Here is a 55,939-nt window from a genome sequence, read left to right as displayed (position 1 = left end):
CAGCGGACCGAACCCATGAGTGTCCTGATCGCTCACGGCGTCGAGCCTACGAGGTGCAGGGCATCGGTTCGTCGATACCTGGTATCGATGCCTTCATTGGCGCGATTACTTCAGCAGCTTTAGTTTCGAAAGCCGGAGCGTTGACGTTCTGAAGCCGGACTGTCAGCGCGTGACCCCCGGCTCCCGGAGACCGCATGTCGAAGATCCTTTTCGTGCTGACCGGCGCCGACCACTGGACGCTGGCGGACGGCAGCAAGCGCCCGACCGGCTTCTGGGCCGAGGAGGTCGTGGCCCCGTACCAGGCGTTCACGGCCGCCGGACACGAGATCGTCGTCGCCACACCGGGCGGCGTCGTACCGCCTCTGGGCCAGGGCAGCCTGGCGCCCGAGTTCAACGGAGGCGAGGAGGGGGCGAAGACGATGACGGACGCCCTCGCCTCGATCGGCGAGATTCAGCACCCCATCAGCCTGGAGGACGTCGAGCTCGACGACTACGCCGTCGTCTGGGCGAGCCGTGGGCCCCGAACGTGGTCGTCGACCACAACCTGATCACCGGCCAGAACCCCGCCTCCGCCGGATCCGCCGCAGCCGAAATCCTCAAGAAACTGACCTGAACCGCGTACGGGCGCAATCGCCACGCGGACGACCTCGGCACCGGGCGCCACCAGAACCCTGCCTTACCGCCGGAAGGACCCAGATGAGCAAGATCCTCGCCGTAGTCACCAACCAGGCGACCTACGGAACGAACCCCCACAAGACCGGACTCTGGATCGCAGAGCTGGTTCACTTCTACGACGCAGTCCGCCGGGCTGGATTCGAGGTCGACATCGTCAGTCCAGAAGGCGGACAGGTACCGCTGGATCCCCGAAGCATCAGATTGGCCGACAAAGGGGTTCGCGAGTACATGAACGATCGCGCCTTCATGTCGAAGCTGGATCACACCAGAGCGGCGGCCGACGTCGACCCGGCCCAGTATGCCGCGATCTTCTACACGGGCGGGCACGGCGTCATGTGGGACTTCCCCGGCAGTGCCGCGCTTCAGCAGGTCGCGCGGGAGATTTATGAGAACGGCGGCGTGGTCTCCTCGGTCTGCCATGGTGCCTGCGGACTGCTGAACATCACGCTCTCCGACGGCTCCCTGCTCGTCGAGGGACGCACGGTCACCGGGTTCTCCACCGCGGAGGAGCGAGTCGCCATGGTGAAGAGCCGGGTGCCGTTCCTGCTGGAGGACGAATTCCGCAAGCGGGGCGCGAACTATGTCAAGAACACCATCCCGATGACCCCCTTCGCCACCGCTGACGGCAGGCTCGTGACGGGACAGAACCCCGTTTCCACCAAGGTCGTCACGGCAAAGATCATCGAGACGCTGCGCCAACTTTGACCTTGATCCGCATCGGCCGGACCGGTCCCTGCGCCACTGGACCTGACCTTCGTAATCGAGAATCATTGGATGGTCACGCTTGAGACTCCCCGTCTGATCCTGCGTCGCTGGCGCGAGGAAGACGTTGCGCCCATGGCCGCCATCAATGCCGACCCCGAGGTCATGCGGTGGATCCGTGACGGCAGCGTCCGTGACGAACAGCAGACTCGCGGCGGGATCCAGGCATGGGAGAGCGAGTGGGAGTCACAGGGCTTCGGCCTGTTCGCCGTGGAGATCCGGTCCACTGGCGAGCTGGCCGGGTTCACCGGCCTTTCGGTGCCCCGCTTCTTGCCGGAGGTACTGCCGGCGGTTGAGGTCGGCTGGCGGCTCGGACGTTCCCACTGGGGGCAGGGCTTGGCCACCGAGGCCGCTACGGCCGCTGTACGGTTCGCGTTCGAAGAGCGAGGGCTGGAGCGGATCGTCAGCATCACTCAGGTGGGCAACGACGCCTCGGAACGGATCATGACCAAACTGGGGATGCATCTGTTCCGTGAGACCGTCAATGCCGCCGGTGGTCGGCGGGTACGGGTGTTCGAGTTGCGGTCGGACCAGTACGTCACAACCCCGTGACCTAAGCCGCGGCCAGCTCGCACCACACGTACTTGCCCCGGTTGCCGTCTCTGGTCAGCGGCTGCCAACCCCAGAGGTCGGCGCAGGCCCGGACGAGCGCCAGCCCTCGCCCTTCCTCGGCCTCCCCGAGGCACTCCAACTCCCCCGGAGGCTCCGGCGGTTCGGGATCCGCATCCCACGCCCCGATCCGCAACACCCCGGCGGACCAACGAACCCGCAGGGCAGCCGGCCCTTTCGTGTGACGTACGGCGTTGGCGACCAGCTCGGTCGCGAGAAGCTCGGCGGTGTCCGCGAGGCGGATCAGGCCGTGCGTGTACTCCCAGGGTTCGGTTTCAGGCATGCGTGAACTCCGTTCGGTGGCGATGGGGAGTCGCGGTTCGGGCAGGCGGTGTCATTGCCGCAGCCGTCATGGCAGGACCGGGCGGTGCGCTTCCGGGGGCCCGATGTTCCGCAGCGTGTGCGTCGCGTCACCGACGGCAGACCTCAATTTGTACGTCCAGCAAGTCGATCGCGTAATCTGACCCGGAACGAGTCGCGCTCACGGGCGCGTTGAACCGGGGAGCAGTCCATGGCGGGGTTGAGGCGTGAACCAACAGCACGTCAGCTTCGATTGGGCGTCGAACTGCGCAGACTCCGCGATGCGGCAGGCCTCACGGGCCGAGAAGCGGCAGCAGCACTCGGAGTGAACTCCTCCCAGATCAACCACATCGAGTCCGGCCTCACCGGCGTGAGCGAGGAACGCCTGCGCCGCCTGGCCGCCAACTACGCCTGCACCGACGAGGAGCTGATCTCGGCGCTGGTGGCCATGGCGACAAGCCGGGCCAAAGGCTGGTGGGAGGAATACCGAGGTGCGTTGCCCACCCCGTTCCTGGACCTGGCGGAGCTGGAGCACCACGCCACGTTCCTGCAAGAAATCCAGTTCCTGTACATCCCCGGCCCGCTCCAGACAGAGGGCTACGCCCGCTCGATCTTCTCCGACCGGATTCCGGAACTCCCTGGCAGCGAGCTGGAGTTGCGGGTGCAACACCGCATGCAGCGCAAGACGATCCTCGAAGGTCCCGATCCCGCACCTTACGAAGCAGTCATCCACGAGGCGGCGCTACGTATCCGCATCGGCAACCGCGCTGCCTCCCAGGCCCAGCTCGCCGCACTCCTCGACACCTCCGAGGCAGACCACATCACCCTGCGGGTCATTCCCTTCGACCTGGACGGCTTCGGCGGCTCCTGGACGGCCATGATGCTGGCGGGCGGCGCTGTACCCAGATTGGACACCGTGGTGCGCGACGGCCCTCACGGCACGGTGTTCATCGACTCCGAGGCCCAACTCGGCGTCTTTCGAACCCTCATCCGTAGGGTAGAAGCTGCGTCACTAGACCCCGAACGGTCGCGTGAGCTGATTTACAAGCTGGCCAAGGAACTGTGAGGCACACTGTGAACACTCCCGACAACTGGCGGAAGTCGTCCTACTCCGGTGGCGGCGACGGCAACTCATGCGTGGAAATCTCAGACCGCCGCACCCGCATAGCCGTCCGCGACTCAAAGGCCCCGGCCCGGGCAACCCTCACCTTCCCGACCGGAGCCTTCACCCTCTTCATAGAGGCCGTGAAGACCCCTCTCCCCACCACCGGGCGGACTCAGCGTTCGCCTCGTATCTCCGATTGATCATGTGTGAACAGGGCTCAGCCACCCATCTCGCGCTCCTTGGAAGTCAGTGCCTGTGGATCACTGCATGAGGTAGTTGGCCCATGAGCTACTTCATGTACGACGTCATGGGCTGTGCGGTCGACGAGCCGCCCCCGGAGACGATGAGACAGGTCTTGGACGGCCTGGCGAACGCCGACGACGAGCACCCCGACGTGTCTCTGACCCATGAGAGCGGGTGGTGCCTCAGCGCGTTCCGCAGCGGTCTGCTGATCTGGGAGAACCCGGACGACAACTCGGAGGCTCCCGGGGAGATGCGCGAGGTCACCCGCGAGGAGACTCTCCGACTCTTCGGGCTACTGGCGGTGGGAGACATCGCGTCGGTTCAGGCGCTTCCCTGGCAAAGGTGAGCGGCCTTCTCTCCAACTTCTCTCCACGGTCGTCGCAGCCACCGGACGTCGCCCCAGTTACGTCGGCCGGGAACGCTCGACAGCACGCTGGTGAACTTCCGGACGCCTTTCCACCGACAGCACTAGGGTGCGCTCCGTGACCGCCGAGAAGCCCGAAATCCCGTCGATCCCCGAGTACGCCGACTTCCTCGATGCCACCAGAGCCTCGTACGACGCCATCGCCCCGGCCTACACCGACCACTTCTCCGACTGGCCGGCCGACAGCCACCCCCTGGACCGCTCCCTCGTCACCGCATTCGCCGAGCTGGCCCGCGAACACGCCCCGGCCCCCGTCGCCGATCTCGGCAGCGGCCCGGGGTCGGTCACCGCCCACCTCGATGCCCTCGACCTCCCGGTCTTCGGCGTCGACCTCTCGCCCCGCATGGTGACCCTGGCCCGCCGCGCGCACCCCGAGCTCCGCTTCCACGTCGGCTCGATGACGTCGCTGGACCTGCCGGACGAGACACTGGGCGGGATCATCGCGCTGTACTCGATCATCCACGTCCCGGACGATCACCTGACCGCGACATTCGCCGAATTCCACCGCGTCCTGAAGCCCGGCGCCCCGGCCCTGCTCGCTTTCCAGACCGGCGAGACCGAGGATCGACTGCACCTGACCGAACGCTTCGGCCAGGAGATCGCACTCGACTACTACTGGCGCACCCCGGACGCAGTGGCCGACGCCCTGACGAAGGCCGGCCTCCAGCTCCAGGCCCGGGTCCTGCGCGAACCGCAGGGCGAGGAGAAGCGGCCCCGGGCCTTCCTCCTGGCCCGCGAACCCGGTGCACCGGCGTCGGAGCGGTGATGCTGCTGGCGACATGCCGGCAGACGTGCCGACGTGTCTGCCCTGCGTTTGACGCAGGCGTGGCATGGGGCTGGACTGGACTGACAGGCGCTGCGGCCGAACCCCGTTCCAGGGAGAGCAGCGATGACTACTACGGAAACCTTCAATCTTCTCGAGCCTTACAGGATCGCCGAAGAGACATTCGTTATCCCGTGGGCCCTGGAGGCTCCGCCGGTCGGCCACTTCCCGATGAATTCGATGGTGATCCGGGGAGCGGAACCGGTGCTGGTGGACACCGGGGCGCCGGCGGTGCGGTCCCAGTGGCTGGAGGCTGCATGGTCCGTGGTGGATCCGTTGGACGTTCGATGGATCTTCCTCACCCACGACGATCGTGATCACGCCGGCAACCTCTTGGCCGCCCTCGCCGAATGCCCGAACGCGACACTGCTGACGACCTGGTTCTCGATCGGACGTATGGCCGAGGAGTGGGAGACACCGATCAACCGGTGCCGTTTCATGATCGACGGCGATGCGGTGGATGTCGGTGACCGCACTCTGGTGGCAAAACGGCCACCGTTGTACGACAACCCGACAACCCGCGCCCTCTTCGACACGAAGACCAACGTCTTGTGGGCGGTGGATACCTTCGCGACGAACGTGCCCACTCCCCTGCCAGACATCGCCGGCCTGTCTGCGGATGAGTTTCGGGACGGGCAGTTCTTCGGCGGGCGGCTGGTTTCGCCCTGGGTGGCGTTGCTGGACAGCCAGAAGTTCGGGACGGTGGTGGATGACTTCCAGCGGCTGGACGCCGAGGTCGTCGCCGGCTGCCACTCGCCGGTGCTCCGCCGACCACGAATCGCGGAGGCATTCGATCTTCTCCGCCGGCTGCCTGAGCTTCCGGCCTGGCCAGAGTTCACCCAAGCCGACCTCGACCAGTGGATGGCATTGGCCGAGACCTCGGTCCCGCCCGAACAGCCACGGCCATCGGCCACGTGACGAACGTTCTGGGCACCGTCCGGTCGGAAAGCCGACGGTGTGCGTGGTGCGACGTCCAGGCCCTACGCCGAAGCCACCGCCGACAACCGATGCACATCCCGCGCAGTCCCCGTAACCCCCGACAAGAACCCCTGCGCCCGAGGCGAAGCATTCTCCGTGAGCCACGCCGGATCGATGTCGCACACCGCGACCCGGACCTCGGTCCCCGACAGCGCCAGCGGCAACGTATGCACAACCGTCGACGGGAAGCTCAGGATCGTCCGGCCGATAGGCCCCCGCCGAGCGATCAACTCCAGCGGCAGATCCGGCCGCACAACCTCCAGCCCCGTCTCCACAGCCAGCCGGTGCAGCTTCTCCGCGCTCTCCCGGCGGTGGGCGAAATACCGGGTGGCGCCGTGCGTCTTGGCCAGGGAGCTGACCGCCTCCAGGTAGCGGTCGCCGTCCACCACACCGGTCTCCACCAGCGACGTGCCCACCATGTCCGCCCCCTTGGTGATACGAGGCGGCCCGAACCGGTCGCGGGTCCAGGCGAAGGTGTTGGCGGTGACCGTCACTCCGTCCGGCGTCTCCTCCATCGGCATGGAGGAGAAGATCTCGACCCTTCGGCGCTCGCTCGGCGTCAGTCGTTTCCGAGCCGCCGACGACACCGGGGCGAAGACCAGGTCTCGCGGACCCGGGCGGCCCCCCTTGCGGTGCCACCGCACCAGGCGCTCACCCCGGGCGAGTTGCGCGACGAACTCCATCGTGGCCGTGCCGTCGTCGACGACGACCAGCTCGCGGGCCCGAGTGATGGTCAACAACAACTGCACATACCGCGAGAACGGGTCGCCGAGGACCACCCGGTCCGCCCGCCGCAGCAGACCCGCCAGGCCCCCGATCGTCTGGAACGGCGCCGCCGCCCCGCCGCGCGCCTCCTCCCAGCGGACCTCGTGTCCGTCCTCGCGCGCCAGTTCCGCCATCCGGCGCAGCTGGCCGCGGGTCATGGGGTCGTTCGGGGACAGGACGACGAGGGTGAGTCCCGCGCCGACGGTGTGCTCGTGGGCGTGCGCCCACTCCAGCACGTTCAGGAGCTGTACCGGGCTCTCGACGAAGGCGAGAGTGTGGGGGCCGGTGTTCCCGGCGCGGGGGCTCATCGACGTACGACCGTCCCGTCGTAAGGCGCTCATGCGGCGCTCGTATTCAGCTCGTGTGAGTCGTGGTCAGGAACTCGAAGGGCGCCGAGCCCGAGCGCCCTTGCTGCAGGGCACTCGGACATCGGCGCGCGCGTTTCGAACTCGGTGTGTTCCGGGTCGGTCAGACCTGAACCGGCTCGCCCGCCGCCGCGGCGATCTCCGCCTCGGCGACCACGCCGGCGACGCGGCGCAGCTTCTTCATCGGGCCGAGCTCGGACTCGTAGACCTGCTTGACGCCGTTACCGAGGGAGGCCTCGATGGTGCGGATGTCGCGGACGAGGCGCTGCAGGCCCTGCGGCTCGACGGAGGCGGCCTGGTCGGAGCCCCACATCGCGCGGTCCAGGGTGATGTGGCGCTCGACGAACACCGCGCCCAGCGCGACCGCGGCCAGCGTGGTCTGCAGGCCCGTCTCGTGGCCGGAGTAGCCGATCGGGACGTTCGGGTACTCCTTCTCCAGCGTGTTGATCACACGGAGGTTGAGCTCCTCGGCCTTCGCCGGGTAGGTGGAGGTGGCGTGGCACATGACGATGTTGTCCGAGCCGAGCACCTCGACCGCGTGGCGGATCTGCTTCGGGGTCGACATGCCGGTGGAGAGGATCACCGCGCGGCCGGTGGCGCGCAGCGCCCGCAGCAGCTCGTCGTCCGTCAGGGACGCGCTCGCGACCTTGTGGGCCGGGACGTCGAACTTCTCCAGGAAGGCGACGGCCTCGGTGTCCCACGGGGAGGCGAACCAGTCGATCCCCTTCTCCTTGCAGTACTCGTCGATCTGACGGTACTCGTCCTCACCGAACTCCACGCGGTGGCGGTAGTCGATGTAGGTCATCCGGCCCCAGGGGGTGTCGCGCTCGATGTCCCACTGGTCGCGCGGGGTGCAGATCTCGGGGGTGCGCTTCTGGAACTTGACGGCGTCGCAGCCGGCCTCGGCGGCCACGTCGATGAGCTTGAAGGCGTTCTCGAGCTCGCCGTTGTGGTTGATGCCGATCTCGCCGCAGATGTAGACGGGCTTGCCCGGGCCGACCTCACGGGAACCGAAGGTGCGCAGACGGGAGTTGCTCATGGCAGAAGATGTCCTTACTTGGTGAGGGAATCGAGAGAGGGGCCGAGGATCCAGCTGGCGATCTCTCGGATCGCGCCGTCGCCACCGGAGGTGGCGGTGACCGCGCGGGCGGCGCCGCGTACCACGTCGTGGGCGCTCGCGACCGCCACGGGCCAGCCCACAAGGGCGAAGCACGGGAGGTCGTTGACGTCGTTGCCGACGTAGAGCACGCGCTCAGGCGCGATGCCCTGCTCCTCGCACCACTGCTTGAGTGCGAGGTCCTTCCGGTCGATGCCGTGCAGCACGGGAATCTGCAGCTTCCGTGCGCGGGCGGCGACGACCGGGTTCTGCTCCGTGGACAGGATCAGCATCTTCAGGCCGCTCTTGCGGAGGGCCGCGATACCGAGTCCGTCTCCGCGGTGCACGGAGACGAACTCCTTTCCATCGGCATCGATCAGCACCCGGTCGTCTGTCTGGGTGCCGTCGAAGTCCAGTACGACCGCGTCGATGTCGTCCGTGGTCGGGAGGGCGCCGGGCCGGTCCGCGTCGAACAGCGGCGCCAGCGCGCGGGCGCGGGCCAGGTCGTGCGGATCGTCGATCTCCAGGACCCGGGCGGGGTCGGTGCGCACGAGTTCGGTGCGGCCGAAGAAGCGGTGCTTGTGCTCGCGGAAGCCTCTGGCGTCCATCGCGTACGCGGCGCCGGTCTCCAGGAAGTCCTGGGGGCGGTCCTGGCGGCGCGGGCGGAAGGTCTTGTCGTGGTTGACGCCGTAGCCGCCGGTGGTGGCGGCGCGCTCGGTCTCGGCGGCGGCCGCGTCGTCGTCGCCGTGGCGCCACACGAAGCCGTGGAAGGGCGCGACGGTCAGGGCCGTGTCGGCGCCGTTCGCGACGATCGCCTTGACGACGCCGTCGAGGTCCTCGCGGATGATGAACGGGCTGGTGCACTGCACGAGGAGGACGACGTCCACCGGGGCTCCGTGCAGCGCCTCGTGCGCGTCCATCGCGTGCAGCACGGCCGCCTCGGAAGTGGCGGTGTCACCGGCGATCGCGGCGGGGCGCAGCACGACCTCCGCGCCGGCCTGCCGGGCGGCGGCCGCGATGCCCTGGTCGTCGGTGGAGACGACGACGTCCGTGACGAGTCTCGACGCCCGGCATTCTCGCACCGCGCGCGCCACCAGCGGTACGCCGCCCACGGGCATCAGATTCTTCGCGGGCACGCCCTTGGAGCCGCCGCGCGCGGGGATCACGGCGAGCACCCGGTGGGCTGAAGCGCCTTGGTCTGCTTCCGAGTTGGACATGGGCATTTCTCCTTGGGCTCCTTGCAGGGACTTCCGGGCGCGTCCCGGCGCCCCGGTCCCCGGATCGGTCGTCGGATCGCTCACAGCTCGCCCATCCGCCGGATGACGGGGGCCACGCGCTGCACGCCGTGCCGGTAGGCGCCGCGTGCCGCCCGGCGCACTATCTGGCGGACCGGGCCGGGCTCCTTGTCGTGGGCGGGGGCGCCGGGCAGCGGACTGCCGTCCGGGCCGAGGTGGTGGCGGGCGAGGATGCCGGGCAGATAGCCGGGCGCGGTGGCCGGCGTGTAGTACGGCGTGAGGGCGGGCAGTCCGCCGGGGCGCTCCAGCAGTTTGGCGATGCGCTCGCGGGCCGCGTCGAAGGCGGTGGCGTAGGAGCCGTCGGCGCAGACACCCTGCCGGGACACCCACTCCTCGTCAGGTGTCGGCCGGTGTCCCTCGTCGAGCTGGTCCCAGGAGGCGAGGCAGCCGGAGCCCACGAAGTGGTGGTTGCCGAGCACCTCCCGCACGCCGAGGTCGCTGAGGACGACGGTGGGGATACGGCGGTGCAGCGACTCCAGCGCCGCCGTGGAGCTGATGGTGACCAGCAGGTCGGTGCGGTCGAGGACCTCGCCCATGTTCCCGTACACCAGTTTGAAGTTGGCGGGCGGGTCGAGCCGCTGGACCAGCTTCTGGTACGGCAGCTCCTCGATGTGCGTGGTGTGCTCGCCCGGCTTGGAGCGCAGCTTGAGCAGCACCTCGCGCTCGGGGTGCTTGCGGGCGTGCTGGATCAGGCGGTTCAGCAGGTACGTACGGTCCCTGCGGTTGTCCGGCACGGAGGGCTGGGCGGCGAAGACGACCGTGTACGGGTCGTGCTCGCCGGTGTAGGGGTCCCCGCCGAGGAACGGCAGCGCCACCTCGGTCACCGACGAGGCGTCGGCGCCGACCCCCTCATACACCGCGCGGAATCGCTCGGCGTCCTGACGGGAGTTGGCGAGGACGAGGTCCGCGCCGTGCCGCAGCAGCAGGCCGTCGGCGAGCTTCTCGTAGACGACGCCGACATAGCCGGTGACGACGACGGGGCGCTGCGACTGCCCTTCCCAGACCCGCTTCAGGCCGTGCAGCATGGCCTGCACCCCGCCGCCGACGAGGGACAGGACCAGGACGTCGTACGACTCCTGCGCCATGGTCCGCAGGAACTCGACGGCGGTCACCTCACGGAGGGAGTCGGCATGGACGCCGACTTCCTGGAGCTGACGGGCGGTGGGGGTCGCCCGGCCACGCAGAAGGTAACCGTCCAAACGGATGTCCGAATTCTCCGGAGCGATACGGTTCGCGGTGAGCGCGCCCCATTTCCACCGGGTGTCGGAATCCGCGAGTACGGCAACTCGCCTGGTCTTCTTCGCACTTGCTGGCACGTCGATGACGCTAGGAAGCGATTTCAAGGTTCCGCCCAACCCGAATACAACAAACGGTTAACAGCACATCGCCTAACGACGAATCGGGGTCAGAAGTCGTTGAAAAAAAGCCTGGTTCACTGCATCGCCACGTGTCGTTCACCTGACATCAAGCTCCGGGTAAAGACGGCGGCCGGGCCGCCCCCTAACGTCCTACCCGTGGTCAAGCTCTCCGTCATCGTGCCGTTCTACAACGTGCAGCAATACGCGCCAGACACCCTGAAGAGCCTGCGTGCGAACACACGTGAGGACTTCGAGTTCATCCTCGTCGACGACTGCTCGACGGACGGGACTCCGGACATCCTCGCGCGCGCGGAGCGCGAGCTGCCGGGCGCGGTGGTCGTCAGACACGAGCAGAACGGAGGGCTGGCCACCGCACGGAACACGGGCATCGACAAGGCGCGCGGCGAGTACCTGACGTTCCTGGACGGCGACGACTGGCTGGCACCCGGCTACTTCCCGCAGCTCCTGGCCGCCATCGAGGAGCTGGGCTGCGACTTCGTGCGCACCGACCATGTGCAGTGCACCGGGCGGGCGCGCAGCATCCACCGGGTCCCGCACGGCCGGCGCTGGACGGTGATGAACCCGCGCGAGGCGATCCTGCCCGCCGACCGGTCGACGTCCGTGGACTACGCCTACGCGTGGGCGGGCATCTACCACCGCCGTCTGGTCGACCGCGGGATCCTGCACTTCACCCACGGGCTGCGCACCGCCGAGGACCGGCCGTGGATCTGGAAGCTGCACCGGGAGGCGGAATCCTTCGCCGCGGTGGGGCTGCTCGGTGTCTACTACCGGCGCGGCGTGGCGTCCTCTCTCACCCAGATCGGTGATGTTCGGCAGCTGGATTTCATTCGCGCGTTCGACCAGGTAATCGAGGAAACGGCGGCTGACCCGGAGGCCGATAAGCTGCTGCCGAAAGCCGTGCGCACTTATTGCGCGATCATGGCTCATCATCTCGGACAAATCGAGAGGTTCGAACCCGCCGTGGCTCGAAAACTGCGCTCGCTGAGCGCCGCCGCCCTGAAAAGAATGCCGCAGGACGTGCTCGCGGAGGTAATGGACTCGATGGACGCGCAGCGAGCGGCCCGGCTGCGGCGGGTGCGCCGCAGGGCGGTCGGGTCCCGGACGGTGGCCGCCTGATGCCTCGCACCACCCAGATCTTCTGCGCCTCGACGCTGTACGGCGCCGCAACCCTGGCCGCCGCCCTGGACGCCGGGCTGTTCGAACCGGCCGACCGCCGGCTGCTGCTGGTCACCAACAACGCGACCAATCCGGAGATCACCCCGTCCGTCGACGCGATGCCGGGCTTCGACCGGCTGCGCGAGCGCTTCGACGAGGTGCGGTCCTGGAACGAGACCATCTCCCCGTTCCACCCGAGCGGCTGGTCGCCCCGCGAGAACGACATCCCCATGTGGGAGCGGTACGTACGGCTGCTGTGGAACCTCGGCGACGACGAGATCCAGCTGGTCGTCGAGTCCGTGCAGGTCAACCCGGCCCTCGCGCTGTGCCAGCTGTTCACCGGCGCTCCCGTCGACGTCTACGCCGACGGCCTCATAAGCTATGGCCCCACACGCGACAAGATCGACCCGCTGGTCGGCACCCGGATCGGCCGCCTGCTGCACCTCGATCTCGTCCCGGGCCTCACCCCGCTGCTGCTCACCGAGTTCGGCGTGCCGTCCGAACTGGTGCCGTCCGAGGCGTTCCTGAAGGTGCTCGGTGAACTCACCGAGGCGGAGGCCGAGTTGCCCGCGGTTTCGGCGGACGGCGACCGCCCGGCACTGCTGCTCGGCCAGTACCTCTCCGCGCTCGGCATCCTCACCGACGCCGAGGAGGAGGACCTGCACCTCAAGATGGTGCGCGGCGCCGTCGCGCTCGGTCATCGCAGCCTCGTGTTCAAGCCGCACCCCGTCGCACCGGCCCGCTGGACGAAGCTCCTGGAGGACGAGGCGACCGAACTGGGCGCCGAACTCACCCTCCTCGACCGGCCCGTACTCGCCGAGGTCGCCTTCCAGCGGCTGCGGCCCGCCCTCGTCGTCGGCTGCTTCTCGACCGGGCTGTTGACCGCCGCCGGACTGTACGGCCTCCCGGTCGCGCGGGTCGGCACCGACACCGTGCTGGCCCACCTCACGCCGTACCAGAACAGCAACCGCGTGCCGCTCACCATCGTCGACGCGCTGCTGCCGGACATCGCGGACGCCGCCGCGGTGAACGCCTGGGCGATGCCCCCGCGCGAGCGGGTGGACGACCTGGCCGCGCTACTGGGCGCGGTCGGCTTCGCGATGCAGCCCAAGATCTACCCGGGGCTGCGCGGTGCGGCCGAGGCGTACCTCTCCAAGCACCTGAACCCGCACACCTGGCGCTACTTCAAGCGCAAGCGCCTGACCTCGCTGGCCCTGCCCGGCGCCGTACCCGCCCAGCTCTCCTTCATCCCGCGGAACGCGACCGTGCGCCGACTGGCGCGCCGGGCGCGGGCGCTGAAGCAGGTCGCCGGCCGAAAGTAACCAGAAACAAGGGGTGGTTGTTCATCCGTGTGACACCTTTGCGCTCCCTGAGCGTCAGCCGTCACTCACCTTTCCCCCGTCCGAGGGACATAGCGTTCGGTCATCGTATGAAATGGCAACAGCCGTCACGTACGACTGAACGCACCTCGAGACTTCCAGGAGAAGGGCCCCAGGATGAGCACGGCTGACCAGGCGACGGTGCCGCCGGCACCACCGGCACCCCGGCTGAACCAGGTCCTGGTCGAGCGGCCTCCCGTACGGCCCCGCAGAGAGAGCCGGCTGCGCGCCCTGGACGGGCTGCGGCTGCTGGCGGCCCTGATGGTGTGCATGTACCACTTCACCGGCAAGAACGGCGAGGTCGAAGCCTCCTGGCACCAGTCCCCCGGGACCATGTTCCCGACGCTGTCGCAGCTGTCCACCTACGGCAGCCTGGGCGTGCAGTTCTTCTTCGTCATCAGCGGGTTCGTGATCTGCATGAGCAGTTGGGGCCGCAGCCTCGGTGACTTCTTCCGCTCCCGGATCTCCCGCCTCTACCCGGCGTACTGGGTGGCCATCGTCATGGTCACCGGGGCCGCGGTGCTGCTGCCGGTGGTCGTCTCACCCGTCCGGCCGGACGAGCTCCTGGTCAACCTCACGATGATGCAGCAGCCGCTGGGCGTGCCGCGGGTCCTGGGTGTGTGCTGGACGCTCTGGGTGGAGCTGAAGTTCTACGTCCTCTTCGCGTTGTTCGTGATCTGGAAGGGCGTCACCTACAAGCGCGTTGTCACCTTCTGCATCCTGTGGACGCTGGCCAGCGCCTTCGCCCGGGTCGCCGACAACCCGCTGACCGACGAGCTGGTGATGCGCGACCACGCCCCGTTCTTCATCGGCGGCCTCGCGCTGTACCTGATCCACCGCTTCGGCAGCGACCTGCTGCTGTGGGGGATCGTCGGCATGTCCTTCCTGCTGGGCCAGCGCTACTCGGTCATGGCGCTGTGGCACCCGGGCGCGCAGGGCGACTTCCACCGCTCCCCGTACGTCATCCAGGCCATCGTCTTCTGCGCCTTCGCCGCCGTCGCGGTGGTGGCGCTGGGCTGGACCAGCTGGGCCAACTGGCGCTGGCTGACGGTCGCGGGGGCGCTGACGTACCCCTTCTATCTGATCCACGAGCACCTGGGCTGGTTCTTCATCCGGGTGCTGCACCGGGGGCTCGGGCTGGGTTCGTACACGACCCTCGCGCTGTCCGTGCTGAGCCTGCTGGGGCTGGCGTATCTGATGCACCGGTTCGTGGAGAAGCCGTTCGGGCCGAAGCTGAAGCGGGCGTTGCCGGCGGTGCGGTAGCGCTCCGCTGGGAGGGCCGTAATACGACTGCGGTCCGGTGGGGGCTGGTCGCGCCCACGCGGCGGAAGCCGCACATTCAATACAGCCCCGCGCCCCTTGGCGGCATCTGCCGCAACGCGTTTGGCGCGTCCCCCCGGTCGGGGAGACGCGCCAAACGCGTTTTCTGAACCGGCCGTTACTTCCGCGTCGTCTGCCGCAGCTGCCGTACCGCCTTGCGGACCGCCGGGTGCCTGCGGAGGGCCTCCGCGCGGACCGGGCTGCCGCCGGGGAGGCGGAGGCTGGTGAGGCGGCGGCGCTTGAAGTAGCCCTGGTACTGGGTCAGGTTGGCGGCAAGCCAGGCGGTGACCTCGTCGCGCAGGGCGTGGTGCTTGCGGGACTGCATGCAGTAGCCGACGCTGCGCACCAGCGGAGCCAGGTCCTCGGCCATGCCGGCGAGTTCGAGCGGCGAGCCGAGCTCGGCGTTCTCCGCGTCGGGCAGGGCCGCGTCGATGATGGTCAGCGGGATGCGGTTGCTGTTCTCGTACGGGGTGATGCGTTCGAGGAGCAGGTCCGTGCCGACGCGGGCGACCGGGATGCCGTAGAAGGCGGCGGCGGTCATCAGGGCCGTCGAGAAGCAGCCGATGACGAGCTTCGGCTCGAGGAAGGCGAAGACGGTCTCGGCGAGGACGGGCTCGTTCAGCACCGTGAGCCGCACGTCGAGTTCCTTGGCCACCGCCTCCAGGGACTCGTTGAAGACGGCCGGTGCGCTGGGGTGCGGCTTGAACAGGACATCCCGGTGGCCGGCCCTGGCGGCCGCGCGCAGGAAGCGGATGTGGAGCTGCTCCTCCTCGTCCTGGGTGATCAGGTCGATGGCCGAGAGGTACTGGCCGAGGAGGACGGCGGTGGGCGGATTGTCGGCGGGGAGGCGCTCGGCGAGGATGCCCGCGCCGGACTCGCCGATCTGCGCGAGGACGTCGACGATCGCGTCGTTCGGCACGGCCTCGGGCGTCACGCCGTACTCGGACAGGAGCATGGGCTCGAGGCCCGGCACCAGGTCCAGGTGGAGGACGCGCTTGATACGGCTGCTCATGCCGTGCGGGATGCGGTTGCGGGTGGGGCCGTAGCTCATCAGGCCGTCCGCGTACACATGGATCGGGCTGTCCGCGAAGATGTCCGCGACCGCACGGGAGGGGTTGGCCTGGATCGACTCGCAGGCGATCTCGACGGGCTCGTCGCCCAGGTTCCAGGCGAGGCGTACGGCCCTCTCCCACAGCAGGGTGTCCTGACCCCGGGGCGACCAGCCGGCCGGGTGGTGCGGGGAGATGAACTCGTTCCAGGAGCGCACCTCGTCGAACTCGGGGCGCAGCTTCTCGAAGCCGGCCATCCGGTCCAGCGGGGTGCCGACCTCGGGGATGGCGGCGGTGTTGCTGACGACGAGGATGCGGCGGACGCCCTCGCGGGGGCCGAACTGGCCGGCGCGTATGGCGGCGGTGACGGTCGCGGCCGCGTACTGCGTGGCCGAGAAGAAGATCTGGATCATGCCGCCACTCCCTTCATGCCGCCCCGTATCCGGCGCAGCATGTACACGCGCTCCTCGCCCATCCCGACGAGAGCCTCTTCCAGCTCCTCCTCCGACATCCTGCCCAGTGCCTCGGCGGCCATCTGCTTCAGTTTGGCGGCGATGCTGCGTTCGAACCGGCCGCGGCTGAGCAGTTGGTGGGCGATGACGACGCAGTAGTTGCGCAGCGCCTTCTTGCGCAGCTTGCCGACCTCGGGGTCCTCGGCCAGTTCGGCGAGGACGAGGTCGAAGGAGCGGAAGAAGTCCAGCTGGCGGACGTCGCCGATCTGGGTCAGCGAACTGGCCACGCCCCGGCGGTAGAAGACGCCGCGCAGACTGGCGACGGCGTAGGAGTCGGCCCTGCGGTGCAGGTCCCAGATCCAGGGGCGGTCCTCGGCGGTCTTGAGTCCGTCGTGGAAGCGCAGCATGCCCTTGTCGAGGAGGCGGCGGTGGTAGACGCCGGCCCAGGCGTACGGGTAGTCGACCATGGTCGTGTCGTCGACCGGGAGGATCGAGGTGCGCGGGTCCAGGGCGATGTGGCGGCGGCCTTCGGGCGCCCGGTGCACGGTCCGTTCGATGCCCGTCACCTGGACGTGGTCGGTGCGTACGAAATCGACGTCGAACCGCTCGATGGCGTCCACCAGATCCGCGAGATAGCCCGGCGCCAGCCAGTCGTCGCCGTCGAGGAAGGTGAGGTAGCGGCCTTCCGAGGCGTCGATCCCGGTGTTGCGCGCGGTGGCCAGTCCGCCGTTCTGCTCGTGCCGTATCACCCGGCTGTTCTTGAGTCTCTTCGTCAGCGTCAGCAGCGCTTCGTACGTCTTGTCCTTGGTGGACCGGTCCTCGACGAAGATGAACTCGAAGTCGTCCCGTTCGTTGTTGACCAGGCTGGTCACGGTCTCGGGGACATACGACTCGATGTTGTAGCAGGGGACGATCACGGACAGTGTCGGGGGGCGGTTGGTCACGCGTACACCTGGGCTCTCTCCGGGGGGATCCCTGCGACCGTAGGAGATGTTCGACGCCGGATCTCAACTCCCTGCCAACTACCAGGTGAACGAAAGGTAACCGGACGGCGCCCCCTTTCCCGCGTCCATCCGGTGGCCACCGACAGCGCTTATCATCCCCGCTCGGGTGTTCGATACGACTCGACAGAACCCGGGGGGAATGTGTGCATACGACCGTTTTCCACAGCGCGGACCTGCCGCAGACCGAGCGACTGGCCCGCTTCGACGACTTCCTGCTCCACAGCGACCATCCGATGCGGCTCACGGAAACCGACCCGGAACCCTTCCAGGCCACGGCCCGGGCATTCGACCTCGGCCCGGTGAACATCGTGGAGCTGACCTGCTCGCCGTCCCTCGTGCGGCGCACCCCGGCGACGATCCGGCAGGCGGACCCGGAACTGTGCTCGATCGTGTTCCCACGGCGCGGGGCGCTGGTCGTGACCCAGGCCGGGCGCGAGGCCCTGCTCGGCGAACGTGATCTCGCCCTCTACGACAGCTCGCGACCGTTCAGCGTACGACTGGCCGGCCCGGGCCCGGTCACGCTGGTGCGCGCGCACGTGCCCCGCGCCCTGCTGCCGCTGTCCGCCCGCCGTACCGACCGGCTGCTCGGGACCCGCTTGCCCGGCCAGGAGGGCGTGGCCGCACTGCTCACCCACTTCCTCGGCGACCTGGCCGCCGACCGGGTCCCCCGCCCGACCGCCGACATCGAACGGCTGAGCACGGTGACCCTGGACCTGCTGGCCGCCACGCTCGCCCACCACCTGGACACCGGCCCCCGGCTGCCGGACGAGTCCCGTCGAAGAACCCTGCTGCTGAGCGTCGAGTCGTTCGTCCAGGAGCACCTGTGCGACCCGGGCCTCTCACCCCGGGACATCGCCGCCGCCCACCACATCTCCGTCAGCTATCTGCACCGCCTCTTCCGGAGCCGGGACACCACCGTCACCGAGCTGATCCGCCGCCGGCGCCTGGAGCGGGCCCGGCGTGCGCTCACCGACCCCGGGCTGCGGGACGTGCCGGTGCACCGCATCGCGGCCGACTGCGGATTCCGCGAGCACGCGGCCTTCACGCGCGCCTTCCACGCGGCATACGGCATGCCGCCACGGGACTGGCGCCGCCAGGCCCTCCGGGCGCCTCGTGGTTGAGGGCCGGGACGCCATGGGGGGACTCGCCCGGGGGTACGGCCATCCCGGCCTCTCCATCCGGCAACACGTACGGCTCGTCGAGTTCGGCGCGGCATCGGTGTGGTCCGTGACCTGCCCGCCGCTGTTCGCACGGGCCCTCGCGCCGGTCCGACGGTCGGCCGATCGCCAATTCCACCTGGTCCTGCTCCTGGAGGGCGAGGCGGCGATCGTCCACCACGGGCGCGAAACGCCCCTGAGCGCGGGCGACTTCTCCTTCGACGACCACTTACGGCCGCTGCAGCTGCGCGCGGGCCCGATCCGGGCCGTCGGCGTCGCCATCCCCGAGGCACTGCTTCCCCTGCCGCCGGAAGAGGCCGACCGGATGCTGGGACGCCGTCTCCCCGGCCGTGCGGGCGCGGGTGCCCTCCTGGCCCGGCTGCTCACCCAGCTGACGGAGGACACCGGCACGTTCCGGCCCTCTGACGGACCGCGCCTGGGAACGGTCCTGGGCACCATGGTGGCGGCCCTGTTGACCCACTCCCCCGCCCCCGACGACGGGGGTGACGACGGGGGTTGCGCCCCACCGGAGACACCGAGCCGGACGCTGACCCCACGCATCAGGGCGTTCATCCAACGTCGGCTGTCCGACCCGGAGTTGACCCCGCGGGCCGTCGCCGCCGCGCACGGCATCTCCCTCAGCTATCTGCACCGCCTCTTCGAGGACGAGAGCGAGACCGTCGCCGCGTACATCCGCCGCCGGCGGCTCGAGCGCGCCCGCTTCGACCTCGCCGATCCCGCAGAGGCGGCCACGCCGGTTCATGCCATCGCCGCGCGCTGGGGCTTCGCCCGCGCCGGCGACTTCGCCCGGGCCTTCCGGGCGACGTACGGCATCGCGCCGACCGACTTCCGGCGGCACGCCCGTGTCCCGAGTGGACGGATTGCCACATGAGTGTGCTCTGAGCGCCAACGTCTCAACTGCCCCGGCCAGCAATGCTGTTGCTCGGTTCACTTCCCGCTCTTGAGAGAAGGGTTTTTGATGAGGAAGCTGCGACTTGCCGCCGTCACCGCGATCGGCACGCTGGCTGTGGGCGCCGGGATGATCTTCCCGTCGTCGGCGCAGGCGGCGCCCACGTACTGGCAGTTCCAGAATGAGCGGTTCGGCACCTGTCTGACCGGCGGAGCCGGGTCGGCATTCGCGACGATCTGCAACGGAAGCGACCGCCAGGACTGGGACTGGGTCGGCAGCAACGCCTGGAAGCAACTCAAGAACCGGGAGACCGGTCTCTGCCTGATGACCGACAACAAGACGGACGTCAATGCCGTCTGGACGAGCAGCTGCAACAGCTCCGAGTCGGGCCAGATGTTCTACTACACGGCCGACCTCAAGAGGCTCCAGGGCCTGCTGGGCGGCGGGAACGAGTCACTCCTGAGGACGAGCGACGTCAGGGACGCCGTCTACGCCACGGACAGTGGCCAGGTTGCCGCCTCCTACTACCGGTGGACCGGCACCCACAACTGATCCACGGACCTCCTCAGCGAAGATCTCCGCGCCCGCCTGAGCCGACAAGGGAAAGTCGGCCATCAGGCGGGCGCGTTCGTCGGCCTCCAGTCACGCACTGGCGAAGGACAACTTCGCCGCGAATCCGAGGAACAGCGCCCCCGCCGCCGAAGTCGCCCCCGCCGACAACCGCCTACGACGGCGGAAGGCACTCGCCAGCCGCGTCCCGCTGAATATCAGCGCACTGAGGTACAGGAAGCTCGCGAGCTGCGCGAACGCCCCTAGGACGACGAACGACAGCGCCGGGTAGGCGTATCCGGGGTCGACGAACTGCACGAAGAAGGCGACGAAGAACAGGATCGCCTTGGGGTTGAAGAGACTGATGACCAGCGCACGGCGGTACGGCCGCTCGGCCGGCCCGGTGTCCGCGGCCTCCTCACGCGCGGCCGTCTCCCGCCGGGTCCGCCACATCCCCCAGGCCGCCCGCAGCATCCCGATCGCCAGCCACGTCAGATACCCGGCCCCGGCGTACTTCACGATCCCGAACAGCACGGCGTTGGCCTGCAACAGGGACGCCACCCCGGCCGCCGACAGCGTCATCAGCACGGTGTCCCCGCACCAGACCCCGGCCGCCGCGGTGTACCCGGCACGCACACCGCGCCGGGCTGCGACGGACAGGACGTACAGGGAGTTGGGGCCGGGAAGCAGGACGATCAGGACGAGTCCTGCCAAGTAGGTGGGAAGGTCGATGACGCCGAACATGAAAAGGAGTGTCGCACGCGAGTACGGCAATCCCTCCTGGCAGTACCGGTCAGAAGGCGTCCGAGGGCACGTACCTCCCCCACACCTCCCGCAGGGCGCCGCACACCTCGCCGACCGTGGCGCGGGCCCGCAGCGCGTCCTTCATCGGGTACAGGACGTTGTCCTCCCCCTCGGCCGCCTTCTTCAGGGCGGCCAGGGCGGCGTCCACCGCCGACTGATCGCGCCCGGCGCGGAGCTCGGCCAGCCGCTGCGCCTGCTGGGCCTCGATCGCCGGGTCCACCCGCAACGGCTCGTACGGCTCCTCCTCGTCCAGCTGGAAGCGGTTGACGCCGACGACGACCCGTTCGCCGGAGTCGGTCTCCTGGGCGATCCGGTAGGCGCTGCGCTCGATCTCGTTCTTCTGGAAGCCGTGCTCGATGGCCGCCACCGCGCCGCCCAGGTCCTCGACCCGCTGCATCAGCCCGACGGCCGCCGCCTCGACGCCGTCGGTCATCTTCTCGATGACGTAGGAGCCGGCGAAGGGGTCCACGGTCGCGGTCACGTCCGTCTCGTACGCCAGCACCTGCTGGGTGCGCAACGCCAGCCGCGCGCTCTTGTCCGTCGGCAGGGCGATGGCCTCGTCGAAGGAGTTGGTGTGCAGGGACTGCGTGCCGCCGAGCACGGCCGCGAGGCCCTGCACCGCGACCCGGACCAGGTTGACCTCCGGCTGCTGGGCCGTCAGCTGCACGCCGGCCGTCTGGGTGTGGAAGCGCAGCATCAGGGACTTGGGGTTCCTCGCGCCGAACTCGTCCCGCATCACCCGGGCCCAGATCCTGCGCGCCGCGCGGAACTTGGCGACCTCCTCCAGGATCGTCGTACGGGCCACGAAGAAGAAGGACAGGCGGGGCGCGAAGTCGTCGACGTCCATGCCCGCGGCCACCGCCGTACGGACGTACTCGATGCCGTCCGCGAGCGTGAAGGCGATCTCCTGCGCGGGGCTCGCGCCCGCCTCGGCCATGTGGTAGCCGGAGATCGAGATCGTGTTCCACTTCGGGATCTCGGCCCTGCAGTACTTGAAGATGTCCGCGATCAGCCGGAGGGACGGCTTCGGCGGGAAGATGTACGTCCCGCGCGCGATGTACTCCTTCAGCACGTCGTTCTGGATCGTGCCGGTGAGCTGGTCGGCGCTGACGCCCTGCTCCTCCGCGACCAGCTGGTACAGGAGCAGCAGCAGGGCCGCGGGCGCGTTGATCGTCATCGACGTCGACACCTTGTCCAGCGGGATCCCGCCGAACAGCACCCGCATGTCGTCGATCGAGTCGATGGCCACGCCCACCTTGCCGACCTCGCCGTGCGCGATCGGCGCGTCGGAGTCGTGGCCCATCTGGGTGGGCAGGTCGAAGGCGACCGACAGGCCCGTCGTGCCGTGCGCGATCAGATCGCGGTAGCGGGCGTTGGACTCCTTCGCCGTGCCGAAACCGGCGTACTGACGCATCGTCCAGGGGCGGCCGGTGTACATGGTGGGGTAGACGCCGCGGGTGAAAGGGTACGAGCCGGGCTCGCCCAGCTTCTCGGAGGCGTCCCAGCCGTCCAGTGCGTCCGGCCCGTAGACCGGCTCGATGGGCAGTCCGGACTCCGACTCACGCGCCATGGTGTGCCTCCCACATTGCCGTCGTAACCGCTCAGTCCAACCATGCCGTCTGGTTCGCAACCGGTCACGCGCGGGGAAGATCTCAGGTGACACCAGGGTGGGCGGCCGGGGGTGGCCGCGGTGAGACGGCGGGGGTCGGGGATGCGTATCAGGGGCATGAGGAGATCGACCGCGGTACTCGCCTCGGGTGCCGTGCTCACGGTGCTGTGCGGCTGCACCGTCCAGGCCTCGGGCGAGGAGCAGCGCTCGCCGGTGCGCATAGAGCTGCCGAGCGAAACGCCGTCCCCGAAGTCCGACCCGTCCGGCCCGTCCGACGACAAGCCGAGCTCCAGGCCGCCCACGCCCGCGGCACCACCCGCCGTGCTGTGGTCGCGGGGCGACACGGGCCGTGACGTACGTGAGCTGCAGGCCCGGCTGCGGCAGATCGCCTGGCTCTTCGACGGGCCGACGGGGACCTACGACGACCTCACCGAGCAGGCGGTCCGGGGCTTCCAGGGCAAGCGCGGGCTGCCGAAGACGGGGAAGACCGATGAGGTCACCTGGCAGCGACTGCTGAGGATGACGCGCGAGCCCGGCAAGTGGGACCTGTACCTGATGGGCGGGCAGCCGGCCGATCCGCCGGACGCGCGGTGCCTGACCGGTCGGGTGCTGTGCGTCAGCAAGTCGAGCCGGACGCTGCGCTGGATGATCGACGGGCGGTCGGTCCTGACGGTGCCGGTGCGGTTCGGGTCGCAGTACACACCGACGCGGGAAGGTGTGTTCAGCGTCTACTGGAAGTCGCGGCACCACGTGTCGACGCTCTACGACTCGCCGATGCCGTACGCGATGTTCTTCAGCGGCGGCCAGGCGGTGCACTACTCGTCCGACTTCGCGGCCACGGGTTACGCGGGAGCGTCGCACGGTTGCGTCAACGTGGCGGACGAGCGGGCGATCGCGGAGATGTTCGCCCAGGTGGAGACCGGCGACAAGGTCGTCGTCCACTGGTGAGGCGCGGGGCGCCGAAGCTGTGGGGCGCGGGCGGGACCGGGGGAACGTGTCCCGCCCGCGCCAATGCACGAGCCGCAGGTACGGGGGGAACCCCGGCTCTGTGCGACGGCCGATGACCAGTCGGCTCACTCAGTTCAGCGCCACGACGGCCGAAAACGTCACTGCTTTCGCCAAGAATTTCTCCGGGATTTTTCCTGGGCCACAAAACCGCAGGTCAGCGACGTGTGACTGGCGTGACGGGCCTCGGCTGCGGGTCACGACGAGGCGTGGGTCCGCTCAGAGCGTGCTGTACGACGGGCTCGGCAGCAGGGGCGTGGGCAGTCGGGCGCCGTCCGGCAGGAGGTCGGGCACGGTGGGCGGGGCCGCCGCGGCGCCGTCCGTGCGGTGGCCGTTGCCGCGGCCCTTGCCGGGCGAGCGGTACTCGTCGTCCTTGCCCTTGCCGTCGTCGTCCTTGCCCTTGTCGTCGCCCTTGCCCTCGTCGTGACCGTCGTCACCCCGGGGCTCGTCACCCTGCGCACGCGTGCTCTCGCCGGCGCCGGTCAGCACGGTCTTGCAGTAGTTCCACACGTAGGCGGAACTGCCCGCCGCGCTCTCGAGGGCACGGCGGCGGTCGCGGGGCAGCGCCTTGCCGTCGCGCATGTCGCGGCAGGACTTGACGGCGTTCCACCAGCCGCCGGTCGGCCGGTCCTGCTCCGCGCCGGGTGTACCGCGGTCCGCGGCGGGGCCACCCGGACCGGTGTCCTGGGAGGTGCCGGGTCCGGTCGGGAGCTTCGACGCGCCGTCGGGGGTGGGTTCGTCCTGCGCGCCGATCTCCGGCGAGGGCGAGACGAAGGGACGGTCCGGTGGCACAGCCGCCGAGACCGTGGCGGCGGGGCGGCCAGGCTCGTCCTCGCCACCGAACGGCGTCCGCAGCACTCCGGTTCCGGCCGCGACCGCGACCCCGCCGACCATGCCCACGGCCAGCGCCGCGGCGAGGCCGAGCCGCAGGGGGCGGCCCCAGCGGGGGCGACGGGCGGCGCGCCCGGAGACGGCGCCGATCCGGACCAGCCCGACGTCGGAGGCCTGGTCGGCCCCGGAGCCGGCGCCCTCGCCGACCGTCGCGGAAGGCTCGTCCCGGTTCGCGCGCGCCGTCCGGAACGCCGCCAGCGCGGCGGCCTCTCCGGGGAGTTCCGCGCTGCTCAGCGGGGGTTCGGCGGTCAGCGCCTCAAGCGTCTTGGCGAGCTGTTCGGCCTGGTCGCGATGGTCCGCGTCGACAGCTTCGAGTGACTCTCCGCGCAGCAATCGCTCCGCCGTTTCGCGGTCCAGCCACCTGTACTGCTCGTCGGCCATCACACATCCTTCTGCGTCCGCGTGACGCTTTGCGTCACACTCGCAGACGTCACCGCACGGTCGCGGGTTCCTCGCTGGGGAGGCAGGGCGTCGAGCACCCCGGCCGATTCCGGATCGTCGCCGAGCAGCTCGGCCAGCCGCTTCAGGCCCCGGTGCGCGGCGGTCCGTACGGCACCCGGCCGCTTGCCGAGCGTCTCGGCGGCCGTCTTGGCGTCGAGCCCCACGACCACGCGCAGGACGACCGCCTCGGCCTGGTCCTGCGGGAGCCGTGCGATGAGGGAGAGGGTGCCGTCGGTGGCCAGCGCCTCCATGGCCTCGCCCGCGGTGTCGGACTCGGCGGCCCTCCCGGTGAGCTCCGTCTCGTCGCCGCCGATCGCGGGGCGGCGGCCGCGCATGCGTATGTGGTCGAGCGCGCGATTGCGGGCTATCCGGGCGGCCCAGCCGCGGAAACGGTCCGCGTCCCCGCTGAATCGCTCCAGGTCACGGGCTATCTGCAGCCATGCCTCCGACGCGACGTCCTCGGCGTCGGGGTCCCCGACCAGCGTCCGTACGTACCCGAGCAGCCGCGGGTGCACCGAGCGGTACACAGTCCGGAACGCGGTCTCGTCCCCGTCCTGTGCCGCAAGCACCGCGGCGGTCAGCTCCGCGTCGTCCCCCAGCACCTGCTGCGCGCCCTTCTGCGCCTAAACCGGCGCCGCTCTCGCGGACCGGGTTCTCGCCGTCGTGGTTGCTCGATCGATGGTTGCGGTTTTTCAAGACCGCAGGTCTTGCGGTGGTCTCGTCTCCTCCGCTGTCGGCGCGAATGGCACGTTACGGCCTGAAACCGCTGCTCGTCCATGTCCGTACAACATGCAACTACCTGGGAACCCTCGTTCCGTCCGTCCAGGTGTGACAGAAAACGCAGTCTCGGCGCTGTAGAGAGTACGGGCCGCCGCGCGGCCCGCACCGCGCGACGGCCGGGGCCTCTCCTGTGGGGGGTGGCGGCCCCGGTCGTCCCGCGAATTGCCACTCGGCCCCCTCCTCTCGCCCCTGCCGCACTGAGCCATCCTGTAGCCCGCCAGTGTTGGATGTGGGCCGAGCTGAAGGGGTGGTCAGCCACTGTGGCGGAACCGACACCGGCCGAGCAGGCCAAAGATGGGACGGCGACTTACCTGCCCCGTCCCGCCACGTAGCCGACGCCACCGCCTCGGCCGGGATTGGCTCGCCGGGTCACTTCTTCTTCTCGTTCTCGGCGCTGTCGCCGGACCCGCTCTTGGCCGACCCACTCGTGCCCGTTCCGCCCGTGCCCGCTCCGCCGGTGCCCGATCTCCCCGTCCCGGACTCGCTCGCACCGGACCCGTTCGTGCCCCTCCGGTCCTGACCGTTGTCCGCCGCACCGCTCGGGTCGGCCTTCCTGCCCGGCGCATCCGTCGCCGCCGCCAGCTGCTCGGCGCAGTAGGCGGCCACCTTGTCCGCGCCGCCCGCCTCCGTGACCAGCCGCTGCCAGGCCGTCGAGCCCAGCGCGTTGCCGCGGCCGTCGACCTGCTCGTAGGCGCGGCACTTGGCCTCGGTGTCCTGTGCGGTGGTCGGGTGGCCGGGCTTCCCGGAGGCGGTGCCGGACTCGGCGGGGGACGTGGCGGCGGGCCAATCGGAGGCGCCGGCCGTCGGAGTGGACCTGACCTGGTCGTCGGAGGAGGCGTCCGGCGCGTCCGACGAGCCGATCGCCGCGAACGCCACGCCGCCGAGCGTGAGGCTCGCTGCGAACAGAGAGAGCGCCGTCTTCACCGAGCGGCCCAGTCGCCGTTGCTCGCGGGGCCGCCAGTCGTCCCGGCGCCGGGTGCGCGCCCGGTGGGCCCCGGCGTCCCGGGCGGCCCGGAACGCGGCCACGGCACGCTGCTCGGCCTCGTTGTCCAGGGGTTGCCCGCGCAGCACGGCGGCGGAGAGCAGCGCCTCGAGCGCGGCGTCGTCGAGCACCACGGCCGGGCCGGACGCGTGGCCGAAGACGGGGCCGGACGCGTGGTCGGCCAAGTGACCGGCCCCGTTGCCATGGGCCATGCCCTCAGGGTGCACGCGCCGACGGCCGGGGGACCCACCGCCGCTCTGCTGTTCACCCATGTCCGTTTTTCCGTTCCTGTCCGACCTGATGTTTATGGGGCCGACGTACTGCACGTGTCATACGTGATCTACGTAACCTGTGTGACGGCTGTGACTCACAACCTCGTAGAGCCTGTACGTTGCCCACGCCCCGTACGACTCACCGCACACGCCGCCTCGCCTCAACGAGGCGCCGATGTGACGCCTTGGTCACCGCCGTCGCCCGCACTGTTCATTTCGATTCCCCCAGCGTCCGGGGGCCGTCTTCCGTCACACCTGCGACGCCCAACTGCTTGGCCAGCCGCTTCAGTCCCCGGTACGCGGCCGTTCGAACGGCGCCCGGGCGCTTGCCGAGGACCCGTCCCGCGGCGGGGGCGTCCAGGCCGACGACGACCCGCAGCAGGACGGCCTCGGCCTGGTCCCTCGGCAGCCCACGGACCAGCTCGAGGGCCTGCTCCGTGGAGATCGACTCCAGGGCCTGGTCATGCGTGCTGTTCGGCCCGGGTAGGTCCAGTACGTCCTGTTCCAGCACCGACGACCGGGGCCGTACCTTCTGCCGACGCAGATGGTCCAGCGCCCGGTGCCGGGCGATGGTCGCGCTCCAGCCCCGGAACCCGGCTCCGTCGCCCTTGAACCGGCCGAGGTCCCGGGCGATCTCCAGCCAGGCGTCGGACGCCACGTCCTCCGCGTCGTCCCCGACCAACCCCCGCAGGTATCCGAGCAGTTGCGGCTGGACCAGCCGGTACGCGATCGCGAAGGCGGCCTCGTCACCTTCCTGGGCCCGCGCGACGGCCGCGCCCAACTCCTCGTCGTACGCGTGCACGCGGCGGGGTTCCGCTCCGTGGCCCAAGAACTGTCCTCGTCCGTACCGGTCGTGACGAATCCGCACCTGCGGCACGCCCACCCTTGCCGACGTTCCTCCACGCTCAACAGCGCCAGAGCCCACAGAAGTGTCACAGGAGGCGTACGCCACCCTCCGCCCGTCCGGCACCACGCGGCAGCGGAAAGCGCATGCACCGAGGCCGCCTACAACCATTGCGGCCGCACGGGAGTCGAAGACCCCGCGAGCACCCGCACAGCCTTGCCACATGAATGGCATACGATGCGCGCGCCGCCCCTCATAAAGTTCTCCTAAGAGGATGTACACGTCATGTCAACGCGTAGCCCGTTCCGCTCCGTTCGCGGTATATCTGCCGTCGTCGCCCTGCTCGCGATCGGCGCGGTGGGGTGCTCGGAGGTCTCCGACGCCGTCGACAGCGCCAAGGACGGTGCGAAGAAGGTGGCCCGCCAGCGGTCGGTGTTCTCGCTGGAGATCGGGGACTGCTACAACCCGAACAGCTCGGGCGAGGGCACGGAGGTCCTCGTCGAGATCGTTCCCTGCACCGAGGCGCACTCGGGTCAGGCCGTCGGCGAATTCAAGATCGACGACGAGAAGACGTTCCCCGGCGACGAGGCGGTCTCGGCGATCGCCGACGAGCGGTGCCCGGTCGAGGCGGGCAAGTTCGCCCCGGACACCTGGGCACTCCCCAAGGGCGTCGTCCTCTTCTACTACACCCCGACCAAGGAGAGCTGGTCGACGGGTGACCGCGCCGTGAGCTGCACCTACACCAAGGAGTCGGGCAAGTTCACGGGCTCGCTGAAGCCCGAGTCCCTGAAGCCCGGGCAGAGCACGTACCTGAAGGGCTCGAACGCCGTCTACGAGGCCCTGTGGGCGAACCAGCCCGAGAAGGAGACCGTCGACGAGGACCTGCCGGGCTACAAGGCGCAGGCCAAGGCCGTCGCGGCCGCTCTCGACGCGCACCTCGCGGGCCTGAAGGGCGTCGAGGGCGCGGAGGTCGGCAAGCTCCGTGAGCAGCTGACGAAGACGGCCGGCGAGTGGAAGAAGGCCGCGAACGCCGCCGACGCCGACGCGTTCTACATCGCCTACGACCCGGCCTTCACCGGGATCGACCCGAACAAGACGGTCGCCGCCCGCAAGGAACTGGGCCTGGCCACCACCGTCCCGGCCGACGAGGCCGAGGTCTGGGCGAGCTGACGCCCGTCCGAACCAGCGGGGCCGCGTCCACCAAGGACGCGGCCCCGCCCGCGTGTTCGGCCCGACGTCGGTCCTCTTCGGCCAAGGGCCAGGTCTTCCGGACCTGTGCAGGACCGCGCTGGGCACCCCGGCCGGCGCCCACCTGGGCCGGACGCTGACGCCGTAACGGTCGAGATCAGCTGGCCCGGCCCGGACCCCGCCCATTCACGGGGTCCGGGCCGGGCCATGTCCGAGCCGCGCCCTACCGTCGCGGCAGACCGCGCGTCGCCTCCCGGCACAGCAACCGCAGCGACCCGTCGCCCGCGAAACACCGCCGCGCCTCGTCGATCGGGTCCCACAGCCGGCCGTCGGGCGTACGGAGCCAGTGCTCGCCGCCCGACGCCCACCACTCGGCGCCGGTCTGACGGGCGACCACCTCACCGGCGTACGCGCCGAGACCGCGCAGCGTGGTCTCCACGGCGGCGTACGGGGTTCCCTCGCCGCGCAGGCCCTCGATCAACCGGTCGACCCGCCACAGGCTCTGCGCCGAGTAGTCGAGCCGTAGCCGCGCTCCCTCGCGCATCATCGCCACCGCGTCCGCCGCCCACCGAACCGGCTTGGTGGCGGCTGAGGGCCTGGTCTCCTGCTGAGTCGTCACATCCTGGAGAGCGTGGGCCAACAGCTTTTCGTCACGCGGATCCGGGGGCTTCCCAGGACCGGTGCAGGACCGCCGCACCACGCCCCGACGACGGTCACAGGACCCCCTCAGGAACCGGGTTTACACCCGAGTCCAGGTTGACGCGAGGGTGACGATCCGCCGCTCCCGTGCGCTCCAGTCACTGATGAGCGTGTACTTCCATCTCCGTGCCGTGCCGCCCTCGGCACTGCGCAACAGTGCGACCTGGTTCCAGCGCCTGTTCGAGGACGACTGGGACACCGTGCGGGAGCGGATCGGCCGGCATCGCGAGGAGATCCTCGACAAGCTGTACGGCGACGTCGAGCTCCTCTACTGCGGCATCCCCCCGAACCATGCGTCGGAAGGCCCTCGCACCCAGGTGGTGCTCGGCGGCCGCCCGGTGCTCCACACCGACCCGGCCGTGCCGCCCTTCCTGCTGCTCACCGCGTCCCAGGTGTCCCGGGTCGCCGGCTTCCTCGAGTCGGCCGACTTCGACGACCTGTGGCGGCACGCGCGCACCCGGTTGCTGCGGCCGTACGACACCTCGGACGTCGAACCCGAGGCGCGCGGCCTGTTCGCGGCGACCCACCGCGACCTGACCGCGTTCTACGCACGGACGGCCGAGTACGGGGATGCGGTGGTGAAGTGGCTGGTGGCCTGACCGTCCACGGAAGGCGGAGGCGTCAGCCCTTGCCGCGGGCCCGCCGCGACACCACCGCCCGCAGCACCCGCCGTCCCTCCGTGGAAACTTCCAGCGCCCGGCGCAGCCCGCCCGCGCCATGTCCGGCGAGCAGTTCCAGAACGCTGACCTGACGGCGCAGTTCGGCGGCGACGAGCGGCGACATGCCCTCCGTACGGCCCGTGGCGGGTGCCGTGCCCGCTCGCACGGAGTTGAGCGCCTGGGGCAGGGCGGCCACCGAGGACGCGTCGGCCTCCGCCGGGTCGAGCAGCCGGTGTATCTGCAGCGAGGCGACCGAGCAGGCGTCGGCCCAGATCCGCGCCTCGGCGGCGGACCGGACGGCCGGGGCCGCGGCCAGCATCCGCCGGGCGAGCAGCGCGGCCTCGTCCTCGATGTCCTCGTCGTCCACGATCTCCGCGACGCCCAGCTTCGAGCGCGCCTGCTCCAGCAGCCCGCCCCAGGCGGCCGGGTCGCCGCCCACCGCGAGATTCGCCCACAGCGGCCGCAGCACCTCGTCGTCCCCGCCCAGCAAGGGCACACACCGATCCAAACAAGCCAACCCGCTGGCGGCCAGTCCGCGTTCGTCGGCCTGAGCGATCAGTTCCACCAGGCTCATCCACGCCTCCCTAAGCGGGTGATCTATGAGGGTCGGGGTCCCCGCACAGGCCCCTGGGCAGGCCCCTTCCCTTACGGAGCCAACACCTCCCCTTACTGCGTGCGACGGCCCCTGAGTGTCACAGCGGCACGACGCCGAGCCGGTCGAGCAGCCGGAAGAAGATGTTTTCGGCCAATGGGTCCGCTGGGTCCGCATCAGCGGTCAGTACGTCGACGACCGACTCGGCGTTCACCTCGTGCCCGGCCTCGGCCGCCCAGGCGACGGCCCGCTCGGCGGCGTCACCGGGTTCGAGGAAGTAGTCGTCCACGGTGAGGTCCGCGTCCCCGGTGCCGAGATATCCGGCCATCGCGGCACGGGCCAGACAGGTCGTCCACGCCCCGCTCTCCGGCGCCGCCGCCTCCACGACCACGCAGTCACTGTCCATGACGTATCCGAAAAGCGCGGGCGCCCCGGTCTCACGGGCCAGGTCGTTCATGTTGCCGACCTCGCCGTCCCCGCTCGGGTACTCCCACACCTGCCAGCCGCCGGGCGCCTCGACGCGCAGGCTCAGTCCCTCGGCCCCGGCCAGCGCGTCCAGCTCCCCGAGCGACCGCACACTGCGACCCACGACGAAATACCCCCAATAACCCATTTCCGGCTCCCCCGGCGTCTCGGCTGCGGCTCGGGGCCGAATACACCACAGCCGTACGGCAGTTCGCAGCCGGATGGAACAATCCGGCGTTTCAGGCGGGCACGGGGGCGGGGCCGCCCAGAGCCTTCTCGTGCTGCATCCGCGTCAGCCGCAGCACGACGGCGATGGCGAACGCGGCGGCCACGATGTCCACGACGTCCGAGAACATCATCTGCCCTACCGCGCCCTGGATCTCCTGGGCGGTCTCGGCACGGCGGTACGCGGTGGACGCGGCCCGGCCGGAGAGCAACGAGATGACCCAGAACGTCCACCAGGTGTTGACCAGCCCGTGCGACCGGGGCGCGCCCCAGGGGCTGCTGGCGTCCCAGATGTCCAGCGTGATCCGGCGCGGGAACCAGAGGTTCACGATCGGTACGATCCAGCCACCGATCGCCCAGCCCCGCTTCTTGCTGTGCCCGTACGGGTCGAACACCTCGGCGTTGACCCGCACCCGGTGGAACCAGCACAGGAAAAGGACGGCTGTCGTGAGCAGCGCGACCGTCTGGACGGTGCCGGCGATGGCGTAAAGCCGGTCCGCGCGGTCGGCTCGCCCGTCGAGCAGTGCGCCGCTCGTCAGGTCGCCCACCACGTCGTACATGACGACGTCCGCCCAGACCGCGAACAGGTCGGTGGCGATGACCGCGCCGAGTCCCGCGACGGCGACCCACCCCATCCCGACCGGCGAACGCAGCCAGGCGGCCGGTGCGGCGCTGATGCGGGCATGCGGATTTTCGATCATGGTGAGGCATTCCCCCCGGGCCCTGAGAAAACGGAACGCCGCGCCCGGCTCTCCCCAGAACCTCACGCACGGCATGCGGAACATACGGTCCACCAGCCCCGTACGTCCACTCCCTAACCGTCAGTCCAGCCGGTCGGCCAGCGCCTTGAAATCCGTCCAGGAGAGCGCGGGCCGGTCCGCGTCCCACAGCTTCTGGACCAGCGCCCGCAGCGGCATCCGGATCCCGGCGGCGACCTGGGCCTGGGTCTGCGAGTTCGCGAGATCGCACCACACCGCGAAGGAGCCGCCGAGGATCTGGTCGTCGTACGTCTCCGACACGGCCTCCGTCCCCCGCACGACCCGCGGCGTCCACTGCTCGTAGATCCGCTGCCCGGTCGGATAGACGAAGGTCTGCGGCTGTCCGAGCACGTAGTAGAGGAACTCGTCGTTGTAGTTGATCAGCTTCCGCCCGGCCCGCAGATACTCCACCGGCACCCGGGCCCCGATCTCCTTGCCGGTCCAGTACGCCACCTGGATGTCCTTGTCCGGCTGGACGGAGGTGTTCCGGAAGAACCCGTCGTTCCACGCCCGCGGCGTGCGGTCGTGGGCGCGGACGGTGGCGGCGCGGTCGTTGAGCCACCCGGTGGCGAGGTCGGCGACGTCGGCGCCGGAGCCGTAGGCCTCCCGGGCGGCGGCGGCGAGCTGCGGGTAGGAGGCCTCGGGGTTCGAGACGACGAGGGCCTGGTACTCGTCGCCGCCGAGATGCCACTGGCCGCCCGGGAAAAGACCGGCGTACTCGTTCAGCAGGTCGTCGACGATCTCGGCGGATTCGGCCTTGGAGATGTCGATGGCGCCCCGCGTGGCGACGCCGTTCACATTGCGCAGCTGCAGGTCGGGGTGTGCGGCGATGACGGCCCCCAGATGCCCGGGCGAGTCGATCTCGGGCACGACGGTGATGTGCCGGGCGGCTGCCAGCTTGACGATGTCCCTGACCTGGGCCTTGGTCAGATGCTGCTGGGAGACGATCTCGGGATGCGAGTCGGACTCGATCCGGAACCCCTGGTCATCGGAGAAGTGCAGACCGAGCTGGTTGAACTTCAGGTCACCGAGCTCCCGCACCCGGTCCCTGATCCAGTCCGCGGTGAAGTGCTTGCGGGCGATGTCGAGCATGAACCCGCGCACCGGCTTGGCGGGCGCGTCACGCACGACGCCCTCCGGCGCCGCACCACCGCCCCGCACCTCCTGCTTGAGCGTCCGCGTCCCGTAGAAGACACCCGCCTCCCCGGGCCCGTTGATGGCGACACGCCCGTCCCGCACGGTCATGGTGTACGACTCCGGGCCCGCGCCCTTGCCCTCGCTCAGCGCCAGCCGCACGTCCCCGGCCCGCGAGTCCTCCTTCTCGCCGGCATACGTCAGCCCCAGCTCACCGGCGATGAGCCGCCCCTCGTCGGCGAGCTTCGGGTCGCTCACGACGACACGCTCCCCGCGCGCGGGACGCCAGCCGGGCCCTCGGGCGGCGGTGTGGGAGCTCACCGCGGGAATGGTCTGCGGAGCTTTGGAGAGCGGATACGACCGGGTGGGTGACGGAGTGGGTGCGGCCGGCTGTTTCGGGGCGGGCGAGGAGGCGGCCTGGGAGGTCCCCGGGGCGGACCGCCGCTGCTCGGATCCGCCCGGCCCGCCGTCGCCGCCGGTGGCCAGGAGCCCGAGGCTCACCCCGGCCGCGACCGTCACGACGACCACCGCGACGATCAGCACCCACGTCTGCTTCAGCGCCCTCTTCGCCGGTGACCGGCGCCTGTGCTTGTGCTGGCTCACTTCGTCAACCTAGCTCCGTCCTCACGTTCGGGCGTCCACCACACGTTCCGAAACACTCCCGTTCGGCTGAAATTCGGGCATCCGTCGGACACGTCACGCCCAGTCTCGATAACGTGGCGACCACTCCTTTCCCAAAATCCCCTGCCGAAACCCACGTGACGCCCACACACCTTCCTGGCCGAGTCGCCATACGGTCGCTCCCCGAGCAGACCCGCACTCCACCGTCGCCGAACGCACTGGAGTCCTTCAACACCGCGCCTGCCGACGAGGTCAGGCGCGCCCTCCTGGCCTGCCTGAACAGCCCACGCTGGGCCGACCGCATCGCGAGCCACCGCCCGTACCCGGACGTGGACTCCCTGCTGGCGGCCTCGGACGAGGCGGCGTACGACTTGGCTCCGGGGGATCTGGCGGAGGCGCTGGCAGCAGAAACGTTGCCGGTGCTGCCGGAGGGGACGTACGGGGCAGCCCACACGGCACTTAATGCCGCAAATGCCGCATACGAGGCCAAGTTCGGGCATGCCTTCGTCATCTGCCTCGACGATCTGGCACCGGCGGAGGCCCTGGACCACGTACTGCACGCCATCCGGTCTCGATTGGCGAACGATCCGGACGACGAGCGGGTCCTGACGGCGGAGGAACTCCGGCGCCTGGCGAGAGGCAGATTGGTGAGACACCTGAGGGGCGCGGGACTGTAGTCGATGTGCGGCTGCCGCCGCGCGGGCTCGACCAGCCCCGACGGCGCCGCACCCGGCACATAACACGACACCCCACCCCATTGGCCGCCAATGACCCATCCGCGTGCCAGTTTGATCACACCGCCAGCCCCCCGCTCAGCCCAGCGGCAGCGCATCGCTACGATGCTGGGGGCCGGTGGACCGTACCCGGCCGGGCCCGACCGACAGCACAAGCCGGCTGGCCCCAATCCCCGCTCCCGGAGGAACTTCCGTGCCGGCTGGAACGCTGTACCGCGGCCGGGAAGGAATGTGGTCCTGGGTGGCTCACCGAGTCACCGGCGTCCTCATTTTCTTCTTCCTGTTCGTTCACGTGCTGGACACCGCTCTCGTCCGTGTCTCCCCTGAGGCCTACGACAAGGTCGTAGCCACGTACAAGACGCCGATCGTCGCGCTGCTGGAGTACGGCCTCGTCGCCGCCATCCTCTTCCACGCGCTCAACGGCCTGCGCGTCATCGCCGTCGACTTCTGGTCGAAGGGCCCGCGCTACCAGAAGCAGATGCTCTGGTCCGTCGTCGGCCTGTGGCTGGTGCTGATGCTCGGGGCGATCTACCCCGTTCTCGGCCACGCCGCTCAGGAACTGTTCGGGAGCTGACGCGTAAGCATGTCAAACAACACAGTCACCACTGACAAGACCGCCGGTATCGGCCCGGTCGAGGGCGAGTCCCTCTACAACGTCGACAACCCGGCCCCCTACATCGAGGCGCCGCGCAAGCGCACGAAGAAGACCCCGAAGTCCACCCGGGGCAACTTCGAGATGGCCGCCTGGCTGTTCATGCGTCTGTCCGGCATCGTGCTGGTCGTCCTGGTCATCGGCCACCTGCTGATCCAGCTCGTGCTGGACGGCGGCGTGTCGAAGATCGGCTTCGCCTTCGTGGCGGGCCGCTGGGCGAGCCCCTTCTGGCAGGTCTGGGACCTGCTGATGCTGTGGCTCGCGATGCTGCACGGCGCCAACGGCCTGCGCACGGTCATCAACGACTACGCGGAGCGCGCGAACACCCGGCTGTGGCTCAAGGGCCTGCTCTACACCGCCACGGTGTTCACCATCCTGCTGGGCACGCTGGTGATCTTCACCTTCGACCCGAACATCCGCTAGGCACGGGGCTGAGGTAATCCACTCATGAAGATCCACAAGTACGACACCGTCATCGTCGGCGCCGGTGGCGCCGGTATGCGCGCGGCCATCGAGTCCACGAAGCGCAGCCGCACCGCCGTGCTGACCAAGCTCTACCCCACCCGCTCCCACACGGGCGCCGCGCAGGGCGGCATGGCCGCCGCGCTGGCCAACGTGGAGGAGGACAACTGGGAGTGGCACACCTTCGACACGGTCAAGGGCGGTGACTACCTGGTCGACCAGGACGCCGCCGAGATCCTGGCGAAGGAGGCCATCGACTCCGTCCTCGACCTGGAGAAGATGGGCCTGCCGTTCAACCGCACCCCGAACGGCACGATCGACCAGCGCCGCTTCGGCGGTCACAGCCGTAACCACGGCGAGGCCCCGGTCCGCCGGTCCTGCTACGCCGCGGACCGCACCGGCCACATGATCCTCCAGACGCTGTACCAGAACTGCGTCAAGGAGGGCGTGGAGTTCTTCAACGAGTTCTACGTCCTGGACCAGCTGATCACCGAGGTCGACGGCGTCAAGAAGTCGGCCGGTGTCGTGGCGTACGAGCTGGCGACCGGTGAGATCCACGTCTTCCAGGCGAAGGCCGTGATCTACGCCTCCGGCGGCTGCGGCAAGTTCTTCAAGGTGACGTCGAACGCGCACACGCTCACGGGTGACGGCCAGGCGGCGGTCTACCGCCGCGGCCTGCCGCTGGAAGACATGGAGTTCTTCCAGTTCCACCCGACCGGCATCTGGCGCATGGGCATCCTGCTGACGGAGGGCGCCCGCGGTGAGGGCGGCATCCTCCGCAACAAGGACGGCGAGCGCTTCATGGAGAAGTACGCGCCGGTCATGAAGGACCTCGCGTCCCGTGACGTCGTCTCGCGCTCCATCTACACGGAGATCCGCGAGGGCCGCGGCTGCGGTCCCGAGGGCGACCACGTCTTCCTGGACCTCACGCACCTCCCGCCGGAGCAGCTGGACGCCAAGCTGCCCGACATCACGGAGTTCGCGCGGACGTACCTCGGTATCGAGCCGTACACGGACCCGATCCCGATCCAGCCGACGGCCCACTACGCGATGGGCGGCATCCCGACGAACGTCGAGGGTGAGGTCCTGGCGGACAACACCACGGTCGTCCCCGGCCTGTACGCGGCCGGCGAGGTCGCCTGCGTGTCGGTGCACGGCGCCAACCGCCTGGGCACGAACTCGCTGCTGGACATCAATGTGTTCGGCAAGCGGGCGGGCATCGCGGCGGCGAACTACTCCCAGACGGCGGACTTCGTCGAGCTGCCGGAGAACCCGGCGCAGCTGGTGATCGACCAGGTCGAGAACCTGCGTACGTCCACCGGCACCGAGCGGGTGGCGACACTCCGCAAGGAGCTGCAGGAGACCATGGACGCGAACGTCATGGTGTTCCGCACGGAGCAGACGATCAAGACGGCGGTCGAGAAGATCGCGGAGCTGCGCGAGCGCTACCGGAACGTCTCGATCCAGGACAAGGGCAAGCGGTTCAACACGGACCTGCTGGAGGCCATCGAGCTGGGCAACCTCCTGGACCTCGCCGAGGTCATGGCGGTGTCGGCCCTGGCCCGAAAGGAGTCCCGCGGCGGTCACTACCGCGAGGACTACCCGAACCGCGACGACGTCAACTTCATGCGCCACACCATGGCGTACCGCGAGGTGGGCGACGACGGCACCGAGTCCGTCCGTCTCGACTACAAGCCGGTCGTCCAGACCCGCTACCAGCCGATGGAGCGTAAGTACTGATGGCAACCCCCGTTATGGACAAGGTGGAGGCCGAGTCCGCCGCGTCCCCGTACATCACGGTCACCTTCCGGGTCCGCCGCTTCAACCCGGAAGTCTCCGCAGAGGCTGTGTGGGAAGACTTCCAGCTGGAGATCGACCCGAAGGAGCGCGTCCTCGACGGCCTCCACAAGATCAAGTGGGACCTGGACGGCACGCTGACCTTCCGCCGCTCCTGCGCCCACGGCATCTGCGGCTCTGACGCGATGCGGATCAACGGCAAGAACCGCCTCGCGTGCAAGACGCTGATCAAGGACATCAACCCTGAGAAGCCGATCACGGTGGAGCCCATCAAGGGCCTGACGGTCCTGAAGGACCTCGTGGTCGACATGGAGCCGTTCTTCCAGGCGTACCGGGACGTCATGCCCTTCCTCATCACGAAGGACACGAACGAACCGACGCGTGAGCGGCTGCAGTCGGCCGAGGACCGCGAGCGCTTCGACGACACCACGAAGTGCATCCTCTGCGCGGCCTGCACGTCCTCCTGCCCGGTCTTCTGGAACGACGGCCAGTACTTCGGCCCGGCCGCCATCGTCAACGCGCACCGCTTCATCTTCGACTCGCGCGACGAGGCCGGCGAGCAGCGCCTGGAGATCCTCAACGACAAGGACGGCGTCTGGCGCTGCCGCACGACGTTCAACTGCACGGACGCCTGCCCGCGCGGCATCGAGGTCACGAAGGCTATCGCCGAGGTGAAGAAGGCGCTGATCACTCGGCGGTTCTGAGTCTCCCAGGTCCACATCAGGGCCCTGTTTCCGTCACTTCGGGAACAGGGCCCTCTGGTGTTTTTGCCCGTTCCCGCCGCTACTGAAGGGGGCGTTCCGCGGTCACACTCCAATCGGGGCAGGACCCGTAGACACCGGGCGAGGGGGGCACCGTGGCCGCAGGTATACCTGAGCCGGGGCCGGCGACTGACATTCCTCCGGCGCTGGGGCATGGGACAGCACTCAAGGAAGCACATTTCGTGGCCGCACCCCTGCTCACGGCAGCCGCGCTCTCACTGGCCGGCGTCGTCGCCGGAGCGGCCGACGAGTTCCTGTGGCCGGGTCCCACACTCGTCCTCTTGGTCATCACCGCAATGACGTTGATCTTCAGCATGCAGCTCAGCTACAACGCGCGGTACTACTTCTACACATACGCCGATCTTTGCGAGTGGTTCAAGGGGATCGGGGACGGCACGGCGCCCGAGACCTACATACGGTCCCAGCACAGACTCGCTATGCGCCTGTGGCGGACCCGCAACGCCAGGGCGGTGCGCTTCTACAACGCCGGCACCCTGCTGCTCGGTCTGGGGGTGGCCGCTTCCCTTGCTCCGCCCGACTGTGGCAGACAAGCCGTTTGGCGCTGGACGGCTTCGGCCATAGTGCTGGCCGGCTCGATCGCGGACGCCGTCTGGGTCTTCACGATGAAGCCACCGTCCGGGGCACACGACATCCCGTGAATGCGACTGAACTGGAGGAAAAATGCTGCACGACGCGGTACTCCCCGGAGCGCGCATACTTGGCGAACCGTGCCCGGCCTGCGGTGTGGAACTCGGTTACCGAGCCACGGGTGCTCCGCTGCACTCCCTAAGGGCCGGCATCCGCCTCGCCGACGCCTACCAGAAGGCGATCGAGGGCGACGAGGAACTGCTCAAGGAGCGCCTGAGGTCCGCGCTGGGTTCGGTGGTTCATGGGCACGTCTGGCAGAACGGGCAGCAGCTCCCGTGCCCATACCTCCACGTGTCTCCATGGCTGCTGGCACAGTGCCGGGAGCCCAAGGACGTGGGGATGTGGCTCGACCGTGTGAAGCGTTGGCTGCCCCCTGATGGAACAGAGAACCAGGGTGCCCAGAACTGACCTCGCTAGGTGCCGCCGGGGTCACTGCCTCGTCGCCAGGTGCGGCGATGGTCGTAGGGCAGGTCGGCTCCCCGCCGACCGAGGAACTGGTCCGAGACACGGAGGAACGTCTCCTCCTCAGCGTCGCGATCGGCCGGGAGGCTGTAGCGCAGGGCCTCCAACAGGTCGAAGCGGTACAGGTCGTAGGCCACGTGCATCAGTCCCGCGTATGACTGTGCCGCCGTCACGGCGCCTTTGTACGCGGTCGCTGCGAAGCCAAGGCCCAGGCCGCACAGCCACCAGGACGACGGCTCGTCGTACAACGCCAACGTTCCGGCTCCGGTCAAGGCCAGGCACGACCAACAAAGGTTCACAGCCGTGTCGAGGGCGTCACGGGTGGATCGCAGCAGCGCGGCGGCGCGTTCCGAGACCTGGAGGTACAGCCGCGGCCAGGAGGCCAGCGTTGCCAGACCGTACCGCTCCCCCGCGGAGATCTCTCCCGCCCTCAACGCGTTGCCCAGCGCGGTGGGCAACAGGACGTCGACCGGGGGCTGCGCGGCCAGGCGACGTCGGGCATCGGCCTGCGCCCGCCGGGCGTGGTCCCCTCGTACCATCGCATCGGCTTTCCTGCTCAGGGCGTTCCAGCGCCGGCGCTGGAATCCGATCATCAGGCTCGCGAGCTCCGCGGTGAGAGGCCAGCGGTCCCAGTAGCCCTCCAGCACGCGCACGGCACGCACCTGGAATGGCTGAAGGAGAAGACTGAGAAGCAGCGCACACACGGTGATCACGAGGAACGCGCCGAAAACGGTAGCCGGGCGTTCCGGTGGCACCGCACGCCAGTCGCTCCTGCCCTGGAAGCTCCCTGCCCGCAGCAACGCGAGCACTCCGGCGACGAACAGCGCGCACGGCGCGAACTGCACCGACAACACCCGTCGCACGCAGCTCGCCCTCCCCTAAGCTCCTCGCGCTCTCAGTATGGGTGCACAAGGGGCTCGTGCTCCGGGCAGGGAGCGCCTACAGCTGACTCAGGATCGTAGGATCCGTGATCTCCGTGTCGTCGGCCAGCATCATCGCCTTGCTCAGGATCACCGCCAGCATCCGGTCCCCTTCGTACGGCAGGTAACCAGCCTGCGGGGCGGACGGGTTGGACTTGGGGACGATGCACAGGTACTGGTCGTTCGGGGTCATGAGGATGTTGCCCGAGCCGAGGTGGATCTTGTACGTGTGGCGTTCGCCCTTCACGTGCAGGAAGCGGCCCTCGATCGCGCAGCGGTCGGCGATGGCCAGTCGCGGTATGAGGCGTTCGAGGAGGGCCCGGCGGGTCTCGGCGCTCGCGCCCAGGTCGCCGAAGCCGTACGACGTCCAGTACTCCCGGAAGCGGCCGCCGGGCCCGCCGTCCTGCCAGGCCGGGTCGTTGCCGACGCTCGCCACGCCGACGAACAGGTCCACGTCGCGCAGGACTTCGGACAGGACCAGGGGCGGGATGTCCGTCAAGGGCAGCGGGTCGACCGGGTCGGCGCCGTCGCGCAGCCACATCCTGTACTCACCGCCGCAGCAGTGCGCCGAGTTCTGCGGGGCGCCGGCCGGGTAGAAGCGGACCTGGTCGGTGCGCAGCCGCAGGAAGCTGCCGGAGTCGGTGATGTCCTCGTAGGTCTCCCCGCCGTCGCCCGCGATCCAGTACTCGGCGCGCAGACCCCACTGCGGCAACTCCCGCACGGCGGGCGGCGCCTCGTCGTCGACGGCCAGGCGCAGCTTGTTGTGCCAGCCCCGGATCGCCGCCAGGGAGTGGAACTGGTGCTGGCGCAGGACGTGCGCCGCGAAGCGGTTGGAGTACGTCGCCGTCGCGCGCTCGGCGTCCGTGAGCAGATACACCTCGCGGTGGGCCTGCTTGAAGGGCTGGGTGACGCCGTGCCGCTCCAGCCAGTCGCGCCAGGCGACGATCTCCGCGGGCTCGTGGCCGACCGGGTGCCAGAGTTCGACCTCGCTGCCGCCGGTCACCGGTGCGTCGGCCGGCGTCCGCAGTTCGCCGTCCGCGTACCCGACCGTCGTACCGTCGATCCTCCACAGGAGGCGGCGGGCGAGGGTGCCGACCAGCGGGTGGTCGACGTAGCGCTCGCGCCACGCGGCGTACGGCCAGGTGCGGCGGGCCAGGAACTGGCGGTCCAGGCGTTCGCTCTGCGCCGCGAGCATCTTGTCGATGTCCTTGACCGTGGCCTTGAGCTCCTTGAGCTCGTCGGCGTGGTCGCGCCGGACCGCGGCGGGCACGCCCTTGACCGCTTTGCCGTCGGCGTTGCGCCAGCTCAACACCACCTTGGGGCCCTGGACTTCGAGCAGGGCGGTGACCTCGCCGAGACGGTGCTCCGCGCGGCCGACCTCCGTCAGGCCGTACGCCGGTACGGCCAGCTCCTCGATCTCCTCACGGCTCAGGCCCATCGCCTCCGCCCGGGCGTCCAGGCCGCTGTTCAGCAGCTTGAGGGTGCCCTTGAAGGTGACACGGGTGGCGAGCCGGGCCAGTTCGGCGAGGGCCGCCTCGCCTTCGATGCGGGCGAGGGCGTTGACCGCGGCGTTGGCGACCTTGGGGTTGCGCGGTCCGAGGCCCGCGACCTTCTTCAGGGAGGTCTCGACGAGGCCGCCGAGCGCGCGCGTGGTGTCGGGGTGCGCCGGCAGCAGGGAGAGGAACCAGGTGATACCGCGCAGGGCGTTGGCGTTGTACGGGTCGAAGGCGCTGTTGACGTCCGGTCCGTACGTCTGGCGTTGCAGCTCGAACGTGCGAGGGCGGCCGACGAGGGCGAGCCAGGGCAGCACGGTCTCACGGATGCGCTCGGCACCCAGCACGTCGACGAGGGCGGCGGCCCTCTTGTCCCACTTCGCGGTGGGTTTTGCAGCGGTGGCGGTCGTGGCGTGGGCGAGCAGGGCCCGCAGGTCGGGGTCGGTGGCGTCCCGTATGGCCTGCTCGGCCCATTCCTCGCCCACGTTCAGGACGGGGGTGGTGAGCTTGGCGGCCAACTCGGCCATGGACTTCGAGCCGTATGTCTCCAGGGCCGCGCGACGGAACACGGCCACCACGGCGGGCGCGAGCGGGCGGCCCGCCGCGATTTCGGCCTCGGCGAGGTCCTCGCACTGTGTGGAGTACCAGATGGAGTGCTGCCGGGACATTTCGTCGAGCTTCTTCAGCCGCTCGGCGGCGAGGAGGTTGTGCGAGAGCCCCTTGGACACGATCCCCAGCAGGGTCAGGGCGTTGTCCCGGGCGATGGGTCCGGCCTGCTCCGAGTGGTACTGGTCCACGAGGGCGTCGGCGACGAGCTTGCGGGTGTCCGCCGGCAGCTCGCGCACCCGGTCCAGCACCTGGGTCCAGCGACCCGACCAGTGGCCGTTGTTGACGGACGCGGCCTTGAGCAGGTCGACCGCGAGCGCGCCCGGGTCGCCCTCGGCGATGCGCTGCCCGACCAGTTCCTTGTACTTCTGGATCTGTGCCATGTCATCCCCCGACCAACGGTACGAGCTTCAGGAACGTGACCTGCGTGCCGAGCGTGAGCTCGATCTCCTCGTCCAGGTCGGTGACCTGACGGTCGCCCACGAGCACCAGGAACCCGTTGCCCGCGAAGGCCTTCAGTGCCAGCTCGGTCTGCGCCTCGGGGTCTATCCGGCGACGCGCGCGCATCGCGTAGCCGTTCAGGACGCGCTCCGCGTCCTGCGGCTGCACGAGGCCCTGGAAGACCTCCGGCGTGCCCGCGTTGTACTCGGCGACCTCCTGGAACACCCGCCGCCGGATCAACTCGCGCACGGTGAGCCGCTCCTCGGCGATCTCGAGCCCCCAGCCGGCGCTGCGGCTCCCGCTTGTCGTCTCGTCGACGAACGTCACGATTCCCATGACGACGACAGTACGAGCCACCACTGACAATCACCGGTTCCGGCCGATCATCCCCTTACCCTGACGGTATGTCAGATGAAGAGTCGTACGAGCTGCTCGGGTTCGACAACGTGCTGCTGCCGGTCGGCGACCTCGACGAGGCCGTCCGGTTCTACGAGCGCGCCGGCTTCGCGGTCGGGTTCCGGCTCGACGAGGCCGGGATCGCGCTGCTGAAGGTCGGGGGTGAGATGCCCGGGATCCTGCTGCGGCACGAGGAGACGCTGGCGCACCGGCCGCCTCCCTGGCTGCACCCACGCGTATGGCTGGAGGTGCCGGACGCGCGGGCGGCGGCGCGGGTGTTGGGCGAGGCGGGCATCGTGCCGCTCGACGAGCCCTTCTCCGTGACCACCGGCTGGACCGTCGAGATCGCCGACCCCTGGGGGAACGTCATCGGGTTCACGGACTACTCCAAGCGGCGGGAGCTCGGCCGCAGGCCGTGACGCCGCCTCCGTCGGGGACGTGACGGAGGCCTCACCCCATTGAGTTGAACATGTTCAAAGACAGGGCCTACAGTCATCCCTGTCAGCGTTTTGAACGCGTTCAAGAAGGGGGCAGGCCATGGACCGCACGGTCATCGCCTACGTCATCTACCTGGTCGTCAGCATCGCCCTCACCGTCTGGGTGGCCCGCACACTCAGCCGCAACGGACGGATCTTCCTCGCCGACGTACTGCGCGGCAACGAGAAGCTCGCAGACGCCGTGAACCACCTTCTGGTGGTCGGCTTCTACCTCGTCAACCTCGGCTTCGTCGCGCTGTACCTGGGCGACGACGACACCGTCGTCGACGCGCGCGGGGTCTTCGAGGCCCTGTCGACCAAGCTCGGCGTGGTACTGCTGGTGCTCGGCGTGATGCACCTCGGCAACGTCTACGTCCTCAACAAGATCCGGCGGCGTGGGGTGATGGAGCGGGAGCAGGTGCCTCCGGTCGCCCCGCAGAACTGGGTCGCGCCGTCGGCCGGGGCGTGACCGGCGTGACCGGCAGGACGAACGCCGTCACGGCCGGCGGGCACGCACCGCGCGCGGGGCACGGCGCCTCGAGCCCCGTGCCCGCCGGGGCCCACACTCCGAGCGCCGGGCCCGCCACCCCGGTCCACCGGCTGACGGTCCTCTACGACGCCGGGTGCTCCCTGTGCACCTTCGTGCGCGACTGGCTCGTGAAGCAGCCCAAGTTGGTGCCGCTGGAACTGGTGCCGGCCGGGTCCGAGGAGGCGCGCAGGCGCCACCCCGACCTCGACCACGGCGCCACGCTGGACGAGATCACCGTCGTCGGTGACGCCGGGCAGGTCTACCGGGGTTCCGCCGCCTGGATCGTCACCCTGTGGGCCCTGCGCGAGCACCGGCCGCTGGCTCATCGCCTCAGCACTCCGTCGGGGGCGCGGCTCGCCAAGGGTGCCGCACTCGCCGCCGCCAAGTGGCGCGGGGCGCAGTGGCCACAGGGGCTGCAGGGGACACAGGGGGGCGGGGCCCAGTGGGGCGGGCGGGTCTACCGGAGCGCGGAGGGATGGTCGTACGACCCCGGCGTGGGCTGGACGTACAACCCGCCGGGCTGCGACGGAGGCACCTGCACCACGCAGCCCAACCCGTCCTGAATGTCCCGCTTTCCGACTCCGTTTTGGCATGCGCCCTTCCAAAACGGTGCTCGGGTTGGCACGCTGCCTCCCGGTTCTCCACTCCGCACTCGCATCGACTGTCTGTCAGCCGGGCGGCCCACCCGGTCGCCCGGTCCCCCCATCGCAGAAGGAGTACGCGTGAGAGGCACACCCGGCGTCACCCGCATACCCCGTCCCTTCCTCGGCGCCCTGGTCGGCGTCACCGCGCTGCTCACCGCCGGCGCCCTGGCCACTCCCGCGGGCGCCGCGCCGAAACCCGTCACGACGAACGGCGTCAGCTCGGTCTCGGCCGGCGCGCAGCAGCAGGCCCGCGACTTCTGGACAGCGGACCGGATGCGCCAGGCCACCCCGCTCGACCTGGTGAGCGTCAACGGCCACTTCGACGGCGGCTCGGCGCCCCTGAAGGGCACGGCGACCACCGTCGCGCCCACCGCCCCGGCCGCGAAGGTCGGCAAGGCCGCCGCCGACATCGGCCTGATGGCCTTCCCGAACAGCGGCGGTCAGTGGACCGGCGGCGGTGCCGTCGTCTCCACGGCGGGCCGTGTGTTCTTCACCTACCAGGGACGTACGGCGTCCTGTTCCGGCAACGCCGTCACCAGCGCCAACAAGAGCACCGTCATCACGGCCGGGCACTGCGTGAAGCTGGAGGGCGCCTGGCACACCAACTGGGTCTTCGTGCCCGGCTACCACGACGGGCAGGCCCCGTACGGCCGGTGGACCGCCTCGAAGACGCTGTCCACACCGCAGTGGACGGCGAGCGAGGACATTAACTACGACGTCGGTGCCGCCGTCGTCGCCCCGCTGGACGGCAAGCTGCTGACGGACGTCGTCGGCGGCCAGGGGCTGGCCTTCAACACCGGCTACAACCTGCGCATGTACGCGTTCGGCTTCCCGGCCGCCGCCCCGTACGACGGCGAGAAGTTCATCTACTGCAGCGGCAACACCAACCGCGACTTCCTGCTGTCCAACGACCACGGCATGAACTGCAACATGACCGGCGGCTCCAGCGGCGGCCCCTGGTTCACGCAGTTCAACGAGTCCACGGGCACCGGCCTGCTGTCCTCGGTGAACAGCTTCAAGTACAACTTCCTGCCGAACCGGATGTACGGCCCGTACTTCGGCGCCGACGCCCAGAACCTGTACCAGACGGCACAGGCCTCCTGACGGTGGGCGGAAACGGCACTCGTTAGGCTCTGGTTCCGTGTCCTCGAAGAACGACAGCCCTGAACAGGGCGATGCGCCCAGCAAGTCCGAGCAGACCCGTGCGCTGATCCTGGAGACCGCCATGCGGCTGTTCCAGGAGCGGGGCTACGACAAGACGACGATGCGGGCGATCGCCCAGGAGGCCGGGGTCTCCGTCGGCAACGCGTACTACTACTTCGCGGGCAAGGAACACCTGATCCAGGGCTTCTACGACCGGATCGCCGCCGAGCACCAGGCGGCGGTCCGGGACGTCCTGGCCCGGGAGACCGATCTCGAGGCGCGGCTCGCGGGCGTCCTGAAGGTGTGGCTGGACATCGCCACGCCGTACCACGAGTTCGCGGTGCAGTTCTTCAAGAACGCCGCCGATCCCGACAGCCCGCTCAGCCCCTTCTCCCCCGAGTCGGAGCACGCGCGCGTGGAGGCCATCAGCGTCCATCGACAGGTGCTGGCGGGCGCGACGAAGACCAAGGTGCCCGAGGAACTCCGGGACGTGCTGCCGGAGCTGATGTGGCTGTCCCAGATGGGGCTCGTGCTGTACTGGGTCTTCGACCGGACCGAGGGCCGCGAGCGCAGCTACCGGCTCGCCGAGCGGGGTGCCCGGCTGACCGCACGAGGTGTCTCGCTGGCGAGGTTCCGGGTGCTGCGGCCGTTGGTGCGCGAGGTGCACGAGCTGTTCACGGACTTCCTGCCGGGGATGACCAACGCCATTCCGGATCCGGCCAGGAAGAAGGCGGACAAGGCGGAGAAAGCCGACAGGGCGGGCAGGGGCGCCACCGGCAAGAGGGCGCCCGCCGAAGACGAGCGCCCCTGACACCACCCGCACCGACGCTCAGTTGACGGCGTCCACCTCCCCGTCGGCCAACTCCACGTCGTACACCAGCGGCCCGTCCGCCACGACCACCTTCCCCGCCCGGGAGCCGTACGACTCGGCCGTCGCCGCCAGAAGATACGTTCCCGGCGCCGGCACCGAGACGATGTACGAGCCGTCGGCCAGGGACGTCACCCGGTCCAGCTGACGGCCGCCCTTCGTCAGCAGTGTCACCGCCGCACCGTCGACCGGCTCACCGTCGGCGGTGCGGATGAAGCCGTGGACGACCGAGGACCTGCCCGCCGCGACCGGTTCCTCCTCGGTCTCCACCACTGCCGCCTCCTCCTTCGGTTCGACCGCGAGATGCGGCAGCCGCTTCTCCAGCCAGTCCGGCAGCCACCAGTTGGCGTTGCCGAGCATGTGCATCGCGGCCGGCACCAGAGCCGTACGCAGGATGAAGGCGTCCAGGGCGACGGCGGCCGCGAGGCCGATGCCCGCCATCGCGCCCTCCATGTCGCCGCTCAGTACGAACGCGCTGAACACGCAGATCATGATCAGGGCGGCGGAGTTGATGACCCGGCTGGTCTCCGCGAGGCCGACGCGCACCGCGCGCGCGTTGTCCTTCGTGTGCACCCACTCCTCGTGCATCCGGCTCACCAGGAACACCTGGTAGTCCATGGAGAGGCCGAACAGCAGGGACAGCATGATGACCGGCAGGAAGGATGTGATCGGGCCTTCCTTGCCCACGCCGATCAGCTCCGTCCCCCAGCCCCACTGGAAGATCGCCACCAGGACGCCGAAGGACGCGGCCGCCGCGATGAGGTTCATCAGCGCGGCCGTCAGCGGCACCACCAGCGAGCGGAACGCCACCAGCAGGAGCAGGAAGCCGAGCGCGATGATCGTCGCGACGAAGTACGGCAGGCGCTCGCCGGTCACGGAGGCGAAGTCCTTGAAGACCGCCGTCACGCCTCCCACATGGGCGTCGGCACCCGACTGCGGGATCACGTCGTCGCGCAGGCGGTCGATCAGCCGGTCCGTCTGCTCGGACTGGGGTGATGTGGTCGGTACGACCTGGATGACCGTGACGTCGTTCGCGGGCGGTACGGCGGCCACCTGGGCGACGCCCTCGGTCGACCTGATCTCGTTCACCAGGCCGGCGGGGGCCTCGCCCTCGACAACCACCTGGAGCGGGCCGTTGAAGCCGGGTCCGAAGCCCTCGGCGAGCAGGTCGTAGGCCTGCCGGGTCGTGGTCGACTCCTGGTGGTTGCCCTGGTCGGTGGCGCCGAGGCGGAGCGACAGCACCGGGATCGCGAGGGCCGCCATGACGACGACGGCCATCGCCGCCACCGGGCGCGGGCGCCTTTGGACGTACGACGACCAGCGCGCCGCGAGCCCACTCGCCTCGGCCGGCTCCGGCCCTGCCGCGGCGAGCCGACGCCGCTGCCGGCGGCTGAGCACCCGCGTGCCGAGCAGGCCCAGGAGGGCGGGCAGCAGGGTGATGGCGGCCAGCACGCTCAGGACGACGGTGAGCGAGGTCGCTACCACCACGCCGTCCAGGAACCGCATGTTCATCACCAGCATGCCGGCGAGCGCGATGCACACCGTGCCGCCCGCGAACAGCACCGCCCGGCCGGAGGTGTTGAGGGCGGTCACCGCCGCCTCCTCCGGCTTCATGCCACGCAGGATGCCGCGCCGGTGCCGGGTGACGATGAACAGGGCGTAGTCGATGCCGACGCCCAGGCCGATCAGCGAGCCGAGCAGCGGGGCCACTTCGGGCACGTCCGTGACATGGCTGAGGAGCATCGTCCCGATCAGGCCGGTTCCGACGCCGGCGATCGCCACGACGATCGGCAGCAGCATCGCGAAGAGCGAGCCGAAGGCCAGGAACAGCACGATGGCCGCCGCGAGGATGCCGACCGCCTCCGACAGACCCTGCGGCGGCTCCTGGGTGCGGGCGATGGCCTGGCCGCCCAGCTCCACCTGCAGTCCGTCGCGTTCGGCGGCCTGCGCCGTGTCGACGACGTCCTCGATCAGCTCCTTGGGGACGGCGTTCGCCTGCTCGGTAAAGGTGATCTGGGCGTACGCGATGCGCCCGTCCCGGCTGATCTGCGCTGACCGGGCCGCGTACGGGTCGGTGACCTCGCCGACCCCCTTCATCTCTCCGATCTCCTCCAGCGCGGGCGCGATACGGGACCGTACGGACCCGTCCCGCACGGATCCCTCGTCCACCTTCCACACCACCGTGTCGGTGTCGCCGGCGCGCTCCGGGAAGGCCTTCTCCATCAGGTCGTACGCGGTCGCGGAGTCCGTGTCCGGGAGGGAGAAGACGTTCGCGTAGTTCGTGCCGGCGGCCGAACTCGCCGCGCCCAGGCCGAACAGTGCCCCCACCCACAGCAACAGGACCACCAGCCGGTGCCGATAGCACCACCGTGCCAATGCAGCCACGCTCAACGCTCCTTATTCGGTTTCGGTCGGTCCCCCAGGTCCTGGGCAACAGGATTGGCGGCGCCGCGCGCGCGTGGCAGGCGACGGCCATGACTCTCAAGGAACTCCAAAGCGGCCGGGCCACCCGACTGTCAGTGGCCCCGCCGATACTGGGGACATGACGACGGCTTCTGGCACCGTGCTGGTGGTGGAGGACGAGGAGTCCATCGCGGACGTCCTCGCCATCGCCCTGCGCTACCACCGCTTCGAGGTCATGATCGCGGGCACCGTCCGCGAGGCGCTCACCCTCGCCGAGCGCACCCGACCCGATGTGGCGCTCCTCGACGTCATGCTCCCGGACGGTGACGGCCGCGCCCTCGGGCGTGAACTGCGCGAGCGACGCCCCGACCTGGCGCTCGTCTTCCTCACCGCTCGCGACTCGCCCGCCGAGATCGTCGGCGCCCTCGGCTTCGGCGACGACTACATCACCAAGCCGTTCGACGTGGACGTGGTCATCGCCCGGATCGCGGCCGTGCTGCGCCGCACCCGCCCGGACGACGTCCTGCAGCAGCGACCGCCGCTCAGATACGGCGATCTGGAGCTGGACGAGACGACGTACTCGGTGCGCCGCGCGGGCCGCACCGTCGAGCTCACCCCGACCGAGTACGCCTTGCTGCGCTTCCTGGTGCGCAACGGCGGCCGGATCGTGCCCAAGGAGCAACTCCTGCGCCACGTCTGGCAGTACGAGCACACCCCGCCCGAGTCGACCGTCGTCGAGACCTACATCAGCTATCTCCGGCGCAAACTGGACGCCCTGGGACCGCCGGTGATCACCACGCGCCGCGGCGTCGGATACGGGCTGGCATGAAGGTCCTCAGGATCTTCGACGTCTGCCGCCGGCGCGGCATCCACTCGCTGCGCGGCAAGCTGACGCTGGCGAACGTGGCGCTGCTGGCGGTGGGCATCGTCGTCGCGACCGCGGTCAGCCTGATGACCGCGCGGTTCTATCTGCTCGACAAGGTCGACAGCGAGCTGAAGAGCGCGCGCACGACGCTGCGGAACGCCGGGTTCACCCTGCGGCAGATCGAATCGCTGAGCGAACTGGGCATCGCGCTGGACAGGTTTCCAGGCGACGGCGCCACGGACGCGGATCCGCTGCCGAGCCCGGCCATGGTGTACGTCGCCGTCGACTCCGCCGGGCGGCCGGTGGCCCTCGGCCCGCTGGAGCCGACGCCGCGCCAGCACGCGCTCGCCGCCGCCGCGAAGGACCCGGTCGCCCTCGCCGCCGACGAGGAGCCGAGGGACGTACGGGTCGATGGCGACCGCTACCGGACGGCCGGCGCCCGGCTGGCGGACGGCACCGTCGTGCTGATCGCCATACCGACCGAAGGCCTGCACGAGGGCATGGGCAAGGCACTGCGGATGGACCTGGCCGTCGGCACCCTGCTGCTGGCACTGCTCGGCTGGATGACCATGCTCAGTGTGCGCCGCCGGATGCGGCCGCTGGAGGACATGGTGGAGACGTCGTCGGCGATCGCCGAGGGCGACCTGACCCGGCGCGTCCCCTCCAGCCGCGACCCCACCCTGGAGGTCGAGCAGCTCCGGGTCGCCCTCAACTCCATGCTCCACCAGGTGGAGTCGGCGTACCGCACGCGCGAGCGCAGCGCGGCCCAGCTGCGCCGTTTCGTCGGCGACGCCTCGCACGAGCTGCGCACCCCGCTGTCCGCGATACGCGGCTACCTCCAGCTGTACGACAGGGGAATGCTGACGGAACCGGCCGAGCGCAAGCGCGCCTGGGACCGGATGAACGGCGAGGTCGACCGCATGGGACGCCTCGTCGACGAACTGCTCACCCTCGCCCGCCTCGACCAACGGCCCGAACTGCGCTTCACGAACGTCGACTTGAGCCGCCTGGCGCGTGACGCCGCCGAGGATCTGCGGGTGCAGCAGCCGCAGCGGCCCATCACCGTCGACGCGGACGGCACGCTGCTCGTGCGGGCCGACGAGTCGGGTCTGCGCCAGGTACTGGGCAACCTGCTGAGCAACGTCCGTACGCACACGCCCGCCGATGTGCCGGTGCGGCTCGGGGTGGAGCGCGCGGACCGGGTCGTACGGCTGTGTGTCGAGGACGAGGGGCCAGGGCTGTGCGAGGAGGACGCGGCCCGCGTCTTCGACCGGTTCTTCCGGGCCGGCGGCGGTGCGGGCAGCGGGCTGGGGATGGCGATCGTGCAGGGCGTGGTGGAGGCTCACGGCGGGGACGTCACGGTGCGGACGGCGCCTGGTGAGGGGCTGGCGGTGACGGTGACACTGCCGGTGGCGCCTTTACGGTCGTAACCACTTTCGAGCCGCTCAGTTGTCGGCCGCGGCGTTGGCGAGTATCAGCGCCCACACCGTCTTCCCATGGCGCCCCCGGCTCCACACCCCCCACGCCGCGGCCAGGTGTTCCACCAGGTGCAGGCCGCGGCCGGTCTCCTCCCACTCCTCCACCACCCGTAACCGCGGCTCCAGCCGACCCTCGTCCGACACCTCGATCAGACAGGAACCGTCGGCGAGCGCGGTCACGGCGACCTCGAACTCGCGCTCCAGGAGAGGGCCGTGGCGTACGACGTTGGTGGCCAGCTCCGAGACGAGCAGCACCGTGTCCTCCAGCGCCGCATCCCGCGGTCCGTGCCCCCAGTCGGCCAGGTGGTCCCGGACCCGGCGGCGGGCGAGTCCGACCGACGCCGGGTGCCGGGGCAGCCGAAAGGCGTTGCGTCTCACCACGTTTGCTCCTCACCCTGCGCACACCTCCGTCACATGGTGCAGCGCGGGGTGGCTCCCTGGCATCACCGCATGGAGTGACAAGGCCGCCAGATCGCGTCAGATCCAGGTGAGACGCCAGAGGCGGAAGACACCGGTGCCGTCCGACAGATACTGGCCGCCGCCGACGTCCCCGCTGGTGACGACGTACTCCTTGGCCTGCCACAGCGGGATGACGGGGACGTCGCGGGCGACGGCCTCCTGCACCGAGCGGAAGTCCCGTATGGCCTCGCTGCGGTCGGCGTACTGCTGGCTGGCCGTGATCAGCCGGTCCACGGTCTTGTTGCGGTAGCCGGTGTTCATGGTTCCGGTGCTGCCGACGAGCGGGCCGCCGTAGGTGTCCGGGTCGGGGAAGTCGGCGACCCAGCCGACGGCATACGCGTCGAGCTTGCCGCCCGCCCAGCGCTTCTGGAAGTCGGTCCACTCGTAGCCCTTGACCGTCACCTTGAACAGGCCGCCCGCTTCCAACTGCCGCTTCAGCTCAGCGGCTTCCTCGGCGCTCGCGGCGCCCCGGCCTGTGCCGTAGCCGTAGGTGAGGCGGACGGGCAGGCTGACGCCGGCCTCGGTGAGCAGAGCGCGGGCCTTGGCGGTGCTGAGCTGGGGATAGGTGTCGAAGAACGACGTCGTGTGGCCGGTGATGCCGGTCGGGATCAGCGAGTACAGCGGGTCGACGGTGCCCTTGTACACCCTGGCCGCCAGCCTGTCGCGGTCGATCAGCCAGGCCATGGCCTGGCGGACCCGGACGTCGTGCAGGGGCGAGCCCGCGCGGGTGTTGAAGTACAGGTTGCGGATCTCGGCACTGTCGGCCTCGGAGACGCGCTGGCCGGGGTCGGCGGCGTTCAGGCCGGCGAGGACCTCGGGCGGCAGTGTGCGCGTGGCGACGTCGATCCGCCTCGCCTTCCAGGCGCCGTCCAGGGCGTCGGAGTCCGGGTAGTAGCGCAGTTCGACGGGGCGGCCGGTGCCGTCGAGGGCGCCCTGGTAGTGCGAGTTGGGAGCGAGGACGGCCTTCTTGTCCCTCGTGAACGTGGTCAGGGTGTAGGGACCGGTGCCGTCGACAGCGTTGTCGGTGCGCAGCGCGTCCGCCGGATACTTCTCACGGTCGACGATGGAGCCCGCTCCGGTGGCCACCTTGAGCGGGAACGTGGCGTCGGGCGACGACAGATGGAAGGTGACGGTACGGCCGCTCGTGGTCACCGAGCCGAGCGTGTCCAGCAGGGAGGACGGGCCGACGTTCGACTTGATCCGCTTGACCCGGTCGAAGGAGTACTTGACGTCCTGCGCGCTCATGACGCGCCCGCTCGGGAAGGTGAGGCCGTCGCGCAGCTCGCAGCGGTAGGTGCTCAGCTGGGTGCCGACGAAGCCGCAGCTCTCCGCCGCGTCCGGCACGGGGGTGACGCCGCCCGGCTCGAAGGTCAGCAGTGACTGGAACACGTTGTTGAACAGCGCCCAGGATCCGGCGTCGTAGGCGCCGGCCGGATCGAGCGACGTGACGGCGTCCGTCGTGCCGACCGTGATGGTCCTGTCCTGATCGTCCCGCGACGGCAGCAACTGCCAGCCGCCCACTCCCACGGCCGCCAGCACGAGCAGCGTCGCGAGAATCCGCATGCGAACCGAACGCATGGGTGCCCTCTCCCCAGGCCCTCGACGGGCCTCCGCATGAGCAATGGATTGCGCCACTCCCCTTAGTGGCGCGCACACCTAATCACACGTGTTTCAGCAGGGGGAAGGGAATTCGGGTGACATGGGAAAGAACTTACCTACGGGCGTTTCCAGCGGGTTTCACAGGCTGTTCACAGGCAGGATGCCGCGGCCGTACGGCCGTTCGGGGCCTAGTCGTCAGGCCTGACGGGACGCCAGCTCGATCACCGTGATGTCCGAGGGGGCGCCCACGCGCGTCGGCGGGCCCCAGGCGCCCGCGCCCCGGCTGACATACAACTGGGTGTCGCCGTAACGCTCCAGGCCGGCCAGGGTGGGGTTCGCCAGGCCCGCGATGAGGTTGCCGGGCCACAACTGGCCGCCGTGCGTGTGGCCGGAGAGCTGGAGGTCGACGCCGTGGTCGACGGCGTCATGGATCTGAACCGGCTGATGGGCGAGGAGCACGCACGCGCGTGCCCTGTCCCGGTCGCCGAGGGCCTTGGCGAAGTCGGGGCCCTGGCCCTCGCTCTCGCCCGAGACGTCGTTGACACCGGCCAGGTCGAAGTGGGGCAGTTCGGTGCGGGCGTTCTCCAGCGGGCGCAGGCCCAGGCGGCGTACCTCCTCGACCCACTGCTCGGCCCCCGAGAAGTACTCGTGGTTGCCGGTGACGAAGAACGCCCCGTGTCTCGCCCGGAGCCCGGCGAGCGGGGCCGCCGCCGGGCCGAGGTCCTTCACGCTGCCGTCCACCAGGTCGCCGACCACCGCGATGAGGTCGGGCTGGGTGCCGTTGATCGTGTCGACGACCTTCTGGGCGAAGCCACGGCCCAGGACCGGGCCCAGGTGGATGTCGCTGACGACCGCGATGCGGTAACCGTGCGCCGCGCGCGGCAGCTTCGCCAGCGGGACGGTGACCCGCTTGACCGTCGGTCCGCGCAGGACGCCGTAGGTGCCGTAACCGACCGTGCCGACCGCGGCCGCCGCGGCGGCACCGGCGAGGACACGGGAGACGAACAGGCGGCGGGTGGGGGTGGCCAGGGGGCGGGACGGGTCGGCGGAGTCGGGGGCGGGCGTGGGGGACGACGACTCGTCGGGTGCGGACGGGAGCGTCCGGTTCTCGGCCGGCTTGGTGGCGGGCGTCGTGACGGCAGCCGTGGCGGTCGACGCAATGGATGCCCCGGCGGCGGGTGTGGCCACCGTCACTCCGGCCGGTACCGGCTCGGGCTCCGGCTCCCGTACGGCTTCCTCGGCGCGCGCCCGCCGCTCGAGCAAGCGCCGCAGCAGCGGCCGTACGAGTTCACCCGCCAGCACACCCAGCAGCAGGTATATCGACAGGGCCAGCCACAGGAAGCCCGGCCAGGCCAGGATCTGCTGGAGCCGGAAGGGGGCGCCCGCGCGTTCGGCGACGAACGCCCCGACCGTCAGCGCCCAGCCACCGGCGATCACCACCACACCCGCGCGGCGCGCGAAGCCGGGCCCGCGCGTCGTGTCGCGGAACAGACGGCGCCACACCCACCAGTTGCCCGCCACCAGGGCGGACAGCACGAGAAGTGCGACAAGCGCGAAGACGATGACCACGCCGACGTTCCCTTTCCGTTGCGTGCTGAGTGAACGTCCCGGGTCGTGGCCGAGTTCCTATGGCGTGCGGCGCAGTGCGCGCACTCCACGCAACCCGATGACCCCGATGACCGTCCCCAATACGAAGGAGACGACAGCCAGCAGCAGGTGCACCCAGAAGTACGCCGTCGGGTGACCGTCGTCGAAGGCGAGCCCGCTGCTGTCCTTGATCAGGTTTTTGACGAAAGTGACCCAGATGACCCAGCTCCACACCCCGAAGGCGAGCAGGAACCAGGAGACGGGGCGGCTGAGCTTCATGCATTCAGTATCACCGTCGCCCATCCGGTTCCCTGAGCGGGGTGGGGCCGGAAGCGGGACTTCCATGGGAACGGCATGTACTTTCTCCGTCGTGCCCGCACCCAAGAAGACCGCCAGGCGATCCCTGCTGGTCACTTCCGCCGTCCTGTCGTCCCTCGCGCTGACCGCGCCCGTCTCCCACGCGGCTCCCAAGCCGTCACCGAGTACGAGCCCGTCGGCCACTCCCCCGGCCGGCATGTCGACCGTGGGCGGAGAGCGGTTGGGGCGGCCCGGGACTCAGGTGAACCTCGCGAGCGGTGTCCCCGTCCTGCCCAAGGACCTGACCGCGCGCTCCTGGATCATCGCCGACGCCGAGTCCGGCGAGGTGCTCGCCGCGCACAACTCGCACTGGCGGCTGGCGCCCGCGAGCACCATGAAGATGCTGTTCGCCGACACGGTGCTGCCGAAGTTCCCGAAGACCATGACGCACAAGGT

The 55,939-nt window shown here is 69.7% G+C and carries 58 protein-coding genes and 1 pseudogene (2 of these 59 only partly in view); 32 read left to right on the top strand and 27 right to left on the bottom strand.

Going from position 1 to position 55,939, the window contains the following annotated elements; genetic code table 11:
• On the bottom strand, positions 1–36 hold the 5' end (the start) of the coding sequence (locus tag IF78_RS0121075; RefSeq protein WP_031477733.1) for a LysR family transcriptional regulator. The gene continues 873 nt to the left of window position 1, outside the view; the window shows 36 of its 909 coding nt (coding positions 1–36); its start codon is at positions 34–36; its stop codon lies off the left edge, out of view.
• A 158-nt stretch (positions 37–194) separates the two neighbouring features.
• On the opposite strand from IF78_RS0121075, the pseudogene IF78_RS43770 reads away from it, so the two are divergent.
• The 3 genes and pseudogenes from IF78_RS43770 to IF78_RS0121060 all read left to right on the top strand — a co-directional run bounded on the left by IF78_RS43770 (position 195) and on the right by IF78_RS0121060 (position 1,989).
• A pseudogene (locus IF78_RS43770) lies at positions 195–613 on the top strand (type 1 glutamine amidotransferase family protein).
• An 83-nt stretch (positions 614–696) separates the two neighbouring features.
• Positions 697–1,380 (top strand): type 1 glutamine amidotransferase domain-containing protein, encoded by a 684-nt coding sequence (locus IF78_RS0121065; RefSeq protein ID WP_031477731.1) that lies wholly within the window; start codon positions 697–699, stop codon positions 1,378–1,380.
• Positions 1,381–1,449: 69 nt separating this feature from the next.
• Entirely contained in the window at positions 1,450–1,989 is a 540-nt protein-coding gene (locus IF78_RS0121060; protein WP_031477729.1) for a GNAT family N-acetyltransferase, read from the top strand.
• Position 1,990: 1 nt separating this feature from the next.
• On the opposite strand, the gene IF78_RS0121055 is transcribed toward IF78_RS0121060, so the two are convergent.
• Entirely contained in the window at positions 1,991–2,329 is a 339-nt protein-coding gene (locus IF78_RS0121055; RefSeq protein WP_078662532.1) for an ATP-binding protein, read from the bottom strand.
• A 228-nt stretch (positions 2,330–2,557) separates the two neighbouring features.
• Between IF78_RS0121055 and IF78_RS0121050 the strand changes: the two genes are divergently transcribed.
• The 5 genes from IF78_RS0121050 to IF78_RS0121035 all read left to right on the top strand — a co-directional run bounded on the left by IF78_RS0121050 (position 2,558) and on the right by IF78_RS0121035 (position 5,859).
• Positions 2,558–3,412 (top strand): helix-turn-helix domain-containing protein, encoded by an 855-nt coding sequence (locus tag IF78_RS0121050; protein ID WP_031477725.1) that lies wholly within the window; start codon positions 2,558–2,560, stop codon positions 3,410–3,412.
• Positions 3,413–3,420: 8 nt separating this feature from the next.
• Positions 3,421–3,651, top strand: coding sequence for a DUF397 domain-containing protein (locus IF78_RS46305; protein WP_078662531.1), 231 nt, complete (start codon positions 3,421–3,423; stop codon positions 3,649–3,651).
• 83 nt (positions 3,652–3,734) lie between these two features.
• Positions 3,735–4,040 (top strand): hypothetical protein, encoded by a 306-nt coding sequence (locus IF78_RS0121045; protein WP_031477723.1) that lies wholly within the window; start codon positions 3,735–3,737, stop codon positions 4,038–4,040.
• A 136-nt stretch (positions 4,041–4,176) separates the two neighbouring features.
• Complete coding sequence (locus IF78_RS0121040) at positions 4,177–4,884, top strand: class I SAM-dependent DNA methyltransferase (RefSeq protein WP_234439738.1); 708 nt, start codon at positions 4,177–4,179, stop codon at positions 4,882–4,884.
• Between the two features lie 123 nt (positions 4,885–5,007).
• Positions 5,008–5,859, top strand: a complete 852-nt coding sequence (locus IF78_RS0121035) for an MBL fold metallo-hydrolase (RefSeq protein WP_031477720.1) — start codon at positions 5,008–5,010, stop codon at positions 5,857–5,859.
• Positions 5,860–5,921: 62 nt separating this feature from the next.
• Here IF78_RS0121035 and IF78_RS0121030 read toward each other — a convergent pair whose 3' ends face one another.
• From IF78_RS0121030 to IF78_RS0121015, 4 genes are all read right to left on the bottom strand, one after another.
• Complete coding sequence (locus IF78_RS0121030; protein ID WP_031477719.1) at positions 5,922–6,992, bottom strand: hypothetical protein; 1,071 nt, start codon at positions 6,990–6,992, stop codon at positions 5,922–5,924.
• Positions 6,993–7,152: 160 nt separating this feature from the next.
• Positions 7,153–8,088, bottom strand: coding sequence for an N-acetylneuraminate synthase family protein (locus IF78_RS0121025; protein ID WP_031477717.1), 936 nt, complete (start codon positions 8,086–8,088; stop codon positions 7,153–7,155).
• 14 nt (positions 8,089–8,102) lie between these two features.
• Positions 8,103–9,362 carry an N-acylneuraminate cytidylyltransferase gene (locus IF78_RS0121020; protein WP_031477715.1) on the bottom strand — a complete coding sequence of 420 codons (1,260 nt, stop codon included), beginning with the start codon at positions 9,360–9,362 and terminating at the stop codon, positions 8,103–8,105.
• An 80-nt stretch (positions 9,363–9,442) separates the two neighbouring features.
• Positions 9,443–10,756, bottom strand: coding sequence for a DUF6716 putative glycosyltransferase (locus IF78_RS0121015; protein ID WP_031477713.1), 1,314 nt, complete (start codon positions 10,754–10,756; stop codon positions 9,443–9,445).
• Positions 10,757–10,954: 198 nt separating this feature from the next.
• Here IF78_RS0121015 and IF78_RS0121010 point away from each other — a divergent pair, with 198 nt between their 5' ends.
• The 3 genes from IF78_RS0121010 (at position 10,955) to IF78_RS0121000 (ending at position 14,616) form a co-directional block, all read left to right on the top strand.
• A complete protein-coding gene (locus tag IF78_RS0121010; RefSeq protein ID WP_031477711.1) occupies positions 10,955–11,935 on the top strand; it encodes a glycosyltransferase family 2 protein in 981 nt (326 codons plus the stop codon).
• Positions 11,935–13,296 carry a polysialyltransferase family glycosyltransferase gene (locus tag IF78_RS0121005; RefSeq protein WP_031477710.1) on the top strand — a complete coding sequence of 454 codons (1,362 nt, stop codon included), beginning with the start codon at positions 11,935–11,937 and terminating at the stop codon, positions 13,294–13,296. The genes IF78_RS0121010 and IF78_RS0121005 overlap by 1 nt, the downstream gene beginning before the upstream one ends.
• A gap of 174 nt (positions 13,297–13,470) precedes the next feature.
• The gene (locus tag IF78_RS0121000) at positions 13,471–14,616 is read left to right on the top strand and encodes an acyltransferase family protein (RefSeq protein ID WP_031477709.1); all 1,146 of its coding nucleotides are present in this window, start codon (positions 13,471–13,473) and stop codon (positions 14,614–14,616) included.
• 175 nt (positions 14,617–14,791) lie between these two features.
• Here the strand turns inward: IF78_RS0121000 and IF78_RS0120995 are convergent, their stop codons facing one another.
• Positions 14,792–16,135 carry an alpha-2,8-polysialyltransferase family protein gene (locus IF78_RS0120995; RefSeq protein ID WP_031477708.1) on the bottom strand — a complete coding sequence of 448 codons (1,344 nt, stop codon included), beginning with the start codon at positions 16,133–16,135 and terminating at the stop codon, positions 14,792–14,794.
• A complete protein-coding gene (locus IF78_RS0120990) occupies positions 16,132–17,118 on the bottom strand; it encodes a glycosyltransferase family 2 protein (protein ID WP_031477707.1) in 987 nt (328 codons plus the stop codon). Before IF78_RS0120990 ends, IF78_RS0120995 begins: the two co-directional genes overlap by 4 nt.
• A 203-nt stretch (positions 17,119–17,321) precedes the next feature.
• Here IF78_RS0120990 and IF78_RS0120985 point away from each other — a divergent pair, with 203 nt between their 5' ends.
• From IF78_RS0120985 to IF78_RS48500, 3 genes are all read left to right on the top strand, one after another.
• Positions 17,322–18,299, top strand: coding sequence for a helix-turn-helix domain-containing protein (locus tag IF78_RS0120985; RefSeq protein ID WP_031477705.1), 978 nt, complete (start codon positions 17,322–17,324; stop codon positions 18,297–18,299).
• A gap of 13 nt (positions 18,300–18,312) precedes the next feature.
• Positions 18,313–19,227, top strand: coding sequence for a helix-turn-helix domain-containing protein (locus IF78_RS0120980; RefSeq protein WP_051828055.1), 915 nt, complete (start codon positions 18,313–18,315; stop codon positions 19,225–19,227).
• Between the two features lie 87 nt (positions 19,228–19,314).
• Positions 19,315–19,797: an RICIN domain-containing protein gene (locus IF78_RS48500; protein WP_031477703.1), complete on the top strand. Its 483-nt coding sequence runs from the start codon at positions 19,315–19,317 to the stop codon at positions 19,795–19,797.
• A gap of 90 nt (positions 19,798–19,887) precedes the next feature.
• Here IF78_RS48500 and leuE read toward each other — a convergent pair whose 3' ends face one another.
• Positions 19,888–20,538 carry a leucine efflux protein LeuE gene (gene leuE / locus IF78_RS0120970; protein ID WP_031477702.1) on the bottom strand — a complete coding sequence of 217 codons (651 nt, stop codon included), beginning with the start codon at positions 20,536–20,538 and terminating at the stop codon, positions 19,888–19,890.
• A gap of 49 nt (positions 20,539–20,587) precedes the next feature.
• Positions 20,588–22,168: an acyl-CoA mutase large subunit family protein gene (locus IF78_RS0120965; protein WP_031477701.1), complete on the bottom strand. Its 1,581-nt coding sequence runs from the start codon at positions 22,166–22,168 to the stop codon at positions 20,588–20,590.
• 156 nt (positions 22,169–22,324) lie between these two features.
• On the opposite strand from IF78_RS0120965, the gene IF78_RS0120960 reads away from it, so the two are divergent.
• On the top strand, positions 22,325–23,155 hold the full coding sequence (locus IF78_RS0120960) for a L,D-transpeptidase family protein (RefSeq protein ID WP_031477699.1): 831 nt from the start codon (positions 22,325–22,327) through the stop codon (positions 23,153–23,155).
• 276 nt (positions 23,156–23,431) lie between these two features.
• On the opposite strand, the gene IF78_RS0120955 is transcribed toward IF78_RS0120960, so the two are convergent.
• From IF78_RS0120955 to IF78_RS0120940, 4 genes are all read right to left on the bottom strand, one after another.
• Positions 23,432–24,484 carry a hypothetical protein gene (locus tag IF78_RS0120955; RefSeq protein WP_037640892.1) on the bottom strand — a complete coding sequence of 351 codons (1,053 nt, stop codon included), beginning with the start codon at positions 24,482–24,484 and terminating at the stop codon, positions 23,432–23,434.
• Positions 24,484–25,146, bottom strand: coding sequence for an RNA polymerase sigma factor (locus IF78_RS0120950; RefSeq protein WP_031477696.1), 663 nt, complete (start codon positions 25,144–25,146; stop codon positions 24,484–24,486). Before IF78_RS0120950 ends, IF78_RS0120955 begins: the two co-directional genes overlap by 1 nt.
• Positions 25,147–25,693: 547 nt before the next feature.
• Positions 25,694–26,518 (bottom strand): hypothetical protein, encoded by an 825-nt coding sequence (locus IF78_RS0120945; protein ID WP_107049982.1) that lies wholly within the window; start codon positions 26,516–26,518, stop codon positions 25,694–25,696.
• 271 nt (positions 26,519–26,789) lie between these two features.
• A complete protein-coding gene (locus tag IF78_RS0120940) occupies positions 26,790–27,407 on the bottom strand; it encodes an RNA polymerase sigma factor (RefSeq protein WP_031477692.1) in 618 nt (205 codons plus the stop codon).
• Positions 27,408–27,707: 300 nt separating this feature from the next.
• Between IF78_RS0120940 and IF78_RS0120935 the strand changes: the two genes are divergently transcribed.
• The gene (locus tag IF78_RS0120935; RefSeq protein ID WP_031477691.1) at positions 27,708–28,592 is read left to right on the top strand and encodes a septum formation family protein; all 885 of its coding nucleotides are present in this window, start codon (positions 27,708–27,710) and stop codon (positions 28,590–28,592) included.
• 241 nt (positions 28,593–28,833) lie between these two features.
• Here the strand turns inward: IF78_RS0120935 and IF78_RS0120930 are convergent, their stop codons facing one another.
• Positions 28,834–29,229: a hypothetical protein gene (locus IF78_RS0120930; protein WP_051828053.1), complete on the bottom strand. Its 396-nt coding sequence runs from the start codon at positions 29,227–29,229 to the stop codon at positions 28,834–28,836.
• Positions 29,230–29,377: 148 nt separating this feature from the next.
• Between IF78_RS0120930 and IF78_RS0120925 the strand changes: the two genes are divergently transcribed.
• A complete protein-coding gene (locus IF78_RS0120925; RefSeq protein WP_324617256.1) occupies positions 29,378–29,908 on the top strand; it encodes a DUF1877 family protein in 531 nt (176 codons plus the stop codon).
• A gap of 22 nt (positions 29,909–29,930) precedes the next feature.
• Here the strand turns inward: IF78_RS0120925 and IF78_RS0120920 are convergent, their stop codons facing one another.
• The 4 genes from IF78_RS0120920 to IF78_RS0120905 form a co-directional block, all read right to left on the bottom strand.
• A complete protein-coding gene (locus tag IF78_RS0120920; protein WP_031477685.1) occupies positions 29,931–30,542 on the bottom strand; it encodes a hypothetical protein in 612 nt (203 codons plus the stop codon).
• Positions 30,543–30,660: 118 nt separating this feature from the next.
• Positions 30,661–31,173, bottom strand: coding sequence for a hypothetical protein (locus IF78_RS0120915; RefSeq protein ID WP_031477683.1), 513 nt, complete (start codon positions 31,171–31,173; stop codon positions 30,661–30,663).
• A gap of 91 nt (positions 31,174–31,264) precedes the next feature.
• Positions 31,265–31,951 (bottom strand): DUF4328 domain-containing protein, encoded by a 687-nt coding sequence (locus tag IF78_RS0120910; protein ID WP_031477681.1) that lies wholly within the window; start codon positions 31,949–31,951, stop codon positions 31,265–31,267.
• Between the two features lie 120 nt (positions 31,952–32,071).
• Positions 32,072–33,685, bottom strand: a complete 1,614-nt coding sequence (locus IF78_RS0120905; protein ID WP_031477679.1) for a beta-N-acetylhexosaminidase — start codon at positions 33,683–33,685, stop codon at positions 32,072–32,074.
• Between the two features lie 215 nt (positions 33,686–33,900).
• Here IF78_RS0120905 and IF78_RS0120900 point away from each other — a divergent pair, with 215 nt between their 5' ends.
• The 7 genes from IF78_RS0120900 (at position 33,901) to IF78_RS0120870 (ending at position 39,225) form a co-directional block, all read left to right on the top strand.
• Complete coding sequence (locus IF78_RS0120900) at positions 33,901–34,440, top strand: 2-oxo-4-hydroxy-4-carboxy-5-ureidoimidazoline decarboxylase (RefSeq protein ID WP_031477677.1); 540 nt, start codon at positions 33,901–33,903, stop codon at positions 34,438–34,440.
• A gap of 250 nt (positions 34,441–34,690) precedes the next feature.
• On the top strand, positions 34,691–35,071 hold the full coding sequence (gene sdhC / locus IF78_RS0120895; RefSeq protein ID WP_031498420.1) for a succinate dehydrogenase, cytochrome b556 subunit: 381 nt from the start codon (positions 34,691–34,693) through the stop codon (positions 35,069–35,071).
• A 9-nt stretch (positions 35,072–35,080) separates the two neighbouring features.
• Positions 35,081–35,572, top strand: a complete 492-nt coding sequence (locus tag IF78_RS0120890) for a succinate dehydrogenase hydrophobic membrane anchor subunit (protein WP_031477673.1) — start codon at positions 35,081–35,083, stop codon at positions 35,570–35,572.
• 24 nt (positions 35,573–35,596) lie between these two features.
• Complete coding sequence (sdhA, locus tag IF78_RS0120885) at positions 35,597–37,351, top strand: succinate dehydrogenase flavoprotein subunit (RefSeq protein ID WP_031477671.1); 1,755 nt, start codon at positions 35,597–35,599, stop codon at positions 37,349–37,351.
• A complete protein-coding gene (locus tag IF78_RS0120880; RefSeq protein ID WP_031477669.1) occupies positions 37,351–38,112 on the top strand; it encodes a succinate dehydrogenase iron-sulfur subunit in 762 nt (253 codons plus the stop codon). Before sdhA ends, IF78_RS0120880 begins: the two co-directional genes overlap by 1 nt.
• 239 nt (positions 38,113–38,351) lie before the next feature.
• Positions 38,352–38,828, top strand: coding sequence for a hypothetical protein (locus IF78_RS0120875; RefSeq protein ID WP_078662529.1), 477 nt, complete (start codon positions 38,352–38,354; stop codon positions 38,826–38,828).
• Positions 38,829–38,850: 22 nt separating this feature from the next.
• Positions 38,851–39,225, top strand: coding sequence for a hypothetical protein (locus IF78_RS0120870; RefSeq protein ID WP_031477666.1), 375 nt, complete (start codon positions 38,851–38,853; stop codon positions 39,223–39,225).
• Positions 39,226–39,230: 5 nt separating this feature from the next.
• Here IF78_RS0120870 and IF78_RS0120865 read toward each other — a convergent pair whose 3' ends face one another.
• From IF78_RS0120865 to IF78_RS0120855, 3 genes are all read right to left on the bottom strand, one after another.
• Positions 39,231–40,142 carry a hypothetical protein gene (locus IF78_RS0120865; protein ID WP_051828051.1) on the bottom strand — a complete coding sequence of 304 codons (912 nt, stop codon included), beginning with the start codon at positions 40,140–40,142 and terminating at the stop codon, positions 39,231–39,233.
• Between the two features lie 76 nt (positions 40,143–40,218).
• Positions 40,219–42,681: a DUF4132 domain-containing protein gene (locus tag IF78_RS0120860; RefSeq protein ID WP_031477662.1), complete on the bottom strand. Its 2,463-nt coding sequence runs from the start codon at positions 42,679–42,681 to the stop codon at positions 40,219–40,221.
• Between the two features lies 1 nt (position 42,682).
• Entirely contained in the window at positions 42,683–43,075 is a 393-nt protein-coding gene (locus tag IF78_RS0120855; RefSeq protein ID WP_031477660.1) for a hypothetical protein, read from the bottom strand.
• 68 nt (positions 43,076–43,143) lie between these two features.
• Here IF78_RS0120855 and IF78_RS0120850 point away from each other — a divergent pair, with 68 nt between their 5' ends.
• From IF78_RS0120850 to IF78_RS0120830, 5 genes are all read left to right on the top strand, one after another.
• On the top strand, positions 43,144–43,554 hold the full coding sequence (locus tag IF78_RS0120850; RefSeq protein WP_031477658.1) for a VOC family protein: 411 nt from the start codon (positions 43,144–43,146) through the stop codon (positions 43,552–43,554).
• A gap of 118 nt (positions 43,555–43,672) precedes the next feature.
• Positions 43,673–44,080, top strand: a complete 408-nt coding sequence (locus tag IF78_RS0120845) for a hypothetical protein (RefSeq protein ID WP_031477656.1) — start codon at positions 43,673–43,675, stop codon at positions 44,078–44,080.
• A gap of 77 nt (positions 44,081–44,157) precedes the next feature.
• Positions 44,158–44,703, top strand: coding sequence for a thiol-disulfide oxidoreductase DCC family protein (locus IF78_RS0120840; RefSeq protein WP_037640911.1), 546 nt, complete (start codon positions 44,158–44,160; stop codon positions 44,701–44,703).
• A 159-nt stretch (positions 44,704–44,862) separates the two neighbouring features.
• Complete coding sequence (locus tag IF78_RS0120835; RefSeq protein ID WP_031477654.1) at positions 44,863–45,888, top strand: trypsin-like serine peptidase; 1,026 nt, start codon at positions 44,863–44,865, stop codon at positions 45,886–45,888.
• Between the two features lie 37 nt (positions 45,889–45,925).
• Positions 45,926–46,738 (top strand): TetR/AcrR family transcriptional regulator, encoded by an 813-nt coding sequence (locus tag IF78_RS0120830; RefSeq protein ID WP_031477652.1) that lies wholly within the window; start codon positions 45,926–45,928, stop codon positions 46,736–46,738.
• An 18-nt stretch (positions 46,739–46,756) separates the two neighbouring features.
• On the opposite strand, the gene IF78_RS0120825 is transcribed toward IF78_RS0120830, so the two are convergent.
• Entirely contained in the window at positions 46,757–49,171 is a 2,415-nt protein-coding gene (locus IF78_RS0120825) for an MMPL family transporter (RefSeq protein ID WP_031477650.1), read from the bottom strand.
• Between the two features lie 166 nt (positions 49,172–49,337).
• On the opposite strand from IF78_RS0120825, the gene IF78_RS0120820 reads away from it, so the two are divergent.
• Together IF78_RS0120820 and IF78_RS0120815 are read left to right on the top strand one after the other, a co-directional pair.
• Positions 49,338–50,027: a response regulator transcription factor gene (locus IF78_RS0120820; RefSeq protein WP_031477648.1), complete on the top strand. Its 690-nt coding sequence runs from the start codon at positions 49,338–49,340 to the stop codon at positions 50,025–50,027.
• Positions 50,024–51,493, top strand: coding sequence for a sensor histidine kinase (locus IF78_RS0120815; RefSeq protein ID WP_031477646.1), 1,470 nt, complete (start codon positions 50,024–50,026; stop codon positions 51,491–51,493). Before IF78_RS0120820 ends, IF78_RS0120815 begins: the two co-directional genes overlap by 4 nt.
• A gap of 15 nt (positions 51,494–51,508) precedes the next feature.
• Here the strand turns inward: IF78_RS0120815 and IF78_RS0120810 are convergent, their stop codons facing one another.
• From IF78_RS0120810 to IF78_RS0120795, 4 genes are all read right to left on the bottom strand, one after another.
• Positions 51,509–51,922, bottom strand: a complete 414-nt coding sequence (locus IF78_RS0120810; protein WP_031477644.1) for an ATP-binding protein — start codon at positions 51,920–51,922, stop codon at positions 51,509–51,511.
• Positions 51,923–52,018: 96 nt separating this feature from the next.
• On the bottom strand, positions 52,019–53,578 hold the full coding sequence (locus IF78_RS0120805; RefSeq protein WP_031477642.1) for an ABC transporter substrate-binding protein: 1,560 nt from the start codon (positions 53,576–53,578) through the stop codon (positions 52,019–52,021).
• 216 nt (positions 53,579–53,794) lie between these two features.
• Positions 53,795–55,168 (bottom strand): metallophosphoesterase, encoded by a 1,374-nt coding sequence (locus tag IF78_RS0120800; protein ID WP_031477640.1) that lies wholly within the window; start codon positions 55,166–55,168, stop codon positions 53,795–53,797.
• 57 nt (positions 55,169–55,225) lie between these two features.
• Positions 55,226–55,465: an SCO4848 family membrane protein gene (locus IF78_RS0120795; protein WP_031477638.1), complete on the bottom strand. Its 240-nt coding sequence runs from the start codon at positions 55,463–55,465 to the stop codon at positions 55,226–55,228.
• Between the two features lie 91 nt (positions 55,466–55,556).
• Between IF78_RS0120795 and IF78_RS0120790 the strand changes: the two genes are divergently transcribed.
• Positions 55,557–55,939, top strand: partial view of a D-alanyl-D-alanine carboxypeptidase family protein gene (locus IF78_RS0120790; protein WP_031477637.1) — the start only. The gene runs 904 nt beyond the window's last position; only the first 383 of its 1,287 coding nucleotides appear in the window; the start codon lies at positions 55,557–55,559; its stop codon lies off the right edge, out of view.

This window comes from Streptomyces bicolor, from assembly GCF_000719285.1.
In the GTDB taxonomy this organism is placed as follows: Bacteria; Actinomycetota; Actinomycetes; order Streptomycetales; family Streptomycetaceae; genus Streptomyces; species Streptomyces bicolor.
This window is presented reverse-complemented; position numbering and strand designations above follow the sequence as displayed.

Coding starts and splice junctions, on each gene's coding strand:
- IF78_RS0121065 (WP_031477731.1), top strand. CDS start 697: ATGAGCAAGATCCTCGCCGTAGTCACCAACCAGGCGACCTACGGAACG.
- IF78_RS0121060 (WP_031477729.1), top strand. CDS start 1,450: ATGGTCACGCTTGAGACTCCCCGTCTGATCCTGCGTCGCTGGCGCGAG.
- IF78_RS0121055 (WP_078662532.1), bottom strand. CDS start 2,329: ATGCCTGAAACCGAACCCTGGGAGTACACGCACGGCCTGATCCGCCTC.
- IF78_RS0121050 (WP_031477725.1), top strand. CDS start 2,558: ATGGCGGGGTTGAGGCGTGAACCAACAGCACGTCAGCTTCGATTGGGC.
- IF78_RS0121045 (WP_031477723.1), top strand. CDS start 3,735: ATGAGCTACTTCATGTACGACGTCATGGGCTGTGCGGTCGACGAGCCG.
- IF78_RS0121035 (WP_031477720.1), top strand. CDS start 5,008: ATGACTACTACGGAAACCTTCAATCTTCTCGAGCCTTACAGGATCGCC.
- IF78_RS0121030 (WP_031477719.1), bottom strand. CDS start 6,992: ATGAGCCCCCGCGCCGGGAACACCGGCCCCCACACTCTCGCCTTCGTC.
- IF78_RS0121025 (WP_031477717.1), bottom strand. CDS start 8,088: ATGAGCAACTCCCGTCTGCGCACCTTCGGTTCCCGTGAGGTCGGCCCG.
- IF78_RS0121020 (WP_031477715.1), bottom strand. CDS start 9,362: ATGTCCAACTCGGAAGCAGACCAAGGCGCTTCAGCCCACCGGGTGCTC.
- IF78_RS0121005 (WP_031477710.1), top strand. CDS start 11,935: ATGCCTCGCACCACCCAGATCTTCTGCGCCTCGACGCTGTACGGCGCC.
- IF78_RS0121000 (WP_031477709.1), top strand. CDS start 13,471: ATGAGCACGGCTGACCAGGCGACGGTGCCGCCGGCACCACCGGCACCC.
- IF78_RS0120995 (WP_031477708.1), bottom strand. CDS start 16,135: ATGATCCAGATCTTCTTCTCGGCCACGCAGTACGCGGCCGCGACCGTC.
- IF78_RS0120980 (WP_051828055.1), top strand. CDS start 18,313: ATGGGGGGACTCGCCCGGGGGTACGGCCATCCCGGCCTCTCCATCCGG.
- IF78_RS48500 (WP_031477703.1), top strand. CDS start 19,315: ATGAGGAAGCTGCGACTTGCCGCCGTCACCGCGATCGGCACGCTGGCT.
- leuE (WP_031477702.1), bottom strand. CDS start 20,538: ATGTTCGGCGTCATCGACCTTCCCACCTACTTGGCAGGACTCGTCCTG.
- IF78_RS0120965 (WP_031477701.1), bottom strand. CDS start 22,168: ATGGCGCGTGAGTCGGAGTCCGGACTGCCCATCGAGCCGGTCTACGGG.
- IF78_RS0120960 (WP_031477699.1), top strand. CDS start 22,325: ATGAGGAGATCGACCGCGGTACTCGCCTCGGGTGCCGTGCTCACGGTG.
- IF78_RS0120955 (WP_037640892.1), bottom strand. CDS start 24,484: ATGGCCGACGAGCAGTACAGGTGGCTGGACCGCGAAACGGCGGAGCGA.
- IF78_RS0120945 (WP_107049982.1), bottom strand. CDS start 26,518: ATGGCCCATGGCAACGGGGCCGGTCACTTGGCCGACCACGCGTCCGGC.
- IF78_RS0120935 (WP_031477691.1), top strand. CDS start 27,708: ATGTCAACGCGTAGCCCGTTCCGCTCCGTTCGCGGTATATCTGCCGTC.
- IF78_RS0120920 (WP_031477685.1), bottom strand. CDS start 30,542: ATGAGCCTGGTGGAACTGATCGCTCAGGCCGACGAACGCGGACTGGCC.
- IF78_RS0120915 (WP_031477683.1), bottom strand. CDS start 31,173: ATGGGTTATTGGGGGTATTTCGTCGTGGGTCGCAGTGTGCGGTCGCTC.
- IF78_RS0120910 (WP_031477681.1), bottom strand. CDS start 31,951: ATGATCGAAAATCCGCATGCCCGCATCAGCGCCGCACCGGCCGCCTGG.
- IF78_RS0120890 (WP_031477673.1), top strand. CDS start 35,081: ATGTCAAACAACACAGTCACCACTGACAAGACCGCCGGTATCGGCCCG.
- sdhA (WP_031477671.1), top strand. CDS start 35,597: ATGAAGATCCACAAGTACGACACCGTCATCGTCGGCGCCGGTGGCGCC.
- IF78_RS0120880 (WP_031477669.1), top strand. CDS start 37,351: ATGGCAACCCCCGTTATGGACAAGGTGGAGGCCGAGTCCGCCGCGTCC.
- IF78_RS0120870 (WP_031477666.1), top strand. CDS start 38,851: ATGCTGCACGACGCGGTACTCCCCGGAGCGCGCATACTTGGCGAACCG.
- IF78_RS0120860 (WP_031477662.1), bottom strand. CDS start 42,681: ATGGCACAGATCCAGAAGTACAAGGAACTGGTCGGGCAGCGCATCGCC.
- IF78_RS0120855 (WP_031477660.1), bottom strand. CDS start 43,075: ATGGGAATCGTGACGTTCGTCGACGAGACGACAAGCGGGAGCCGCAGC.
- IF78_RS0120850 (WP_031477658.1), top strand. CDS start 43,144: ATGTCAGATGAAGAGTCGTACGAGCTGCTCGGGTTCGACAACGTGCTG.
- IF78_RS0120845 (WP_031477656.1), top strand. CDS start 43,673: ATGGACCGCACGGTCATCGCCTACGTCATCTACCTGGTCGTCAGCATC.
- IF78_RS0120820 (WP_031477648.1), top strand. CDS start 49,338: ATGACGACGGCTTCTGGCACCGTGCTGGTGGTGGAGGACGAGGAGTCC.
- IF78_RS0120815 (WP_031477646.1), top strand. CDS start 50,024: ATGAAGGTCCTCAGGATCTTCGACGTCTGCCGCCGGCGCGGCATCCAC.
- IF78_RS0120805 (WP_031477642.1), bottom strand. CDS start 53,578: ATGCGTTCGGTTCGCATGCGGATTCTCGCGACGCTGCTCGTGCTGGCG.
- IF78_RS0120795 (WP_031477638.1), bottom strand. CDS start 55,465: ATGAAGCTCAGCCGCCCCGTCTCCTGGTTCCTGCTCGCCTTCGGGGTG.